This is a genomic window from Kistimonas scapharcae (assembly GCF_039540975.1).
Lineage (GTDB): Bacteria > Pseudomonadota > Gammaproteobacteria > Pseudomonadales > Endozoicomonadaceae > Kistimonas > Kistimonas scapharcae.
Genome location: NZ_BAABFL010000117.1, coordinates 1 through 53,066 on the forward strand (window position 1 = coordinate 1; position 53,066 = coordinate 53,066).

73 protein-coding genes and 1 tRNA gene (1 of these 74 running past the window's edge) are annotated in these 53,066 nt (G+C 55.1%); 28 read left to right on the top strand and 46 right to left on the bottom strand.

Features of this window, described 5'->3' with window-relative positions; translation table 11 throughout:
- Window positions 1-48: 48 nt before the first annotated feature.
- Window positions 49-1,179 (bottom strand): ankyrin repeat domain-containing protein, encoded by a 1,131-nt coding sequence (locus ABD892_RS07030; RefSeq protein WP_345194736.1) that lies wholly within the window; start codon window positions 1,177-1,179, stop codon window positions 49-51.
- A gap of 574 nt (window positions 1,180-1,753) precedes the next feature.
- Here ABD892_RS07030 and hutW point away from each other — a divergent pair.
- The 5 genes from hutW (at window position 1,754) to ABD892_RS07055 (ending at window position 4,905) form a co-directional block, all read left to right on the top strand.
- Complete coding sequence (hutW, locus tag ABD892_RS07035) at window positions 1,754-3,100, top strand: heme anaerobic degradation radical SAM methyltransferase ChuW/HutW (RefSeq protein ID WP_345194737.1); 1,347 nt, start codon at window positions 1,754-1,756, stop codon at window positions 3,098-3,100.
- Entirely contained in the window at window positions 3,097-3,606 is a 510-nt protein-coding gene (hutX, locus tag ABD892_RS07040; protein WP_345194738.1) for a heme utilization cystosolic carrier protein HutX, read from the top strand. The genes hutW and hutX overlap by 4 nt, the downstream gene beginning before the upstream one ends.
- 92 nt (window positions 3,607-3,698) lie before the next feature.
- Window positions 3,699-4,016, top strand: a complete 318-nt coding sequence (locus tag ABD892_RS07045) for a Rieske (2Fe-2S) protein (protein ID WP_345194739.1) — start codon at window positions 3,699-3,701, stop codon at window positions 4,014-4,016.
- A gap of 30 nt (window positions 4,017-4,046) precedes the next feature.
- Window positions 4,047-4,253, top strand: coding sequence for a YqaE/Pmp3 family membrane protein (locus tag ABD892_RS07050; protein ID WP_345194740.1), 207 nt, complete (start codon window positions 4,047-4,049; stop codon window positions 4,251-4,253).
- Window positions 4,246-4,905: a DUF2959 domain-containing protein gene (locus ABD892_RS07055; protein WP_345194741.1), complete on the top strand. Its 660-nt coding sequence runs from the start codon at window positions 4,246-4,248 to the stop codon at window positions 4,903-4,905. The genes ABD892_RS07050 and ABD892_RS07055 overlap by 8 nt, the downstream gene beginning before the upstream one ends.
- 36 nt (window positions 4,906-4,941) lie before the next feature.
- Here ABD892_RS07055 and sfsA read toward each other — a convergent pair whose 3' ends face one another.
- The gene (gene sfsA / locus ABD892_RS07060) at window positions 4,942-5,670 is read right to left on the bottom strand and encodes a DNA/RNA nuclease SfsA (RefSeq protein ID WP_345194742.1); all 729 of its coding nucleotides are present in this window, start codon (window positions 5,668-5,670) and stop codon (window positions 4,942-4,944) included.
- A gap of 412 nt (window positions 5,671-6,082) precedes the next feature.
- Here sfsA and dksA point away from each other — a divergent pair, with 412 nt between their 5' ends.
- From dksA to panD, 14 genes are all read left to right on the top strand, one after another.
- Window positions 6,083-6,526 carry an RNA polymerase-binding protein DksA gene (gene dksA, locus ABD892_RS07065; protein ID WP_345194743.1) on the top strand — a complete coding sequence of 148 codons (444 nt, stop codon included), beginning with the start codon at window positions 6,083-6,085 and terminating at the stop codon, window positions 6,524-6,526.
- Window positions 6,527-6,537: 11 nt separating this feature from the next.
- Complete coding sequence (gene gluQRS, locus ABD892_RS07070) at window positions 6,538-7,440, top strand: tRNA glutamyl-Q(34) synthetase GluQRS (RefSeq protein ID WP_345194744.1); 903 nt, start codon at window positions 6,538-6,540, stop codon at window positions 7,438-7,440.
- Window positions 7,441-7,551: 111 nt separating this feature from the next.
- A complete protein-coding gene (locus ABD892_RS07075; protein WP_345194745.1) occupies window positions 7,552-9,609 on the top strand; it encodes a TonB-dependent receptor plug domain-containing protein in 2,058 nt (685 codons plus the stop codon).
- An 8-nt stretch (window positions 9,610-9,617) separates the two neighbouring features.
- Window positions 9,618-10,172, top strand: coding sequence for a YfiR family protein (locus ABD892_RS07080; protein WP_345194746.1), 555 nt, complete (start codon window positions 9,618-9,620; stop codon window positions 10,170-10,172).
- A 108-nt stretch (window positions 10,173-10,280) separates the two neighbouring features.
- On the top strand, window positions 10,281-10,457 hold the full coding sequence (locus tag ABD892_RS07085) for a hypothetical protein (protein ID WP_345194747.1): 177 nt from the start codon (window positions 10,281-10,283) through the stop codon (window positions 10,455-10,457).
- Window positions 10,447-13,431, top strand: a complete 2,985-nt coding sequence (locus ABD892_RS07090; RefSeq protein WP_345194748.1) for an ATP-binding protein — start codon at window positions 10,447-10,449, stop codon at window positions 13,429-13,431. Before ABD892_RS07085 ends, ABD892_RS07090 begins: the two co-directional genes overlap by 11 nt.
- Before the next feature lie 19 nt (window positions 13,432-13,450).
- Entirely contained in the window at window positions 13,451-14,821 is a 1,371-nt protein-coding gene (locus ABD892_RS07095; protein WP_345194749.1) for a sigma-54-dependent transcriptional regulator, read from the top strand.
- Between the two features lie 204 nt (window positions 14,822-15,025).
- A complete protein-coding gene (locus ABD892_RS07100; protein WP_345194750.1) occupies window positions 15,026-15,793 on the top strand; it encodes a hypothetical protein in 768 nt (255 codons plus the stop codon).
- 136 nt (window positions 15,794-15,929) lie between these two features.
- On the top strand, window positions 15,930-17,327 hold the full coding sequence (pcnB, locus tag ABD892_RS07105) for a polynucleotide adenylyltransferase PcnB (protein WP_345194751.1): 1,398 nt from the start codon (window positions 15,930-15,932) through the stop codon (window positions 17,325-17,327).
- Window positions 17,328-17,396: 69 nt separating this feature from the next.
- Window positions 17,397-17,900 (top strand): 2-amino-4-hydroxy-6-hydroxymethyldihydropteridine diphosphokinase, encoded by a 504-nt coding sequence (gene folK, locus ABD892_RS07110; RefSeq protein WP_345194752.1) that lies wholly within the window; start codon window positions 17,397-17,399, stop codon window positions 17,898-17,900.
- 138 nt (window positions 17,901-18,038) lie between these two features.
- A complete protein-coding gene (locus tag ABD892_RS07115) occupies window positions 18,039-18,740 on the top strand; it encodes a deoxynucleoside kinase (protein WP_345194753.1) in 702 nt (233 codons plus the stop codon).
- A 204-nt stretch (window positions 18,741-18,944) separates the two neighbouring features.
- A complete protein-coding gene (gene panB, locus ABD892_RS07120) occupies window positions 18,945-19,745 on the top strand; it encodes a 3-methyl-2-oxobutanoate hydroxymethyltransferase (protein WP_345194755.1) in 801 nt (266 codons plus the stop codon).
- Complete coding sequence (panC, locus tag ABD892_RS07125) at window positions 19,742-20,590, top strand: pantoate--beta-alanine ligase (RefSeq protein WP_345194756.1); 849 nt, start codon at window positions 19,742-19,744, stop codon at window positions 20,588-20,590. Before panB ends, panC begins: the two co-directional genes overlap by 4 nt.
- 122 nt (window positions 20,591-20,712) lie before the next feature.
- Complete coding sequence (gene panD / locus ABD892_RS07130; protein ID WP_345194757.1) at window positions 20,713-21,093, top strand: aspartate 1-decarboxylase; 381 nt, start codon at window positions 20,713-20,715, stop codon at window positions 21,091-21,093.
- A 49-nt stretch (window positions 21,094-21,142) separates the two neighbouring features.
- Here the strand turns inward: panD and yciH are convergent, their stop codons facing one another.
- From yciH to ABD892_RS07145, 3 genes are all read right to left on the bottom strand, one after another.
- Entirely contained in the window at window positions 21,143-21,466 is a 324-nt protein-coding gene (yciH, locus tag ABD892_RS07135; RefSeq protein WP_345194759.1) for a stress response translation initiation inhibitor YciH, read from the bottom strand.
- A gap of 23 nt (window positions 21,467-21,489) precedes the next feature.
- Complete coding sequence (locus ABD892_RS07140; protein ID WP_345194760.1) at window positions 21,490-22,542, bottom strand: DUF2333 family protein; 1,053 nt, start codon at window positions 22,540-22,542, stop codon at window positions 21,490-21,492.
- 147 nt (window positions 22,543-22,689) lie between these two features.
- Complete coding sequence (locus ABD892_RS07145; protein ID WP_345194761.1) at window positions 22,690-23,322, bottom strand: transglutaminase-like cysteine peptidase; 633 nt, start codon at window positions 23,320-23,322, stop codon at window positions 22,690-22,692.
- Between the two features lie 180 nt (window positions 23,323-23,502).
- On the opposite strand from ABD892_RS07145, the gene ABD892_RS07150 reads away from it, so the two are divergent.
- From ABD892_RS07150 to ABD892_RS07165, 4 genes are all read left to right on the top strand, one after another.
- Window positions 23,503-23,579: transfer RNA gene (locus ABD892_RS07150), tRNA-Ile, on the top strand.
- A 336-nt stretch (window positions 23,580-23,915) separates the two neighbouring features.
- Entirely contained in the window at window positions 23,916-24,047 is a 132-nt protein-coding gene (locus tag ABD892_RS07155; protein WP_345194762.1) for a hypothetical protein, read from the top strand.
- Between the two features lie 155 nt (window positions 24,048-24,202).
- Window positions 24,203-24,430, top strand: a complete 228-nt coding sequence (locus ABD892_RS07160) for a hypothetical protein (RefSeq protein ID WP_345194763.1) — start codon at window positions 24,203-24,205, stop codon at window positions 24,428-24,430.
- 15 nt (window positions 24,431-24,445) lie between these two features.
- Window positions 24,446-24,640, top strand: coding sequence for a hypothetical protein (locus ABD892_RS07165; RefSeq protein ID WP_345194765.1), 195 nt, complete (start codon window positions 24,446-24,448; stop codon window positions 24,638-24,640).
- Between the two features lie 41 nt (window positions 24,641-24,681).
- Here the strand turns inward: ABD892_RS07165 and ABD892_RS07170 are convergent, their stop codons facing one another.
- From ABD892_RS07170 to ABD892_RS07280, 23 genes are all read right to left on the bottom strand, one after another.
- A complete protein-coding gene (locus ABD892_RS07170) occupies window positions 24,682-25,608 on the bottom strand; it encodes a hypothetical protein (RefSeq protein WP_345194766.1) in 927 nt (308 codons plus the stop codon).
- Window positions 25,605-26,348 carry a hypothetical protein gene (locus tag ABD892_RS07175; RefSeq protein WP_345194767.1) on the bottom strand — a complete coding sequence of 248 codons (744 nt, stop codon included), beginning with the start codon at window positions 26,346-26,348 and terminating at the stop codon, window positions 25,605-25,607. The genes ABD892_RS07170 and ABD892_RS07175 overlap by 4 nt, the downstream gene beginning before the upstream one ends.
- A gap of 12 nt (window positions 26,349-26,360) precedes the next feature.
- On the bottom strand, window positions 26,361-26,909 hold the full coding sequence (locus tag ABD892_RS07180) for a baseplate complex protein (RefSeq protein ID WP_345194768.1): 549 nt from the start codon (window positions 26,907-26,909) through the stop codon (window positions 26,361-26,363).
- Window positions 26,906-27,820: a hypothetical protein gene (locus ABD892_RS07185; protein ID WP_345194769.1), complete on the bottom strand. Its 915-nt coding sequence runs from the start codon at window positions 27,818-27,820 to the stop codon at window positions 26,906-26,908. The genes ABD892_RS07180 and ABD892_RS07185 overlap by 4 nt, the downstream gene beginning before the upstream one ends.
- The gene (locus tag ABD892_RS07190) at window positions 27,817-28,413 is read right to left on the bottom strand and encodes a hypothetical protein (RefSeq protein ID WP_345194770.1); all 597 of its coding nucleotides are present in this window, start codon (window positions 28,411-28,413) and stop codon (window positions 27,817-27,819) included. The genes ABD892_RS07185 and ABD892_RS07190 overlap by 4 nt, the downstream gene beginning before the upstream one ends.
- On the bottom strand, window positions 28,410-29,867 hold the full coding sequence (locus ABD892_RS07195; RefSeq protein WP_345194772.1) for a phage tail-collar fiber domain-containing protein: 1,458 nt from the start codon (window positions 29,865-29,867) through the stop codon (window positions 28,410-28,412). The genes ABD892_RS07190 and ABD892_RS07195 overlap by 4 nt, the downstream gene beginning before the upstream one ends.
- A 6-nt stretch (window positions 29,868-29,873) precedes the next feature.
- Window positions 29,874-30,455: a phage tail protein gene (locus ABD892_RS07200; protein ID WP_345194773.1), complete on the bottom strand. Its 582-nt coding sequence runs from the start codon at window positions 30,453-30,455 to the stop codon at window positions 29,874-29,876.
- Complete coding sequence (locus ABD892_RS07205) at window positions 30,452-31,675, bottom strand: baseplate J/gp47 family protein (RefSeq protein WP_345194774.1); 1,224 nt, start codon at window positions 31,673-31,675, stop codon at window positions 30,452-30,454. Before ABD892_RS07205 ends, ABD892_RS07200 begins: the two co-directional genes overlap by 4 nt.
- On the bottom strand, window positions 31,672-32,043 hold the full coding sequence (locus ABD892_RS07210; protein ID WP_345194775.1) for a DUF2590 family protein: 372 nt from the start codon (window positions 32,041-32,043) through the stop codon (window positions 31,672-31,674). The genes ABD892_RS07205 and ABD892_RS07210 overlap by 4 nt, the downstream gene beginning before the upstream one ends.
- Before the next feature lies 1 nt (window position 32,044).
- Window positions 32,045-33,796 carry a phage tail tape measure protein gene (locus ABD892_RS07215; protein WP_345194776.1) on the bottom strand — a complete coding sequence of 584 codons (1,752 nt, stop codon included), beginning with the start codon at window positions 33,794-33,796 and terminating at the stop codon, window positions 32,045-32,047.
- Window positions 33,797-33,979 (bottom strand): DUF6890 family protein, encoded by a 183-nt coding sequence (locus ABD892_RS07220; protein WP_345194777.1) that lies wholly within the window; start codon window positions 33,977-33,979, stop codon window positions 33,797-33,799. It lies immediately after the preceding gene.
- Window positions 33,980-33,984: 5 nt separating this feature from the next.
- Window positions 33,985-34,254, bottom strand: a complete 270-nt coding sequence (locus tag ABD892_RS07225) for a putative phage tail assembly chaperone (RefSeq protein ID WP_345194778.1) — start codon at window positions 34,252-34,254, stop codon at window positions 33,985-33,987.
- A 12-nt stretch (window positions 34,255-34,266) separates the two neighbouring features.
- Window positions 34,267-34,575, bottom strand: coding sequence for a hypothetical protein (locus tag ABD892_RS07230; protein WP_345194779.1), 309 nt, complete (start codon window positions 34,573-34,575; stop codon window positions 34,267-34,269).
- Complete coding sequence (locus tag ABD892_RS07235; protein ID WP_345194780.1) at window positions 34,559-35,089, bottom strand: hypothetical protein; 531 nt, start codon at window positions 35,087-35,089, stop codon at window positions 34,559-34,561. The genes ABD892_RS07230 and ABD892_RS07235 overlap by 17 nt, the downstream gene beginning before the upstream one ends.
- Window positions 35,089-35,595, bottom strand: coding sequence for a hypothetical protein (locus tag ABD892_RS07240; RefSeq protein WP_345194781.1), 507 nt, complete (start codon window positions 35,593-35,595; stop codon window positions 35,089-35,091). The genes ABD892_RS07235 and ABD892_RS07240 overlap by 1 nt, the downstream gene beginning before the upstream one ends.
- Window positions 35,596-35,605: 10 nt before the next feature.
- Complete coding sequence (locus ABD892_RS07245; protein ID WP_345194782.1) at window positions 35,606-36,058, bottom strand: phage protein; 453 nt, start codon at window positions 36,056-36,058, stop codon at window positions 35,606-35,608.
- An 11-nt stretch (window positions 36,059-36,069) separates the two neighbouring features.
- Window positions 36,070-37,203, bottom strand: a complete 1,134-nt coding sequence (locus ABD892_RS07250) for a DUF2586 domain-containing protein (protein ID WP_345194783.1) — start codon at window positions 37,201-37,203, stop codon at window positions 36,070-36,072.
- Between the two features lie 4 nt (window positions 37,204-37,207).
- Window positions 37,208-37,894 (bottom strand): phage virion morphogenesis protein, encoded by a 687-nt coding sequence (locus ABD892_RS07255; RefSeq protein ID WP_345194785.1) that lies wholly within the window; start codon window positions 37,892-37,894, stop codon window positions 37,208-37,210.
- Window positions 37,891-38,376 (bottom strand): phage tail protein, encoded by a 486-nt coding sequence (locus ABD892_RS07260; protein ID WP_345194786.1) that lies wholly within the window; start codon window positions 38,374-38,376, stop codon window positions 37,891-37,893. Before ABD892_RS07260 ends, ABD892_RS07255 begins: the two co-directional genes overlap by 4 nt.
- Window positions 38,373-38,843 (bottom strand): head completion/stabilization protein, encoded by a 471-nt coding sequence (locus ABD892_RS07265; RefSeq protein ID WP_345194787.1) that lies wholly within the window; start codon window positions 38,841-38,843, stop codon window positions 38,373-38,375. The genes ABD892_RS07260 and ABD892_RS07265 overlap by 4 nt, the downstream gene beginning before the upstream one ends.
- 110 nt (window positions 38,844-38,953) lie before the next feature.
- On the bottom strand, window positions 38,954-39,688 hold the full coding sequence (gene gpM / locus ABD892_RS07270) for a phage terminase small subunit (protein ID WP_345194788.1): 735 nt from the start codon (window positions 39,686-39,688) through the stop codon (window positions 38,954-38,956).
- 45 nt (window positions 39,689-39,733) lie between these two features.
- Window positions 39,734-40,753, bottom strand: a complete 1,020-nt coding sequence (locus ABD892_RS07275) for a phage major capsid protein, P2 family (RefSeq protein WP_345194789.1) — start codon at window positions 40,751-40,753, stop codon at window positions 39,734-39,736.
- A gap of 56 nt (window positions 40,754-40,809) precedes the next feature.
- On the bottom strand, window positions 40,810-41,727 hold the full coding sequence (locus ABD892_RS07280; protein WP_345194790.1) for a GPO family capsid scaffolding protein: 918 nt from the start codon (window positions 41,725-41,727) through the stop codon (window positions 40,810-40,812).
- Between the two features lie 177 nt (window positions 41,728-41,904).
- Here ABD892_RS07280 and ABD892_RS07285 point away from each other — a divergent pair, with 177 nt between their 5' ends.
- The 3 genes from ABD892_RS07285 (at window position 41,905) to ABD892_RS07295 (ending at window position 45,056) form a co-directional block, all read left to right on the top strand.
- A complete protein-coding gene (locus tag ABD892_RS07285; protein WP_345194791.1) occupies window positions 41,905-43,692 on the top strand; it encodes a terminase large subunit domain-containing protein in 1,788 nt (595 codons plus the stop codon).
- A 3-nt stretch (window positions 43,693-43,695) separates the two neighbouring features.
- Complete coding sequence (locus ABD892_RS07290) at window positions 43,696-44,724, top strand: phage portal protein (protein ID WP_345194792.1); 1,029 nt, start codon at window positions 43,696-43,698, stop codon at window positions 44,722-44,724.
- An 83-nt stretch (window positions 44,725-44,807) separates the two neighbouring features.
- Window positions 44,808-45,056, top strand: coding sequence for an ogr/Delta-like zinc finger family protein (locus ABD892_RS07295; protein ID WP_345194794.1), 249 nt, complete (start codon window positions 44,808-44,810; stop codon window positions 45,054-45,056).
- On the opposite strand, the gene ABD892_RS07300 is transcribed toward ABD892_RS07295, so the two are convergent.
- Window positions 45,046-45,453 (bottom strand): hypothetical protein, encoded by a 408-nt coding sequence (locus ABD892_RS07300; RefSeq protein ID WP_345194795.1) that lies wholly within the window; start codon window positions 45,451-45,453, stop codon window positions 45,046-45,048. The genes ABD892_RS07295 and ABD892_RS07300 overlap by 11 nt on opposite strands.
- 115 nt (window positions 45,454-45,568) lie before the next feature.
- On the opposite strand from ABD892_RS07300, the gene ABD892_RS07305 reads away from it, so the two are divergent.
- Complete coding sequence (locus ABD892_RS07305) at window positions 45,569-45,784, top strand: Arc family DNA-binding protein (RefSeq protein ID WP_345194797.1); 216 nt, start codon at window positions 45,569-45,571, stop codon at window positions 45,782-45,784.
- Between the two features lie 114 nt (window positions 45,785-45,898).
- On the top strand, window positions 45,899-46,531 hold the full coding sequence (locus ABD892_RS07310; RefSeq protein ID WP_345194798.1) for a hypothetical protein: 633 nt from the start codon (window positions 45,899-45,901) through the stop codon (window positions 46,529-46,531).
- Between the two features lie 64 nt (window positions 46,532-46,595).
- Here the strand turns inward: ABD892_RS07310 and ABD892_RS07315 are convergent, their stop codons facing one another.
- The 17 genes from ABD892_RS07315 to ABD892_RS07395 all read right to left on the bottom strand — a co-directional run.
- Window positions 46,596-46,817, bottom strand: a complete 222-nt coding sequence (locus tag ABD892_RS07315) for a hypothetical protein (RefSeq protein ID WP_345194799.1) — start codon at window positions 46,815-46,817, stop codon at window positions 46,596-46,598.
- Complete coding sequence (locus ABD892_RS07320; RefSeq protein WP_345194800.1) at window positions 46,804-47,103, bottom strand: hypothetical protein; 300 nt, start codon at window positions 47,101-47,103, stop codon at window positions 46,804-46,806. Before ABD892_RS07320 ends, ABD892_RS07315 begins: the two co-directional genes overlap by 14 nt.
- Before the next feature lie 59 nt (window positions 47,104-47,162).
- Window positions 47,163-47,426 (bottom strand): hypothetical protein, encoded by a 264-nt coding sequence (locus ABD892_RS07325; RefSeq protein WP_345194801.1) that lies wholly within the window; start codon window positions 47,424-47,426, stop codon window positions 47,163-47,165.
- A gap of 37 nt (window positions 47,427-47,463) precedes the next feature.
- Window positions 47,464-47,760, bottom strand: coding sequence for a hypothetical protein (locus tag ABD892_RS07330; protein ID WP_345194802.1), 297 nt, complete (start codon window positions 47,758-47,760; stop codon window positions 47,464-47,466).
- Window positions 47,761-47,768: 8 nt separating this feature from the next.
- Entirely contained in the window at window positions 47,769-48,011 is a 243-nt protein-coding gene (locus tag ABD892_RS07335) for a hypothetical protein (RefSeq protein ID WP_345194803.1), read from the bottom strand.
- 62 nt (window positions 48,012-48,073) lie between these two features.
- Complete coding sequence (locus tag ABD892_RS07340; protein WP_345194805.1) at window positions 48,074-48,289, bottom strand: hypothetical protein; 216 nt, start codon at window positions 48,287-48,289, stop codon at window positions 48,074-48,076.
- Window positions 48,290-48,333: 44 nt separating this feature from the next.
- A complete protein-coding gene (locus tag ABD892_RS07345) occupies window positions 48,334-48,582 on the bottom strand; it encodes a hypothetical protein (RefSeq protein WP_345194806.1) in 249 nt (82 codons plus the stop codon).
- A 16-nt stretch (window positions 48,583-48,598) separates the two neighbouring features.
- Window positions 48,599-48,772, bottom strand: a complete 174-nt coding sequence (locus tag ABD892_RS07350) for a hypothetical protein (protein ID WP_345194808.1) — start codon at window positions 48,770-48,772, stop codon at window positions 48,599-48,601.
- A 36-nt stretch (window positions 48,773-48,808) separates the two neighbouring features.
- Complete coding sequence (locus tag ABD892_RS07355) at window positions 48,809-49,030, bottom strand: hypothetical protein (RefSeq protein WP_345194809.1); 222 nt, start codon at window positions 49,028-49,030, stop codon at window positions 48,809-48,811.
- Window positions 49,027-49,908, bottom strand: a complete 882-nt coding sequence (locus tag ABD892_RS07360) for a hypothetical protein (RefSeq protein ID WP_345194810.1) — start codon at window positions 49,906-49,908, stop codon at window positions 49,027-49,029. The genes ABD892_RS07355 and ABD892_RS07360 overlap by 4 nt, the downstream gene beginning before the upstream one ends.
- A complete protein-coding gene (locus ABD892_RS07365; protein WP_345194811.1) occupies window positions 49,905-50,165 on the bottom strand; it encodes a hypothetical protein in 261 nt (86 codons plus the stop codon). The genes ABD892_RS07360 and ABD892_RS07365 overlap by 4 nt, the downstream gene beginning before the upstream one ends.
- 157 nt (window positions 50,166-50,322) lie before the next feature.
- A complete protein-coding gene (locus ABD892_RS07370) occupies window positions 50,323-50,760 on the bottom strand; it encodes a DUF7673 family protein (protein ID WP_345194812.1) in 438 nt (145 codons plus the stop codon).
- A 14-nt stretch (window positions 50,761-50,774) separates the two neighbouring features.
- A complete protein-coding gene (locus ABD892_RS07375) occupies window positions 50,775-50,975 on the bottom strand; it encodes a hypothetical protein (protein ID WP_345194814.1) in 201 nt (66 codons plus the stop codon).
- Window positions 50,972-51,289 (bottom strand): hypothetical protein, encoded by a 318-nt coding sequence (locus ABD892_RS07380; protein ID WP_345194815.1) that lies wholly within the window; start codon window positions 51,287-51,289, stop codon window positions 50,972-50,974. The genes ABD892_RS07375 and ABD892_RS07380 overlap by 4 nt, the downstream gene beginning before the upstream one ends.
- Window positions 51,282-51,611, bottom strand: coding sequence for a hypothetical protein (locus ABD892_RS07385; protein WP_345194817.1), 330 nt, complete (start codon window positions 51,609-51,611; stop codon window positions 51,282-51,284). The genes ABD892_RS07380 and ABD892_RS07385 overlap by 8 nt, the downstream gene beginning before the upstream one ends.
- 13 nt (window positions 51,612-51,624) lie before the next feature.
- Complete coding sequence (locus tag ABD892_RS07390; RefSeq protein WP_345194819.1) at window positions 51,625-52,017, bottom strand: hypothetical protein; 393 nt, start codon at window positions 52,015-52,017, stop codon at window positions 51,625-51,627.
- Window positions 52,014-53,066: the 3' end of a toprim domain-containing protein gene (locus ABD892_RS07395; protein WP_345194820.1), read on the bottom strand. The gene runs 1,635 nt beyond the window's last position; only the last 1,053 of its 2,688 coding nucleotides appear in the window; its start codon lies beyond the right edge, outside the window; the stop codon is at window positions 52,014-52,016. Before ABD892_RS07395 ends, ABD892_RS07390 begins: the two co-directional genes overlap by 4 nt.

The window sequence follows — 53,066 nt, forward strand, 5'->3', positions numbered from 1 at the left end:
GTTTTGTGCAAAAACTGTACTCTGTTGCCAAAAGTACGGCCAGCTTGCTCACATTCCCAAGGTTAAGCGGGATTTAAGGATGTAATAGGCCAATTGGGCATCGTACATGATTTCATCAACAGCTCGTCTATCCACACCCGCCATCAAGAGCTGACTGACCATAACACAGCGCCCATGCTTTACTGCAATTCTGAATAACTCACGATCATTGGCAATGACCATTCCAGTATTCAGTAACATATCCAGTATGCAGGAATTACCTTTTTCAACGGCAATATTTAACGGAAACAGTCTTCCATAAGGCTTATCTAGCATGTGAGCCTGTGACAGATCTACTCCAAAGCTCAGCAACATTTTGACAGCAAGAACATTACCATCTCTAAGCGCCTTAGCAAGCAAATGCTCTAACACCTGATGTTTCTCTGATTTATAGAATGGACATGCCAACACTTTTAGCAGAAGAGCGTTAAATATTGAAAATTCAAAATTTTTAAGCGCGATCTCTATAGGACTAGTGTTGTTTTTACGCGACATTATAGTCTTAGCGTCCACTACAGAAAGAAGCAATTCAACAGCACCAACATTCTTTACCTTTATCGCTTTAACCAACGCCAATGGATAAAAGCAGGATACAACTTTATTTAGCATCTGAAATAGCAAATAAACCAAGGCATCATCTTTTTCATCTATCGCTAACAAAAAACGAAAACCCAGACTCTTTTTAGGGATACCAATATTATGAATACACTCCGTCAGTGTTTTGTAAGCTTTTAGCTCATCTCTTTCTCTTACAACAAGTATTTGTTTCGTTCCTGAAATAAAAAAACAATCAGCACGTGGATCTAGACTCACTACCTCCTCATATTCAGGCGATCCTACACTTTTGATGTAGATTTTTTCAGCATCTGAAAAAACTAACCATCGGTGATCAGGCGACACCATCGTTACACCAGAAAAAGCATTCTTGGATAAATCGGTACCCGACCACATATGCCGAATAACTTTCACCTGTCGTTTGCTAATTTGGAAAGATATGATATCACGCGCTAGCTCAGTGATTGCAGCCGAATGATTCAGACCTAAAGCCATATAATTAGCTAGTCGTTGACGTGCATCAAGCTGGGAGCTTTCTTGTGCTTTTTTTGGCACACAAGCATTCACTAAAGCAATTGGATTCATCTTGCATTCCTTATGACAATTACACTATCAAGACATGAAGATGAAAATAAATCGCTAACAATGTATTCAAGTATGATAACAAAAATTATTTTTTATAAATTATAAATAGTCTCAGCGGACACACATGAGCGTCTCGTAGTGTACTGATAAGGAGTTTTAACAGACCAGATACTCGTTTCTGAATAGCCATGGTTAACGAGAAAATGTTTTAAGCCTCAGGCATCTTCTGAAATCTTATTGGCCGTTCGCACGCAATAGGGTCCCGGGGAGTGGACTGCATAATCTCGCAGTTGACACCAAAACATTCCTCCCTGCCGTTAGGGAAACTGCGAATAAGTCTCTTTTCCCAATAGCAGTGTCAGTAATGCCAAGGGTTACCGAAGGTGAAGGTGGACTTATTCGCACCTTCCTTAGTTAGTGGAAGTAACATCAGTAAACACATACTACCTATTCATCTCAGCGCCTCGTCGGTCATAAGAATACTGACCAGAATTGATACGGATCAAAATAAAATTAATGCCAATCATTATCATTTGCATAATCATCCATCCACCTGTCCTTTTCGATTATGCCCATGAATACCCCACTGTCACCCGAGATGACAGGTTACTCAACCCCTGATCCGCTGCGACTAGCGTTCAGTGGGAAAACCTCGGCTCATGTTAACAACCGTCCTAAGCCACTGACACCGGAGCAACAGGTCACAACCTGGCAACGACTCATAGCGGAACCTGGCGAAACCGGCAAACGTCTGGCCTATTTCCATATCCCGTTCTGCCGTACACATTGCTCTTATTGCGGCTTTTTCCAGAACGCCAGCAAGCCGGGGCTGATCGAGCAATATGTCGATGCACTGATCCGTGAAATCGAGATTACCGCCACCAGCCCCCGCATTCAGGCCAGCCCCATCCACGCGGTGTATTTTGGCGGCGGTACGCCTACCGACCTGACACCGGAACAAATCACACGACTGGGAGACGCTATTCGCCAGCATCTGCCCTTATCCAATGATTGCGAGATGACCTTTGAGTCCCGCTTCAGCGGACTCACCGATGAAAAAACAACCGCCTGTATGGAAGCCGGGTTTAACCGGTTTTCTCTCGGTGCCCAGACGTTTAATACCCAGATTCGTCGCAAGATGAGCCGGATTGATCCTCGAGAGGTGTTGCTGGAGCGGCTTGATCATCTGGTCAGCCTGGATCAGGCCTCTGTGGTCATAGACCTCCTGTTCGGCCTGCCCTATCAGACGCTGGATACCTGGGCGGAAGACCTGTACACGCTGATCAACAGCGGCGTACATGGTGCGGACCTCTACCAGCTGGTACTTCACGGCAGCAGCCGCATGGCCAAGTCCATCGAAAAAGGCTCCATGCCGGAACCGGCGGGCAACGCCATGAAAGCCGATATGTTCCTGACCGGCCTAGATATTCTGGGCAGGCATCACTTCAATCGGGTTAGCGTCAGCCACTGGGCTCGGGATACCCGGGAACGCAATATCTACAACCACTGTGTGAAAGCAGGTGCCGAGATCGTCCCCTTCGGCTCCGGTGCCGGAGGCAATATTGGCGGGCACGGCATCATGATGCACCGCAGCCTTGAACCTTATTTCGGCATGATCGCCGCCGGTCGAAAACCGATCATGGCCATGAACGCACCGAAGCCCATGCGACAACTGCACAATGTAATCGGTGGTGGTTTTGATCTCGGCTGGCTGGATCTGAACCACATACAGCGCACCACGGGTTATGACGTGGCGACCCATTGTGCGCCCCTGTTTGATGCCTGGGTCAACAATGGTCTGGCCGAGTATAAGGGCGACTTCCTGGAACTGACCCTGGCAGGCCAGTTCTGGAACATCAATATGAATCAGGGCCTGATCCACTACCTGGAATCCAGCCCGCTTGAGGAACTTGCTGCATGAGCATCCGCGACAACATACATCGTCTGATATCTGAAAATCCTGAACGACTGCCTGCAGATATCGCTGCAGAGCTCGCTGTTGATGAAATCGAGGTGATCCGTCATCTGCCTGAAGACATGGTCACGCTGCTGGATGGCACCTTGTTCGAAACCGTTGTGAAAGACATCAAGGACTGGGGCGACATCCTTACCGTGATTGATGTTGATGGCTCTATTTTTGAACTGAAGGGGCCATTCCCCAAAGGGGGCATGAAGTACGGTTATTACAATCTGAGTGACCGTCGTACGCCGCTGAAAGGCCACTTGAGACCAGATGCGATCAGCCTCATCGCCCTGGTCAGCAAACCGTTCCATGGCGTTGATACCCGTTCTGTCCAGTTCTTCAGCCACAGCGGCCGCTGCGTGTTCAAGGTATACCTGAGCCGTAATGATCAGAAGCAGATTCTTCCGGAACAACAGGAACGTTTCGAGGCTTTGGCTCAACTCGCCGCCCAGCAGGCCGCCTGATCTTTTCTCTACGGCTGTACCGGATAACGGTGCAGCCCGTTCTCCTCTTGCGCTAGAATGGCAGACCACCGTTTTTCCACAGCGCGATCAAAATGATAAAACTCTGTCGTCTGGATGCGATTCCCGAAAATGGCAGTAAAGGCTTTACTACGGACAAAGGCGATTTTTTTGCCGTAAAGAAAGCCGGTAAAATCTACCTTTACGAAAACAGCTGTCCACACATGAGTATCAACCTGGAGTGGCAACCGGATCAGTTTCTGGATAATGAGAAACGGCTGATCCAGTGCGCTACCCACGGTGCCCAGTTCCTGATGGAAACCGGTGAATGTGTTGTCGGTCCCTGCGAAGGCGACCATCTGACCAAAGTTTCCTATATCATCCGGGACGATACCCTGTACCTGCCAGACTGACCGGATCGAACAACCTGAGAGCACATTATCATGCGTTACCTGTTGGCTATTTTGCTTCCTCCCATTGCCGTACTGCTGTGTGGCAAACCCTTTCAGGCAATACTGAACCTGATCCTGACCCTGTGTTTCTGGATACCGGGTGCTGCACATGCGCTGTTTGTCGTTCACAGCCACCTGGCGGACAAGCGCACGGAAAAAGTCATCGATGCGATCGAACGGGGAAACAATAATGATTAAAACATCCGCACTACGACAGCTGTCGTTCCTGTTGCTGGCAGGCATCATGTTGTCTGGCTGCCAGAGTACCTATTACAAGGCCATGGAGCAGGTTGGCTTCCATAAACGGGATATCATGGTTGACAGGATTGAGGACACCCAAAAATCCCAGCAGGAGGCTCAGGAGCAGTTTCAGTCGGCACTGGATCAGTTCCGCAGCGTCGTCGCCTTTGATGGCGGAGATCTGGAATCTGTCTACAACCGTTTGAACGACGAGTACGAAAGCAGTTATTCAGCCGCTGAGAAAGTACGCGAACGCATCAACAGCGTACGTGACGTCTCCGACGCCCTGTTCGATGAATGGGAAGATGAGCTCAGCCTGTATTCCAGCGCAAGCCTGCGTGCCGAAAGCAGCCGGAAACTGAAGGACACTCGTCGTCGTTATGACCAGATGATGGCCAGCATGGTGAAAGCCGAAAAACGGATGCAACCGGTACTGGATGCCCTGCATGATCAGGTGCTTTACCTGAAACACAACCTCAACGCGCGAGCCATTGCAGCGCTGAAAGGCGAATTCAGTAGTATCAAGTCTGATATCGACAAACTGCTGCAAGAAATGCAGACGTCTATCAGAGAATCTCAGGCGTTTATCAATACGCTGAAGAAACAGTAAAAACCTTCTGTGCCGGGTACGTGCCCGGCACCTGCATCACACACGCACGTCCAGACAATGATCAAGTGCAATCTTTTCAGCTGAAAGGGTTCCACCACAGGCGACAACTTCAACACCGGCGTCAATCGCCTCCCGCAATACCTGACCGTATAACGGATCAATATCATCGGCCGGCGCAACAATCTGAATGCCTGAATGCTGTACGCAAAAAACCAGCATGGCTCTTGCACCGGATTCCACCACGCGCATGAGTTCCCTGAGGTGCTTTGTTCCGCGTGAGGTCACGGCATCAGGAAAAAGTCCGAGACCGTCGCCCATAGCGAGCGTCACATTCTTTACTTCAACATAACAGTCAGGTTGACCTTCCCCGGATAGCAGTAGATCAATACGGCTGTTCTCATCACCGTATTTCACTTCCTGACGGATACTGCCATAACCGTTCAATGAGGGAATGACACCCTGTTCAATCGCCTCACGCACCAGCGCATTGGCACGTCCCGTGTTAATACCAGCAACCGCATACCCGGTTTCACCCTTCTGGGTAAAGGGTACTTCCACCAGCTCCCAGGTGCAGGGGTATTTCCGTTTGGGATTGCCGGAATCCGAATACCAGACCCGGGCGCCTTCAGGCTGGCAATGTTTCATTGACCCCGTATTCGGGCAATGCAGGGTTATCTCTGAGCCATCGGGCAGAACAACATCAGCCATAAAGCGCTTGTAACGACGGATCAGTCTGGCTTCTGACAACGGCGGATCAAACTGCACGGAACCCCTCTCTGATGGCAACAAAATAGGTTTCAGGCGATAGAACGAACTGACAGTTTATAGCGAAATCCATGACACCTCTATTCCATAAAAACAGCCCGAATTGACAGAATTGGAATTAATCAGCCATAAATTGCTATGATGTCAAAAGACTTATAAGTAATTAAAAATATTTTATTTATTAAAAATTACTTTGTTCTATCTATTGGTACGCATTTCCATCTGGCTAAAGTCTAATTAGAATGGAAAAGTTTTACGTGACCTGAAACATTTTCTTGTAGCATCCTTAGAAATGTTCTGGTAGCTTTCCGCTCCTTGAGAAGCTGCCAACAGGTATTTACCACAGAGCGGCCTACTCGGGGGGCTTTGCCTCCTTCAGGATGATGACTTGGAGAGAAACGGGGCTGAAACCATGTCAGCACAGAACAAGCCAGAGACAGGCAACCTGCTGAAAAACTTCTCGCCTTACCAGGAGAAGAAGGGTGAAGAGTACATGTGCGATGCACAGCTCGAGCACTTCACCAAAATCCTCCAGCAATGGAAGCAGGAGCTAATGGAAGAGGTTGACCGGACGGTCACCCACATGAAAGACGAAGCCGCCAACTTCCCGGATCCTGCGGATCGCGCAAGCCAGGAAGAAGAGTTTAGTCTGGAACTACGCACACGTGATCGTGAGCGGAAACTGATCAAGAAGATTGATCAAACACTTCAGCTTATCGAAGACGGCGACTATGGCTTCTGCGATTCCTGCGGTGTCGAAATCGGCATCCGTCGTTTGGAAGCGCGGCCAACTGCCACCCTGTGTATTGACTGCAAAACCCTTGCAGAAATCAAAGAGCGCCAGCTGGGATCCTGATATCCCACTGTATGGCAGCTCCTCTCTACCGGGGGCGTTTCGCCCCCTCGCCTACCGGCCCTCTACACTTCGGGTCCCTTGTCGCAGCACTTGCCAGCTATCTGGACGCCAAAGCCCATGCGGGTGAATGGTATGTTCGTATTGAAGATATTGACCCTCCCAGGGAAGTCCCCGGTTCCAGTGCCGCGATATTAAAAGCGCTGGAAGTGTATGGTTTGACCTGGGACGGTAAATTGGTCTGGCAGCATGACCGTTATGACACTTATCGTGAAGCAATCAACCAGCTACGCCAACAGGGCGTTGCCTACCCCTGCACCTGTTCCAGAAAAGAACTGGCCGAATACCACAACATTTACCCGGGCACTTGTCGCAAACGTACAGATGATCCGGACACGCCCTTTGCTATTCGCCTGAATTGTCGCGATGACATCATAACCTTCAACGATGAGATACAAGGCGAACAGCGATTTGATATGACTGCGCTGGGTGACTTCATCATTTTCCGGAAAGACCAACTGTTTGCCTACCAGCTGGCAGTGACTGTCGATGATGCGTGCCAGGGCATCACGCATATTGTGCGTGGATCTGACTTACTCGACTCAACACCACGACAGATTTGCCTGCAACGTCACCTGAATGTGCCCACACCGGTTTACGCGCATATTCCTGTCATCATCAATCCTGACGGCAGCAAACTCAGTAAACAGAACCTGGCGCCAGCCTTGCCTTTGGACAATCCGGTTCCCATGCTGCTGAAGGCACTGCACGTACTTCACATTCCTGTTGATGATGCCATGTTGCAGTCAGATCCTGAAACCATTCTGACACATGCTATATGTCATTGGTCGTCTACAAAGCTGCCACAAATCCTGTCCATTCTGGAACTCAGCCTACCCAGTGTTCCCCAGCATTAACGTGCAACGTTTCCTGCACTACGTTTCATAAAACTGTCTTATTGCGTTTCACGAACGTTGTACTAAGTTTTATTATGAATCGAAATAAACTTGCCAAGGACTAGGCAGCCAATGACAGTACGATCGCTGTGGATCATCCTTTTTCTATTCATGATCAGTTTCACGGGGATTACCCGTGGAAACGACACTGATCAACTACTGGATATGAATCTGGAACAGCTGGTTGCTTCAGAAGTCACGTCAGTTTCAAGAAAATCACAATCCATTCTTGCCGCGCCCGCCGCCGTTTACTCCATCACCCAGGAAGATATCCGCCGGAGTGGCGCACGTTCCATACCCGATATCCTTCGCATGGCGCCCGGGCTTCAGGTTTACAAACTCAACAATCATACCTGGTCTGTCAGTGCCCGAGGAAACAGTAGCATTTTCTCCAACAAGATCCTGATATTGATTGATGGCCGCTCCATTTACAGCCCGTTCATTGGCGGTGTTCACTGGGAAAACCAGGACATGCTGCTAGCGGATATCGAACGCATTGAAGTGATTCGTGGACCTGGCGCCGCTTTATGGGGGGCAAATTCTGTTAACGGCGTCATTAATATTATTACCCGCAGCGCGCGGGTCACTCAGGGAACGTACGCAGAACTGGGTGCCGGTGACCTTGAAAAAGGATTCGGTGCTATTCGCCATGGCGGCCAAATTGGCGATGACATCTCTTATCGTGCTTATGTTAAACAGTTTGAGCAAGGTGCACAGGATGACTTAGGGAGCACCCTGGCCGCCCGTGAGCAGTATCTGAATGCCAGTGCAGAAGACAATCGTCGAATGAAGCAGGCGGGCTTTCGGGTTGATTGGGATAAGGGCGCCCTGGACACCTTTATGTTTAAAGGCGATATCTACCGGGGCGAAACCTATGTGCCTGCTACAGCCTTCGACAGTGGCATCGTAAATAGTTTCATTACCCTGCCGGTATTTCATCCCTTTGATACCCGACAGTTTGGCGGAAACACGCACTGGCGCTGGACGCGCACCCTCGAAGGTAACTCCGAAGCGGTGCTGCAGTTCTGGTATGACCGGTACGAAGCCGACAGTTATGTCCTGGATGAGGATCGTAATAGCTGGGACGTCGATTTCCAGTACAGCTTTGATCTGTCCAGCGCCACCAGCATCATCTGGGGGTTGGGCTATCGCTATGTGGATGATGATTTCCAAAGCCATTACATCAGTGAATACGACAGCATGGTGGTCACGCCCAATCACTGGAACACTGAGCTGTACAGTGCCTACATACAGGGCGAGTTCACCCTGGTTCCAGCGAAATGGCACCTGACGCTCAGCGGACGAATTGAGCATAACGACATCACAGGCTATGAACTACAACCCAACGCACGCCTGCTTTATACGCCCGATGCGTTTCAGTCCTTCTGGGCAGCCCTGTCCAAAGCTGTAAGAACTCCCACCATGGCGGAGACCGGTATTGATATCATCAACCCTGGCCGCCAATACAACCGCAATCAATCACTGGACTCTGAAAGACTCATCGCCCTGGAAGTGGGGTATAAGCGACAATTTAATGAGACGCTGTCGATAGACAGCACGCTCTTTTTAAACCGTTTTGACGGTCTCAGCGGCCAAGTCGATATGGGCGCCTGTACAGACTTCCTCACGGCCAGCCAACCGGCTGTTGCCTTACCGACCTGTGAACGAACAACGCTGGAGAACCTGCTGGATGGCTATGCCTATGGCCTGGAGCTCAGCATGGACTGGAAAGTCCGGCAGAACTGGCTGTTAAAAGTCGCCTATAGCCATCTGCAACAGGACATGCAGGCCAACCGCTCGGATGCCATCGCCAAAAACAGTGAGAAAACCCAGGAGGAAACCAGTGCCCAGAATAGCCTCAGCCTGATGAGCCGACACAACCTGCCACATGGCGTTGAACTGGATATCTGGGTGCGTTACAGCGACAGTCTGTCTGCGCCTGACATCAGCCTGCCATCGCTGACAACAATGGACGTGCGTATTGCAAAACGCTTTGGCAACATGGAACTCTCAATCACTGGCCAGAATCTGTTGGATAGCAGCCAACCTGAATTCGTGGATGTACTCTCAGGCCAGATAACAACGGAAGTTCCCAGAAGTATCTATGGCAAAATCAGTTGGGATTTCTGAGGGTAACTATGATGATCAATCCTCGGAACAACCCAAAACCTTTTACACGGATGATGGCTCTGACCACCTTGCTATCAGCCTGCCTGTTCAGCCACGTTGCTAGCGCAGAAACTAACGACAGTAGTCAATTGAAAGCCGTCATACTTCTGAAAGCACTCAAGTATGTCCAGTGGCCAGCACAAACCCTCACCAATAACACGCTAAGAGTCTGCATGGTTGGAAAGGGGCCGATCAACCGTGAGCTAAAAGCGCTCAGCGGCAAGAAACTCTCAGGCAAGCAAGTACACGTCATCTACTACGAAGCATTAAATAAAACCGATTTATGTCATCTGGCGTTTATTAATAACTCAGCGGCTCACCAGTTTCATGAGCTTATCCGACTACTGTCCACACAGCCAGTTCTGACCGTCAGCGACATTCCCGCATTTGCATCAAACGGCGGCATGTTCGAACTGAATGAAAGCAAGGAAAGAATCAGGCTGGTTGTCAATCTCAAGGCAACCCGCGCCAGTGGTTTTCTCATTGGTTCACAGTTATTAAGAATGTCCCGGGTCATACGCTAACACTGTCCGCTGCAAAATCTTCGATAGCCTCTAGTTGCGCCTTTCCCTTTGCGGTTCACCCGTTTACCATGAGCTTTCATTACAGGCAGTCAGGTCTCATGGCAGGTTATGTATCTCCACCGGCTGGTACTCTTACTCGTAATTGGCATTTATCTCTTTTCACCCGCCATCATGCAGTGGTGGATTGAGTCTGCTGAGGGCTGGTACCGTCCCTGGATACTCTGGCTCATTCTCATCGTTGCGGGCTTCCTGCTGCAGACCAGAAGGGGGCAGGATGAGTTTTGACCTGAGCCAGCTGACGGGCATCAGTATCGCCTATCTGCTATTCCTGTTTGGCTGTGCCTGGGTAACCGAAAAAGGCTGGATTCCCGAGCGATTCATTGCCCACCCGTTGACGTATGTGTTGTCACTGGGGGTATACGCCGGTGCCTGGGCATTCTTTGGCACAATCGGACTGGCACATCAATTCGGCTTTGTTTTCCTCGCTTACTACCTCGGCATATGCGGCGCTTATCTGCTGGCTCCTGTTTTGCTGTCACCGATTCTGCGCATTACCCGAACCTATCAGCTGGGCTCACTGGCCGATATTTTTGCCTTCCGCTTTCGCAGCACCTGGGCAGGTACACTGACCACCATTTTCATGTTACTGGCAGCACTGCCTTTGCTCGCACTGCAGATCCAGGCGGTCGCCGACACTATCCATATCATGACCATGGAGTCCTCCCAGGATCGCCTGGCCTTCGGTTTTTGCCTGATCATCATGTTATTTGCCATGGCATTCGGCACCCGACATATTGCCACCCGGGAAAAACACCACGGTCTGGTCTTCGCAATAGCCATGGAATCCGTTATCAAGCTCGTGGCCATGCTGATAATAGGCGGGGTCATATTATTTGAGGTGTTTGATGGTCCCCAGGGGCTGCAACAATGGCTGGATATCAATGCCGAAGTACTGACGTCTTTACACGCGCCCCTGCAGGATGGCCCCTGGCGTACCCTGCTGCTGATGTTCTTTGCCTCTGCCATCGTCATGCCCCACATGTTTCATATGGCATTCAATGAGAACCTTAATCCCCGTCACTTGAATGCGGCCAGCTGGGGCTTACCACTGTTTCTTCTGGTTATGAGTATTTCTGCTCCACTGATTCTCTGGGGAGGCCTACGACTGGAGACGTCAGCAGTCCCAGAATATTTCATTCTGGGAATTGGGCTTGCCATGGAGTCGCCTGCGCTTAGCATTATTGCTTACGTCGGCGGCATGTCTGCAGCGAGTGGATTGACGATTGTCACAACACTGGCGCTATCCGCCATGATCATGAACCATCTGGTACTGCCGGTTTATCAGCCCCCCACCAGCATCAACATTTATCGCTGGCTTAAGTGGACCAAGCGCCTGCTGATTGCCGCCATCATTCTCACCAGTTATGGTTTCTACCGATTACTGAAAGCACAGCAAGATCTGACGAATCTGGCGATTGTCGCCTTTGTCGCAACCCTGCAGTTCCTACCTGGTGTACTGGCAACGCTGTACTGGCCACAGGCAAACCGGAAAGGTTTTATCTGTGGTTTGGTGACAGGCATGACCGTGTGGTTTGTCACGATGCTGATCCCATTGACAGGTAACCTGGATGCCATTGACCTCTACTGGATTCAGATTTCGCTTACTAGCAACACATGGCATTGGGCGACACTGACATCTCTGGCGGCCAATATCCTTGTGTTTATTCTGGTATCAATGAGTTCCCCTATTTCACGGGAAGAAGAGAATGCGGCCGAAGCCTGTTCCGTACAAATCCTCGACAGACCCAGTCGCAGAACAGTCTCCGCCACATCGCCTAAAGAATTTCAGGAAAGATTGTCACAGCCACTTGGTACGTATACGGCTCAACGTGAAGTTGCCCAGGCGTTAAATGACCTGAAAATGTCCATCAATGAACGTCGCCCGTATGCACTTCGTCGTTTGCGAGACCGTCTTGAAGCTAATTTGTCCGGGCTAATGGGTCCCAGTGTGGCACAGGAAATCCTCAATCGCTGGTTACCCTACGAAGAACAGGCAGACGCCTATATCACAGAAGATATCAATTTCATTGAAAACCGCCTTGAAGACTACCACTACCGTTTAACCGGCTTGGCAGCAGAGCTGGATAGCCTGCGTCGTTATCACCGCAGGACATTACAAAACCTGCCCATGGCTGTCTGTTCCCTCGGTCGTGATGGTGAAATCCTGATGTGGAACCGTGCCATGGAACATACGACAGGCATATCCGGCAACAACACAGTTGGCTCCCGACTCGATAGCATTGATGAACCCTGGCGTTCCCTGCTGAGCACATTTGTTGACGACAGCTCGCGCCACCAGCACAAACAAAAGCTGACCATTTCGGGACACCCCCACTGGTTCAATCTCCACAAGGCAACCATCAGTGAATCCAAAGCCGAAACCGACCAGGGTCTGGTGATTCTGCTGGAAGACCTGACGGATACCCAGATGCTGGAAGCTAAACTGATTCACAGTGAACGGCTGGCGTCTATAGGCAGACTGGCTGCCGGTGTTGCCCATGAGATCGGCAATCCTTTAACCGGTGTCGACTGTCTCGCCCAGGAACTGAGGACACTATCCGATGATCAGGATACCCGCGAAGTCGCTGAACAGATACTTGACCAGACCAAGCGTATCAGCCGGATTCTGCATTCCCTGATTAACTTTGCACACAGCGGTCAAACCTCGGAAAGCCTGACGATCGAACCGGTCAGCCTGTACCAATGCAGTAATGAAGCGACCTCGCTATTGTCACTGCGCAAGGACAATCGGGGGATACGCTTTGTGAACAACTGCAACCCTGACCTGCTCGTCACCGGCGACCCTCAGAAGCTTACCCAGGTAATCATCAACCTTCTGAGCAATGCCCGTGATGCGTCACCGGAAAATGCCATTGTCACCATCAATACGATCGCCTGGGAACATTCCATCACCCTGGAGATCACTGACAATGGATCAGGTATTCCGGAACACATTCGCGACCGTCTGTTCGAACCCTTCTTTACCACCAAGGAAGCCGGAAAAGGCACAGGGTTAGGACTCGCGCTTGTCTACAGCATTATTGAAGAACATTTTGGTACAATCACCATCCAGTCACCGGTCGATGAACAAACCCATCGAGGCACCCGGTTCAGTATCAGCCTGCCACGGCATATGGCGGATTTGAATCAAACGACACTGAAGCCTGCATCGGCTCACCGGGATATGGAAGCAGTCTAATAACAGTCGAGGTCGGAGAATGCATCAGGATCACATACTGGTTGTCGAAGACGAGGCCGTCATACGTTCCTCTCTGCGTCGTCTGTTAACCCGCAACGGCTATACAGTGACTGAAGCAGAATCCGTGTCTGATGCCCGTCAGCACGACCTCAACAGCTTTGCGCTGATCATTTCCGATCTGCGCTTGCCGGGAGAACCGGGAACAGAAATGATTCGCCTGGCCAGCAAAACCCCGGTGCTCATCATGACCAGCTATGCGAGTCTGCGTTCTGCGGTAGACTCGATGAAGATGGGTGCTGTCGACTATATTGCCAAGCCCTTTGATCATGACGAGATGGTGCAGTCGGTCACTACGATTATTAGCCGGTCGCGCGAGAAGACCGAAGATACCGCCAGCCAACCTGCCCCCACCACGACTACCGGAAATATTGATACCGGGATTATTGGTGAGTCTGAGGCGATGCAGGATCTTTTCCGTCGCATCAGTAAAGTATCACCAACGAATGCAACCGTTTTAATCCAGGGCGAATCGGGTACCGGAAAGGAGCTGGTTGCACGCGCTCTCCACGAGAACAGCCAGCGCCGGGATGCACCGATGATTTCCGTCAACTGCGCCGCCATTCCGGAAACCCTGATCGAGTCCGAACTGTTCGGCCATGAAAAAGGCGCCTTCACTGGCGCGACAGCCGCCAGAAATGGTCTGGTAGAAGCTGCCGATAGAGGCACGCTGTTTCTGGATGAAATCGGTGAGCTGCCACTGGAGGCACAAGCCCGCCTGCTGCGTGTGTTGCAAGAAGGCGAGATTCGTCGTGTAGGATCCGTGCAATCGCAAAAAGTCGATGTTCGACTGATTGCTGCCACTCACCGCAACCTCAAGCAACTGTCTCGCGAGGGATTATTCCGGGAAGACCTTTATTATCGGCTCAATGTCGTCGAGCTTCACCTCCCGCCGCTACGCGATCGGGGTCAGGATGTCATCCTGATCGCAGAAGCCCTGCTGACTCGCACCTGCGAACGTATGGGGATTGAGAAAAAACTGTTCACACCAGAAAACTTGGCCACGATCAGCAGTTATCCATGGCCCGGCAATGTCCGTGAACTCGAAAATGCCATGGAACGCGCGGTTATCCTATGTGACGATGAGATGATTACGCCTGATCTTCTCGGTATCGATACCAACACTCGACTACCGTCGAATCGACCTGCCGGCGACAGCGATGACGATAATCCTGATGAACTCTCCCTTGAAGACTATTTCCAGCGTTTTGTCCTGGAACATCAGGAGCAAATGACTGAAACCGAACTGGCCCAGAAACTAGGCATCAGTCGTAAATGTCTCTGGGAACGGCGGCAACGCCTGGGCATTCCTCGAAAAAAATCAGCCGGTTAAATGTGCTTAGAGGAGCGGATAGTGAACAACGTTGGCAGGCATAAGTTTGTTATTAATATCTGCCTGTTTGCTATCCCGCTCGGCAAAATCCATCGTTGCTATAATTGCACGCAACATGGCGCTATTATAAGCAGATAAACAACAATTCTATCGAGTAGCACACTTCCCCACGGAGTCAGGTGGAAGTATCAGGCAGGGACGAGCATGACTATTCAACAATCTGTCTCAAGCAACGCGTTTACCTTATTTTCATTTGTGGCACTCTTGCTGTTACCGGATACTTCGCTGACAGCAAATCCATACCAACTCGCCATGCAACCGGCAACCGCGCCTGCTTACAATGACTCTCAGAGTTACTGTGAACGCCGTCGCTTGGAGCGGCAGCGCGATATCAACAACAATCCGAACATAGACCTTCGCATTCCCCTTCGCCAAACCGGCGATGCCAACTGCTTCACACCGGCTGAAAACCTCTACTTTGTGAGTCTGGTCACCGCGCAGGATGAGCTGGGCAAGAATGCCCCCTGGTATGACAACATGAGTGTCAAGACCCGTAAGAAAGCCGAGCTGGCCTGTCAGGTCATGGGGTATGGCGAAGGACCGCTCAGTATGTCATATGAAGACTGCATTGATGAACGTTTCCTGGAACTCATGGAACCTTATAATGATGAATACCGGGAAGAAAGCTCCATCTATATCAACAAACGCAACCGGCGCAGTGAGGACATTGTCAAACAGTGCGTGACGGCATTCCACCAGAATCTGCCCCAGCTTCCCCGGCAAATCCAGTTCCCCTTGGCCTACTATGACAAGAAACTTCACTCCTACCCGGCCTGGTATTTTGAAGGCCGGCTGGATGATGAGGCGTGGATCGAAAGCATGCAGGAAACCCGTGCCAGTGATGTAGTTATAGATGCCCTGGGGGAACAATGCCCCGGCGATATGGTTTTCTGGCTCTATCTTTCCGGCTAGTTCTGCCCGGACTCTATGGTTACCCGCCATAACGATAGAGACTGTCTATGCTTGCGGGTGAATGATAAAATGCCGCTTTCGATTTCACGATGAATATTAGTCACCCCATGGCAGTACACAGGAATACCCAGAAATCATGACAGGCAAGCGATCCGGATTCATCCATCGCTTGTTCAGCTACGTCACCGGCAAACAAAGCGATACCCAACCTCAGGCGCCGGTACCGACACTCAGCATCCTGCCCCGGGATCAGCATACGATCTCCCGCAGACATATCAGCGATAACGCCCTCAAGGTACTGCACCGACTGAACAGCCATGGCTATCAGGCCTATCTGGTGGGTGGCTGTATCCGAGATCTGATGCTGGACCTGCATCCCAAGGATTTCGATATCGCGACCAGCGCAACGCCAGAGGAAGTCAGGGGACTATTCCGGAATTCCCGTATCATTGGGCGCCGGTTCAAATTGATCCATGTTGTCTTTGGCCGTGAGGTCATTGAGGTGGCCACGTTCCGGGCAAGTCACCGTGCGGAAGATGATGAACACGACAGTTCCATCTCCCACCATTCCCAGAAAGGCAGGATTCTGCGGGATAACGTCTACGGCACCATTGAGGATGACGCCATCCGCCGTGACTTCACCATGAATTCGCTTTATTACACAACCACCGACTTCAGCATTCATGACTACTGTGGTGGTGTGCAGGATATTCACAACAGGGTCATCCGGCTGATTGGTGATCCGGAAACCCGTTACCGTGAAGATCCGGTTCGCATGCTGCGTGCGATCCGTTTTGCCGCCAAGCTGGATTTCCATATCGCCGACAACACGACCGCCCCCATTGCAACGCTGGCTCATCTGCTGAAAGACATTCCCGCTGCCAGGCTGTTTGATGAAGTGTTGAAGTTGTTTTTGTCAGGCCATGCAGAAAGCACCTATTACCTGCTGCAGGATTACCACCTGTTTGAGTCATTGTTCCCGGCCACGCAAGCCAGCCTGAAGGAAGCACCGGAATCGGAGCAAATCATCATCAATGCTTTGCACAACACCGATCTCCGCATCCAGGAAGACAAACCGGTCACCCCTGCATTTTTCTTCGCAGCGATGCTATGGCCGGCATTGATCCGCCTGCGTGATCGCTATCAGAACGAAGGCATGCCTCCGGTACCGGCCCTGCAACAGGCCGCCACTCAGGTCATTTCCCAACAATGCCGACGCACGGCTATTCCCAAGCGTTTCACCATTCCCATGCGGGAAATCTGGGAAATGCAGTCCCGGCTTGAACGCCGACAGCCCCGCCGGGTTGATGAACTGGCCACGCATCCACGTTTCCGTGCCGCCTATGATTTCCTGTTGCTGCGCGAACAGTCAGGCGAAACCATTGGTGATGCTGGACAGTGGTGGACAGACTATCAGGCCTCGTCACAGGACGATGACCGCCAAGCACTTCTGAAACAGCTACACTCAGTGCCTGGCAACAAGCGCAAACGTCGCCGGCGACGTCCCCGCAAGCGTCCGGGCAACACGGCGTAATCTCCCACATCGAACTCTTATTCCTGCCGGCACCCTCTGCTGGCAGGAATGTGTTACAGGTATCACACGATGTCCGTCACAGCCTATATCGCTCTTGGCAGCAACCTTGATGAGCCGGAGCAGCAACTTCACAGCGCTGTCGCCGCCCTGGAACAGTTACCGAAATCTAAGCTGCTGGCCGTCTCCCCGTATTATCAAACCAAACCCGTTGGCCCTGCCGGACAACCAGACTACATCAATGCCACCGCAGCCATTGAAACGACATTAACCCCCATTGAGTTACTCGATGCCCTGCAGGCCATTGAAAACAGTCATGGGCGGGTACGCACCATCCGGTGGGGAGCAAGAGTACTGGACCTGGATATTCTGCTTTATGGCGATGAAACCATAGAGTCTGAACGTCTTACTGTTCCGCATCGTGAGATGTCGTGGCGCAACTTTGTACTGATTCCCCTGGCCGATATTGCACCGGATATCACATTCCCGACTGGACAAAGCATTAAAAAGCTTTTACAAAACATTGATAGGAAAGGAATCGAACGACTCAGTGACAGCCTGGTAACGGAAGCATAAATCAGCTGCGCCATCGTTCATGACACTGGATTACGAAAACTGTTTGCATTGAACCCAACAGTTTTAGGCACGCGCAGTAATGTACGACACAGGATACTTAGTGGAAAGTGTGCATTGTTGTGAATGAAAGGAGCTGTCATGGAAGCCGCCACATTACCGTATACTGCAGACGCATCACCAACACCTGAAAAGGAAGACTTCCCGCGCTTCATTGCCGTTGAAGGTCCTATTGGTGTTGGAAAAACGACGCTGGCAAGGCGTCTGGCGGCAACCTTTAATTACGATATACTGCTGGAAGAAAGCCCACAGGATAATCCTTTCCTCAGCCGCTTCTATCGCCATCCACGACAGATGGCGTTGGCAACCCAGCTTCACTTCCTGTTTCACCGGGCCAGCCAGTTACAGTCAATCCGCCAGAATGATCTGTTCCGTTCTGTGCGGGTGTCCGACTTCTGTATGGAGAAAGATCTCCTGTTTGCCGAAATGTACCTTTCTGCAGATGAACTGGAACTGTACAACCGTGCCTATGAAATGCAGACAAAAGACCTGCCGACTCCCGATCTTGTTATTTACCTGCAGGCACCGGTTGACATCCTGAAAGAGCGCATCCGCGAACAGGGCGAGGAAGCAGAAAAACTGATTGGCCACGGTTACCTGAAACGCTTGAACGAAGCCTATGCAGAGTTGTTTCACTACTATGACCAATCCCCTCTGTTGATTGTGAATGCGTCAGAAATCGACCTTGTTCACAACGAGCAGGATTATCGTCAACTGGTTGAAGAAATCATGTCATGCCGAAAAGGCCGACATTATTTCAACCCCAAGCCTTCTGAACTTTAACCCGACTATATCCATAGATATTTCCTGACTGACCGATGTCATCGGTCAGTCAGGTACTGCCGTAAAGGCATAACAAGGTGAATCCCCACTGGAAATACGCGCAGCTTTCCACCAATATAGCCCCACTATTACCGTTTCCCGTCATATAAAAGGTTTTTAACGGCCTGCCTGACATTCGCTCAGGCGACCAAGGCAACATTACCAATGACTCAAATAACACTGCATACTCTCGCTGCCCTGAAGCAGTCCGGCGAAAAATTCACCTGTCTCACCGCTTATGATGCGACGCAGGCCAACCTGGTAAGCAGTAACGGCACAGAAGTGATCCTTATCGGTGATTCCCTTGGCATGGTCTGCCAGGGGCACTCCAGCACTGTGCCCGTCACTATTGATGATATGGTCTACCACACCCGCTGTGTCAGTCGTGGTAACCAGGGCGCCCTACTGATGGCGGATATGCCGTTTATGGCGTCTGCGATGGAAGAGCAGTCGATAATGAACTGTGCCGCACTCATGCAGGCAGGTGCCGATATCATCAAACTGGAAGGGGGACGCTGGCTGTGCCCGACCGTCAAGAAGCTTTCTGAGCGTGGCATTCCCACCTGCCTCCACCTTGGCTTGACTCCACAAACTGTGAGTATGCTGGGGGGCTACAAGGTTCAAGGGAAAGACACTGGCAGTGCCAATCGCATGATAGAAGACGCTTGCCTTTTAGAACAGGCGGGCGCCAACCTCCTGTTGCTTGAATGCGTTCCCACCCAGCTGGCTCGTGAAATCACCATGGCCGTCAATATTCCCGTGATCGGCATTGGTGCGGGTCCCGACACCGACGGTCAGGTACTGGTTATTTATGACATGCTGGGTATGACGGCCGGCCGTCGTCCACGATTTGTCAAAAACTTCATGACAGACAGCGGATCCCCACAAGCCGCCGTCGCCGCGTTTGTCAGCGATGTCAAAGAAAACCGCTTCCCCGGACCGGAACACGGATTTTATTCAGAATGAAAACTGTCTACAGCATAAACGACACTAGGGACTATATCCGCAGAGCCAGAGCACAGGGGCGCAGCATCGCCTTTGTTCCTACCATGGGGAACCTGCACGACGGACACCTGTCGCTGGTCAAAAAAGCGAAAGAACTGGCAGATGAAGTCGTTGTCAGTATCTATGTGAACCAGCTGCAATTTGGTCCCAATGAGGATTACGACAGCTATCCACGTACCTTTGAGGAAGATCAGGCATTACTGGAAGCCCTCGATGTACAGCTGGTCTTTGCGCCCTCTTCCCATGAGATTTATCCGGAAGGTGCAGAACATCACACTGTCGTTCGTGTCGATGCCCTGGATGGCATGCATTGCGGCAAAAGCCGCCCCGGGTTCTTTACCGGTATTGCGACCGTGGTCACCAAGCTGTTCAATATCGTACAACCTGACTACGCCGTGTTTGGTGAGAAAGATTTCCAGCAGCTCTGCATCATCAGGAAGATGGTCAATGACCTGATGCTGCCCGTGGAAATCATCGGCGCCCCCATTGCCCGTGCTGAGAATGGACTAGCATTGAGTTCCCGTAATGGCTATCTGTCTGCGGAAGAGAAACAGACAGCGTCAACCCTGTACCAGACACTGAGCGCAGCCCGTGAGTCAATCATTGCCGGCGACCGCAACTACGATGCCCTGCACCGTGATGCGTTCGTCAAACTGGCCCGCGCCGGTTTCAAGCCGGATTACTTCAACATCGTCAGCCGCCATACGTTGCAACCGGCAACACTGGCGGATAAAGAGCTGGTCATCCTGGCCGCTGCCGCCCTTGGTCGTGCCCGCCTGATCGACAATATCCAGATTGATCTCTAGGGAATCCTACGGACGAGCTGCCGTTAGAACCCTGCTTGCCGAACGGGCGGGCAGGGTTTAATCTTCGACCTCCGCCGGGGGGCTATCCCCGATCCGACGAGTGTTCCATACGAGGGGATTGAATGCACAACATTATGCTCAAGGCCAAATTCCATATGGCCTCTGTGACCCATGCCGTTTTGAATTACGAGGGTTCCTGCGCCATCGACGGTGAGTGGCTGGATATGGCGGGGCTACGTGAATACGAGCAGATCCAGATTTATAATAAAGACAATGGTGAGCGTTTCACCACCTATATTATCCGTGGCGAAGACGGTTCACGGATGATTTCCATGAATGGTGCTGCGGCCCGTAAGGTTTCAGTTGGGGATCGGGTGATTATCTGTGCTTATGCCAGTTATTCTGAGGAAGAACTGGAGAACCACAAGCCTGCTCTGATCTATCTGAACAAAGACAACACCATCGACCATACTGCAAACGCCATTCCGGTACAGCTCGGTTGAACGGCCTGCCCCTGTTTGCAAGACAGGGGCATAGTATAACCGGCCTGATTTACCCACCTGATCGTTTGACCTGATAACCCAGCTTCGTCAGTTCCGCAACCATGACTTCAACATGGTCTCCCTGCAACTCGACATTACCATCTTTAACGGCACCACCACCGCCACAGCGTTTTTTAAGTTGTTTCGCTAACGCTTTCAGGTCATTACCCGTCATGGGCAAGCCGGTAATCACCGTAACCGTCTTACCACCCCGACCTTTCTTTTCCGGTCTTACACGGACAATGCCGTCTGTTTCGGGAAGGACTTCCTCAGGCTTTTCCTCGCGAATCCGTCCCTGATCCGTGGAATACACCAGCCTGCTGCTCTTACTCATACCATGACATCCTCAAGGCAGGGTTACCCCTGCTCAAGCAATCTACGTAAATCAATGATCGCTGCATTGGCGCGGGAAATATAGTTCGCCATCACCAGCGAGTGGTTGGCAAGAATACCAAAACCATCACCATTCAAAATGATGGGGCTACCCAGCGGCTCCTGAGTTTCACGTAGTTCGCGGATAATCTGTCGCAGGCTGACCCGGGCGTTTTTCTTTTCCAGCACATCAGCGAAATCCACTTCCACGGCGCTTAACAGTGCAATTAACGCCCATGAGGTACCGCGTGCTTCATAGAAAATATCATCAATCTTGTACCAGGGCGTTTTGACAACAACCTCTGACTCACTGGGCGTCGACTGTACAGCCTCCGCATCGCCGGCCAGATCAGTATTCAGACGAGCCTTGCCAACACTGGCGCTAAGACGCTGGGACAGGGATCCAAGACGCGTTTCCACATCTTTCAACCAATCGGTCAGGTTATCCGCTCGTGAATAGAACTGTGCCGGATCGTTAGGATCAGACAGTCGGCCCAGGTAGCTGTCGAGACGCTTAATGCCGCGACGGTACTCGCCTTCACTGGATGGCAATGCCCAACTATTGGAATCAAAGTTGAATTGCGGTTCGGCAATGGCCAGATCCGGATCCTCTCTCGACTGGGATTGTGAACGGCTGAATTCTTTACGCAATGCGCGGGTAAAGTCCCGAAGCTGAATTAATGCACCCAGCTCCCAGTTAGGCATGTTATCCAGCAGTACACTGGGAGGCATGATGTCATTGCGCAGATAGCCACCCGGCTTGTCCAGCAGGGTTTCACCTATCCGAATCGCGGTTGTCGTGGAGGTAAAGCCCGGCACAACCTCACGGCTCAGCTGTTGTGCTTTCTGTGCCGCTTCCTGTCTGACATTAAGCAGATCCGGCTCACGGCTCCAGTAAATACCCAGAACCACATTCACCAGGATGAAAAGGGTGACAAGGGTAATGATCAGTACATTAACCGCTTTATGGCCGGCAAACGGATTGCGCAGATAACTGGCAGCTCCCGCAAACCGCTCCTTGAATCTGTCCAGCGACATGATTTCTCCTTTATTCTGACAGGCCTTCCCCGAGTGTCGGTATTATGGGCAAACTCGGGGAGAACCACTAGCGTTTGAGGAGAAATGTTAGGGATTCGTCAGGCAGTTAACGCAAGACATACTAACGGATAAGATGTGTCCTATCCGTCATTCAGAAAACAGGTCACCTTCCCGTGCACGAAATGCACGCCATGCCCCAAGCCTTGAGGCTGCAGCGACCCATCGTTCACCAAAATTACGATCCAGTAGCCAGAGATCCTCGGAATTAAAGGCATAGACCGGCATTAAATCGTCGCGATCCGATACTGGCAGAATATCGGTTACCAGATTATCCAGTACCAGGGCCGTACCCCCATGCTCAGGAATAACCAGCAGTACCATATGGGCCTGATTTAACGTGAGTGATCGCACATAAGCCAGGCGCAGACGGCTTTCATCAATACCTGCCTGTTTCAGGCTGAAGAACTTTGCAATGGCGTAATCTTCACAATCACCAGCTCCCACAGACAACATCTCTTTGGGTGAGGCCCAGTAGTCTTCCCTTTGCCAGAGTTTGTCATCGTTCACAAAGGTCAGCTTATTAAAGAAACGGTTGGTCTGTTCCAGGCGCTCAAGATCACTCAGCGAGCGCAGATGTTCAACCAACTGCTGCCATTCGACAATTTTTTGACGAGCCTGCGGGGAGTTGTCAGTTTGATGAGCTGAATCTGATACATCACTGGCAATCGCACTAACAGCCAGCCCTAACACCCCATACAGGACTAATGCGAGACTTCTCAAAGGATACACACTCCGTGTGACAGCTATCCCTTAGAAAACTATAGTCCAGCTTTTTGCCCGGATTCGGCGTTGCTCAGCACAAGCAATTATTGGTAATCTGAGTGGAGCATAATTTGTCGATGCTTAACCCTGTCGGGGGTATGGCATCACAGTGTCACTATGCGTATAATCTCGCCGCGCGGGCCCATAGCTCAGTTGGTTAGAGCATCCGACTCATAATCGGCAGGTCGAAGGTTCAAGTCCTTCTGGGCCCACCACACAACCCCCACGAATCCAGTGTTTTAGCGCCTTCCGGCTGGATTCGACCAAAGTGTCACAAGGGTGTCACAGCCCTGAAAATAGCCTAAAGTGTCACATTCGTGTCACGTCCGTGCATCCCAGTCTTGATACCGTCACCCCTGAATAGAACTGGCGTCCTTCCATTTCGATAGATTGATCATTTTCACCACATAACACTTTCCTGCACTCTGTGCACTGCCGTAAATACGCCATAACCCAGCCTGATCACTGCTTTCAGCCTTCCCTGCTGCACACGCAATAACTGCACAAAAAACCAGTGCACGAAGCGCGCAGGCGGGAGGAGGAGTGGTTTTTTGGGGTGGGTTTGGATTGGCGCGGCCGTGCTGGGTTCGCAGGGGATTGTGGTGGCGGATCTGTCGCAGGATCGGGCGGGGGATTGCTTGTGGGTGGTGTGTGCTGCCGTAACTGGTGACGATAGTCAGTAATTAATAATTGCTTTCTGGTTTCGGGTGGTGCTGGTTCAGGTTGGCGGGGTTATGTGTGACAAGTGTCATCTATTATAAGGGTCTGACCGGTTCGGCGGACTTCGGGTGGTTGTGGCCGGTGCCGATGAATCGTTATATTCCCGGATGATTCTTCCATGACAACGCGATCGCCTGGTGTGTGCGTTGTCCTCTCCAGTCAAGGTAAGGCGGGGTTCATTATGTTGGGTAAAACTTTAATTCTGATGGGCGTGATCGGTGCTATCGCCTCAGTTATCGAAATAGCCAAACCCGGTACGGTGAAACAGATAAAGACAGAAAATGTAAAAGGGTTTCTTATTATGTCGATAGTGGTGGCACTGCTAGGCGGTTACCTGGTCATGTAAATCAAACGGGGAGATGTGCGAATGGATGATGAATACGACAACGAACAGGACGCATACAGTCAGGGCTATCATGCGGGTCGTACTGGTGTCGCTGACCCTGAATACTGGGCAGAAATAAGTGATGACGATGTAGAGTGGAAACGCGGGTACGATGATGCTCTGGAAGACATGAGAGAACGAAGAAAGGCCAACGAATCCCGCACACAATAATCCTGTGAACCGGCAACCAGTCACTGCTGCCGGTCTTCCTATCACTTCGTCATCGGGTCCAGCTTGGCGGTCTTGCTGGTCTGGATCTCGGTGGCCTTCTGTTCCACTGATGCTTTCACCGTTGGCAGGCCGTCCGATCCGTGGGTGTGTCCGGCTAGTTCGGTCAGGGCGTTGGCGGTCACGGTCATGAATTCCCCCAGGATGGCCAGCACGTTGTTGGCGCTGTCGCCCAGCCAGACTTTCTTCCCTTCCAGGTGGTGCGAGCCCGTGGCCACGCTGCGGCAGTTGCGGCCGGTGGTCAAGTTGATGTCGGCGCCGGCGGTCAGGTTGACGTTGTCCGCTGCGCCCAGGTTGGCGTGACCGGCTGACAGCAGCTTCAGCGCGCCGGCCTCTATGCGCTTGATCCCTTCCACGTCCTCCGTGGAATGCTCCGCCACCGTCTTCAGTTCGTTGACCAGTTCCAGCAGCCGTTCCTGGGTCTTCAATACACTGGTGCGACAGTCGTCGTTGATCTCGCCGTCGGTGTGGCGCTTCCAGTTGCCGGCGTCATCCACCTGCTGGAAACAGCCGTGGCGCTGTTGCCAGGTCTGCCAGTCGGCGTCACATTCCGGCATGCTCTGACGGTCGGGCAGCACGCCCCGGACATAGGGCTTGTGGGGTCGGCCGTAGGCCCAGGCGATTTCCACTAGCGCGCCCGGTTGCGGCAATCCCAGCAGGCCACGTTCCTGGGCGGCGGCGGTCATGACCACCGGCAGCCCTTCCAGCAGGGGAACGGCGGTGTCGATGGCGCCATCCTCTGTCAGTAGTCGTACATTCACCGCGTAACGGCTGCGGAACGGATCAGACAATCCCCCCCTGGCCGGTGCGTCGGTGATGCTCTCCACCACGGCGAACGCCGGCAGGTGATAGCCGGCGCGGATCTCGGGTAACAGCCGGTTCACGATCCGGCGGACGGTTTCGGTCATCATGCCGCTGCGGTCCTCTTTAGTCGCAAGTCCCAGGGGTTGGCGCTCCAGGCCAGCCGCATGCCGGCACCCTGCTGTTCCACCCGGGTGATGATCACCGGGTCACTGTCGCCAATCTGGATACGGATGCCGGGATGGAATCGCGGCAATGTGGGCACGCTGGCGCTGTTTCCGGCGGTGTAGGCGGTCAGCTGGCGCACGGGCACCGGCACCACGGCGCCGGTGTCGGGCAGGCCAGACCAGGACCCCACGTACACCCGCCCGTCGCTTTGCAGCTGCCAGACATAGTTCGGGATACGGAAGGCGGCGCCGATGCTGTCCATGGCCAGGTAGCCGCCGCCGGTATGGAAGAAAAACGGCGCACGGCGGTCCCGCCATTCGCCCTTGCCCAGGGTGAACTGCAGGCCGGTGTCGGCGGCAATGGCGGCCAGCACATCGCTGACACTGCAGTGGCGCAGGGCCATGGGCATGCGCCGGTTCAGGGTGGCGGGCAGTTCGCGCACCAGCAGACGACGCTGGCGGTTGTCCATGGGGATCACCTGCTCGATGTAGCCCAGGAACCAGATCCGGACGCTGTCACGGCGCCAGCCCAGTGAATACTGCACCAGGTTCCCTTCGGCCAGCGGCTTGTCGGACTCCACCACAAGCACCGCGACACCCGGCGTCTGCAGTTCGCGCACCAGGTTGTCGTTGACCAGTTTCACATCGTTACCGTTGATTACTACGCGCTTGATCAGTTGCATGGCGGCCGTCCGTCAGGTTGTTTCAGTGTCCACCGTGCCCCCTAGCGCCTGGTCGATCTTGGCCAGGAAGGATTCGAACCCGGTCAGCTCCCGGGCATTGACCGGGGTTTCCTCCGGTGTCGCCGCCACAGTGTCGCCGGTGGCGGGTGTCTCCTGCGGGGTCGGCTTCTCCTGCCGTTGTTCTTTTTTCTCCGGAACGGACAGGTGTTCCCGCAGGCTGAAACGGACAGACCAGGCCTGCAGGTTATCCTGTTCATCCACCCGGAAGTCACCCGTAAATTCCACCTGCCGGATGTCCATGGCCTCGGCCAGGTCGTCACTGATCACGTACACCATGGGCTTGCCGGCGGTGTCCAGCGCCTGGGCTTTCGCTGCCAGGCGGCGCAGGTCGCCGGGTTGCTTGTGGGGAACGGTCAGGGCGATGGCCAGCGTCTTGGCCTTGTTGCCGGTGCTGACGGTGTCGGTGCTGGATGTCTGGCCGCTGATATCCTTGCGGGCCAGTGGCAGCACCAGGCTGACCTTCAGGTTTTTGCCGGGGATCTTGTAGTTGTCCAGCATCATAGTCCGAACACCTCCCGGAAATAATCCAGTGAACCGGCGGGACCGGCCAGTGCCACCAGTGCCGTCAGGGTGCAGCTGGCGGACGGCGGGGTGATCCCGTCCAGGGAACGGGCCATCTGTTCCGGATCGCCCTGCAGTGACACCACCCAGCCGGTACCACCGGCCAGCGCGGTGCGGAAATCCGCCCATGCCTGGCGCCGTTCTGCCAGACGTGCGGATCGCTTGGCCAGCAGTGCCTGCAGTTCGGTGACCGGGTCGCCGTCGGCGGCGTACTGTTCCACGGTGGCCACCAGTGTTCCCAGGTTGTCACGGATACCGGCGGCGGTGTCATCCTGCCGGTGTCGTCTGCTTTGCCAGCGCGGGTTCGCAGGGGCGACAGCGCGCTGCCACTTGTCCCGCTCCCAGCTGGCCAGCTGACGGGCTCGGCGTTCGGCGAACGGCAGGCCGGCCAGTGGCAGTACGGTGTTCAGTTGCGCCAGGGTATCGGCAAACGACTGATAACCGCCGGCACAGACCAGCACCGCCAGGCATTCCCGGACATTGTCCTTTCGGGGTTCCATGGGGTCGCGCAGTTTGGCGGCCAGTGCGGCGCTGGCACCGTCCGGACTCAGCCAGCCCCGGTTCGGGGTGTCCACCCCGCCGGGTTCTGCCACGGCCATGGTCCACGGGTGGACGGTCAGCGCCATGGCGCCGCCTTCCAGCAGGCTGGCCAGCTGTTGCCGTGCGTCGCGAATCCCACCGGCCTGACCGGCCAGTGGTGACGGGGAAAAGGCTGCGCGCCCGCTGATGCCGGACAAACGACTGCCGGCGCTTGTCAGTTCGCCGGGCACCTGGTCCAGCACCGGATCGGCGGTGGCCGATACGCCTGACGGGGTGGCCGGTTCCGTGACCGTCACGGGCGCCCAGGTCATAGGGTCACCACGGAAAAGGCCGCGCGGGCGTCGATGGCGTTGATGGCTTCGCGTTTCTGGTCGTCGGTCAGGGTGTCATCCGCCAGGATGGATTCGATCTGTTTTTCAAGGGTCTGGCGGATGCCGGTGACCTGTCCGGATTGTGAAAACGTGTCAGCCTTGTAGATGATTCGCCGGATCAGTTCCGGTTTATCCACGTCTTTTCGGGTCAGTAGGATATTGTCGATGTAACTGGTGGGCGGTTCCGGTTCGGTTTGGTCACCGTCCTGCCATTCCTGCCAGCGCCGCGCCTCGATCTCCTGCTTGTCCCAGCTGATAATCTCGATATTGGGATAGGTGCTGGTGATGGGTTGCAGCATGGCGTCTGCCATGTTGTTGATGGTTTTTAATTTGAAAATTGCCAACTCATAAACCGATATCTGCAAATCAATCAAAACAGGTAATCCGTCTGGCCCTGTGTCTACTTCCTTTCCTTCGGGAATTTCTTTCAGTGACATGAACCAATGATCAATAGGAATTTCGACTGCGTCCTCAGGAATAGGAGTCAGACCATCGTCTGGATAAGCAATATTACTCAACCAGTAATAATTCATTTCCAACGCCCCTTTGCGATAAAGTTTACCGTTGTGCTACCCGGAACCCAGAACCACGTTGTGGCATAGAAACCTGATACTGTTGCCGGACCAACGTTAACTAGGTTCGTACCTTGTGTTGGTGTTCTGTTTTCATGATCTCCAACCACCGTGTAGCTTGTATCAATAAAGGCAATAGGAAAGGCAATTGTTGTCGTTTTGCCGTTGCCGCTTGGAATGCTCTTTTTTCCGTATTGAATAAGCATTCCGTCGTTGCGTTTTTCCCATGAGCCATTTGGCGTTCTACCTGAAGCGATAACAATGGCGCCTCCGGTTCCTGATTCTGGGTCACCTAGAAGTGCTACGTCTCCGCTTTCTTTCCCTGCATTTTTTGTTGCAGCACTTCCCAGTCCATCCACTTCAGAATGATCGGGCCAGCGGGTTGCCGTTGCCGGTTTGTTCTTGATGTTGTCCCAGACCCTGACCTGATCCCACCACGCTTTCAGTTTTGCCGGTGACACAAATATTTTCGACAGCGTCCCGGCGACAACTTCCGCCAGCGTCGCTTCCCGTGCTGTACCTGCGGTGGTTTCATCCGCCGGCCCTGCCTTCTGCAGAAACAGATCCGCCAGGGTTTCCCCGTCGGCCACGGTTACGCTGGTGCGCTGGTCAGTCACCACGCCGGCGCCATTGATTGCTGCGATCTTTTCCAGGTAATGCACCCGGCCAGCGCTGTCGGTGTAATCGGTCAGTGTCGTATTACTGAACTTGGGTGTGACCGTCGCCACCACGCCGGTGATATCCCCTTCCAGCGCTACGTCCAGCCAGACATCCTTCGGCAGTGCGCCGGGATCACCCAGGTCAGCGTCCGCCGCCTGGTTGATGCGGACGCCGGCCACATAACCCCAGCCGGCCTTCAGGGTGTAGCCGCCGTTGCGTTCCACCTTGAATCCGTCGTTTATAAACGTCTGGCGGCCATAGATGTCCTGGTTCGCGTTCCGCTCCCTGTCGTCGATACCGTCCAGCCGGGCGGTCCAGTCGATCATCCAGGTGTCCGCGCTGATGGTGACGCCACTGGTGTCCTGGGCATCCCGGTATTGCAGCGCGAAATTCTTGGTCAGGTTGTTGCCGATGTCGTCGCCGGTGGTCGCCGTCTTGTCCTGCTCCGGGACATAGTTGGCCGCCACCAGGGTGTCACCACTGGCCAGCCCCAGCCAGTTGAACGACCAGGTGCCGATGTTGGAACCCAGGACACTGGAGTACACGACCAGATCCGGATTCACGTAACCGGCCTGTGTGGGTGCGGCGTCGTTCTTGATCTGCCCGGCGGACGGCATGGGTTCGTCCGGGTTGACCGGCTGGGTGTGATCCAGCCCGGGAATGTGCGCCCAGATAAACCGGTCAATGACCACCGGTTGCCCGGCGGCCTGCTTCTGTGCGATCAGGGCTTTCCCCTGGTTGGTGATCCTCGCCATGGTCGGTCAGTCCTCGATGCTTGCCACCATGCACTGCTGGGCGTCATGAAACGCAATACAGCGCATGGTCAGGGTCAGCGGTGCAATGGTTGTCCATTCGTAACGGCGGCAAGTGCGGCCGTACATGCGGATGATGATGTCCAGCAGTTCCGGGCGTTCGGCGATCAGTGTCTCGGTAATGTTCAGCCGGATGATGTCCCAGTCCTGCCCGGGGATGCGTTCGTCCAGTTCGATGTACCCCAGTTCCATGCGTTCCCAGATCCGCTTGAAACCGATCACTGAACCGGCGTCCTCGGCGTTGGCCTTGGCGTGCTTGACCCGGCGGCGGTAAAGCCATTCCGGCTCCCCCGGGTAGCGGTCGATATCCCGCTGCCAGGCGATCATGTCCACGATCACCAGCGGGGCGTTGTCCACATCGAACCCGGTCAGGGGCCAGTACAGCCACGCCTGCACCTGGTTCCACCATTTGTCCATGACCCGGGCGAACTTCACCAGCTCGCCTTCGGGGGCGTCGATGGCCGGTTCCGGCTGGCCTTCCTGCCAGACCGGCAGCTGGATGTCGGGGCGCTTGGGCTGCTCCGGTGTCATTGCAGCGCCTCCAGTGACCAGGTCAGGGTCAGGCTGCTGATGCGGGGCACGTCCAGGTCGCTGACAATGTCATCCTGCCCCCACTTGATGCTGCGCAGGTCCGGGAACAGCTGGTGCAGTTCCTTGTCCAGCTGGGAAAAGGAAAAACGGCTGAACGGCCAGGTCTGGGTCACGGTGTAATCGGTGTTTTCCCGAAAGGCGCAGCGGATGCACTGTTCCACGGCGGTTTTCAGGGCGGCCTGCTGTTCGCTGTCCAGGTTGGGGTTGATCCAGAACGTACCGCTGATGGCGTGCTGGGTTTCCGGCAATGCCTGGGTCAGTAGGTCGTCGCCATGGCCGTGGTGGCCCTGGTTGCGGATGTGGTCATTGACCTGGTCCAGGTAACCCTGGGACGGAACACCGGCATCGAACAGGACAAAGGCGTCTGCCGATCCGGGACCGCGCGGTGCGTTGTGGCGGAAATAGATGCGGTCGGGACGGAATCCGATATTCTCCGCGATCATGGCGCGATAGACGGCATCAACATGGTAATCACCCAGCGCCGTGAACAGGTTGCGCAGCCGCAGCCGCAGACTGTTGTCGTCTTCTTCATCCGCGCCGGGAATGGTGATCCAGTCGTTGGCGTTGGTGACCTCGGTCACGCCGGTGACGGGTTCTTCCAGGATGGTGAAATAACCGGCTGCCAGGTTGTAGGCGGTGCCGGTTTTCTCCGCTTCCACGGGAACCCGGGCGGACGGGGCGTTGACCGGAAAGTCGGTGTCTGTCGTTACCTTCACCCGGTACACCGTGCCATTGATGGGCAGGGTCTTGATCCAGGTGCTGGCGTTGATGGTCAGGGCAGTGCCGATGCTGTCCCGGTGGAAGGTGATTTCCCCCTTCAGGGCGGTGGCGGGTTTGCGTTCGGTGTCGTAAGCCCAGGCGAACCAGTCCAGGAACGAATCGGTGGCCAACTTGGCGAACGACTGCGGCAGCACAAACCGGATAATGAAAGCGATCAGCCACAGCACCGGGGTGATGGCCACGCTGGTGATCAGGCGCCAGAACGGGGAAAAGGCGCTGTTATTGGAAAACTTCAGCCCCTCGTCGTCCGCCAGTTTCTGGAACTCGGCTTTCAGCCCGTCGGCGGTGGTGGGTATGCCGGACTGTTCCATGGCGTCACGGAACGCCTGTTCCTCGGGGGTCAGGTTGTCCAGGTTCAGCGTGGTGTCGTTATTGCTCATTGTTGCCCCGCGATTGCGTTCAGGTTGTATTCCACCGGCCCGAATTCATAGGTATCCGCTGACAGCAGCCATTCCCCCCGGTTGCCGGGGAACCCCGGGGTCAGCAGGGCCAGTTCCACGGTGCCGGGCACGATGCGGGTGTCGTCTTCCACCAGGATGCGGATCTTCTGCAGTTGCAGGCGGCGCACCTCCCGGTCCCGCTCGCCGATCATGGCCACCAGGTGGCCGGACTCCCGGATCGCGTGCTGCAGGTCCTGCCCGATGCTGTCCCGGTCCCAGCAGTAGACGGGCACGCCGGCGGCATCCAGCAGGATGTCGTCGTCTTTAATGGTCAGGTCGATGTATTTCGCGTTGTCAGTCGCCTGCATATCAGCCTCCCTGCACCGCCAGCCATTCATCCAGCTGGGCGGGGCCCATGCTTTCCTGGCTGTTGATGTGAATATCGCCGTACTGGCTGCCGGCCTTGTTGCCGCCCACGGCGGTGGCCAGCTGCTGGGTGACGCCGCCGGCCGGTACGTCGGCGGACTGGGTGGTGCCGGTGACGGTGGTGTCCGCCCCGCCGATCTCGACGCCGGGGATAAGGTTGATCTTTTCGATCACCCAGTCAAAGATTTTTCCCAGCCCCCGGAACAGGTTGATGATGTTGCCGATCACGCCCATGATCGCCTGGCCCCAGGTGCTGTCCAGGAACGCCTGTTTCAGGTCATCCCACCAGTAAACCAGCGCCCCGACGGCGGCGATCAGCGCGATGATGCCGACGATCACCCAGGTGATGGGGTTGGCCAGCAGTGCGGCGTTGACCAGCCAGATCGCACCGTTCCACAGCAGGGTGACCAGCTGCAGCGCCTTCATTGCACCGGTCATGATCATGAAAACTGCGTTCATTCCTCCGATAGCCAGCTTGGTGATTCCTGTCGCAATGGTCATGGCAGCAAATGCCGCCGACAGGGTAAGCACCCCCACAACGACATAACCGATCCAGCGGGTGATGTTGGGGAACATCTGCATCCACTCCGCCAGCTGCGCACCACCTGCGGCCAGATCCTGCATGACCGGATTGATCACCGGCAGCAGGGCCTGACCGAACACGACGCGGACCGCGTCCACGGAACTGGCGAACTGTTCCCACGGATCAACCATGGCGCCGGCCATCTGCGCGGCCTTGTCCATGCCGGTGACCTTGCCCAGCTGGTCGATGTTGGCGGCCAGCCCGGCGGTGTCGGCCATCAGCAGCTTGATCATGGATACCGCTTCCTCGGACCCGAACGCCTTTTTCAGGGCGTCGGACTCGGCCACGTCCAGGGTGTCCCCGAACTTGCCCTGCAGTTGTTCCATGATCTGGAGCATGGGCAGCATCCTGCCCTCGGAATCGGTAAAGGACAGCCCCAGCGCGGTCTGGGCATTGCCCACCCCGGCCAGGAACGATTTGTATTTTGTGCCGGCCTCGCTGCCGGACATGGTCGCCTGGAGTTTGCCCAGCACGGCCATCTGTTCGGTCAGGCTGATGCCTGCGGACTGGGCGTTCGCCCCCAGGCTGGTGAACGCGCTGCTCATCTCGGCGCCGGTGGTCTTGAACATCTGCACGGCGGTGGCCGTCTGGCCGGTCAGCATCTGCACCCATTCCGCCTTGCCCATGGCTTCGGCTTCACTCTGGAAGATGCCGTACATGGTGCCCATGTAACTGGTGACGGTGGCGGCGTCGGCCTTGGTGGCGGCGGCCAGCAGGTTGGACGCCTCGGTGAACTTCGCCAGCTCGCCGTTGTTCAGCCCGGCGATGGCGCTCTGGATGTCGTAACTGGAGCGGACAAAGTCGCTGGCGCTTTTGCCGTACTGGATACTGAAATCCAGCGCGGTGGCGGTCAGGGTTTTCAGTTCCTTGTCCGCCACGCCCAGGGAACGGACTTCCCCGAGGGCGCGGTCCATCTCGATGGCAGGCCCCAGTATGCCCTGCAGGGCTAAACCGGACGCCACCAGGCCGACGGCACCCTGCTGGATGGCGCTGAACCCTTCGGTGGCATTCTTTTTCATGCCGCCGATGGCCTTGTCCACCGCTGCGATGGGTTTGCTGACCTGGTCCACCATGGCCACGGTGAACATCAGCTTTTCCAGTGCTGCCGACATTTATCTGCCCTTGAACGCGGAACAAACCGCCTCGGTTACCAAATTTTTCAGGTTGCTGGACCGGTGTTTCTCCAGCCAGATCGCTTCCCCGATGGCGTCTTCGTCGATGTGTCGCCCGGGGAACCAGGCATGGGCCAGCGCAATGCCCTGACCCAGCGTGTCGTCCTGCAGCCGTGTGACCACGGCGTTTATTTTTTTACCGACAGTTCCAGCGCGGGGCGGAACTCACCGGCCACCATGGCGGCCAGATCCAGCGCATAGCCTTCACTGATCAGTTGTTCCATGACCGCCTGGTCATCCGCTTCAACGGTGCGCGCCAGGAAGTTCTTGCTGGGCGTCACCTTGTTGTCCATGGACATTTCGTTCTGGTAGCGGTGGAAGTCGTCCAGCGTGACGCTGAAGTGCAGGATCTGTTCGCCTGCGGTAATGATCACGCGCTTGCCGGTCTTGTCTGCCATAGTCCCTCCGGGTTATTTCTCTTTACGGGCGTATTGTTCGTTACGGACCTTGTGTATTTCGTCGAACAGCTTGTCGAACCGGGCCATGATCTGTTTCATGGCGTCCTCGACATAGACGCGGGTGGCGTAGTGCTTGGCCACCTCCAGCTTGTGTTCGCTCAGTTCGTGCTGGATGGCTTCGGATGCCTTATCCAGATCCACCAGGTGGTTCAGGATCAGCTTGAAGATCCAGACCAGAATCCCGATCAGCATGATCAGCACGGCGCCGATGATGGCCGCGCCGGTTTCGGTGATGGTGAAGATGTCAGCCGCCTGGTTCATTCACTTCATCCTTGCTGCTGGCGCCGAAAAAGAACTGGATCAGCGTGGTGCGTTCATCCAGTAATCCTTTCAGCACCAGGGTCAGGGCACTGCTGGCCAGAACCGCCGGATCACGTTCCGGCACGTAAATAAAAATCAGGACATACCCGGAAACCAGCAGCGCGATCAGCGGCAGGTTCCATTTCATGATCCTGTCCGCCACCTTGTCCGCCGTGGCGTTTTTCTTTTCATATAAAGCCCGGGCGTTCTGCCGGTCTTCGTTGGCCAGCCGGATCAGGGTTTCCCGGTGTTCGATCAGCCGTTCCCGCAATGCCCGGGCCTTGGCCTTGTCTGCATTCAGGACGGCGATGGCCTCGTCCATGCTGGACGCGCCGGTCAGCACCTGCGCCTGGTTGATCACTTCCCGGGCGACGGTTTCGCCCTTGTCGCCGCCCAGTAGCTTGCCGATCCATTCGCCCACGCCGGTGATGTCAGCGATCAGGGATGCGGCCTTGATGATCGTCAGCGGTTCCATCAGGCCACCATCTCCCTGTAGTCACGAATGAATTTTTCCGCCGTGCCCTTGCCGCCGGCGGTGTTGTAGTGCTGCTTCCAGTAGCGGGCCAGCCCGGGAATGTTGTGTGCGGCCGGCAGGGGCTCGGGCACCATCCACAGGCGGACACGGGCCACCGCGCAGCTGAAGCGCAGATCCGTGACCAGCTTTTCGGTGATGCGGTCCAGGGAAATGTCGCCCCAGTCCAGATCCCGGTCATCCAGCAGCCGGAAGGCATCCTGGAAGCGGTCGTCCAGGTCTTCCCGTTCGTCCAGGTAGCGCAGGATCACGTCGGCGGCGGTGGCGGGCTCCACCTGGAACACCCCGACGGCGGGACCGTCGTTGTGCTGCTTCAGGAACTCGCCCAGGTGGGATTCCGTGGCGGCGATCCCCATCATCAGGTTTTCCGCCGCCTCGGACCACATGCCCATTTCCTGCAGGGTCGGGCGGACAACGTACTGGCGGAAGTGTCTGGCGTTAATTCCCATGCCGTCCGCCTCAGATCAGGCTGTCAACTTCGTCCGGCGCCAGGTAGGGCACGCCGTCGATCCGGACAAAATCCGGGCTGGTGATCATGTAGGGGATCTTGAACAGGGATTTATCCGCACTGTTCGGGTCCACATCCAGCAGGCTGGAAAGGGTCAGCTTGGCGCCGAACGCCTCCACCCGCAGTTCATCGTCGCCGGCCTGTGCGAAGGCGTTGATGTCGAACGGCTCCAGCCCCCGGAAGCTGCCCTTTTTCTTGGCGGCTTCAATGATCAGGCGGAAATTGGTGCGATCCACCTCGATTTCGCCGGCGCCTTCCACGTCGCCGTCGGTGAAACCGTCCGGCACGCCCTTGGTCTTGGCCGTGGCGGTGTTGTCGGTGATGTCCAGGGTGAACTTGTTCACATGGATGGACAGCCCGGACAGGTCAAAATCAAACGATTTTCCGTTAATGCGTTTTTTCATGGTTCACCCCTTCAGGCGGCAGATTCCAGACCCCGGGCCAGATCCAGCATCAGGAAGACGCCGATCTTTTTCGGGCATTGATAGGGCGCGGCCTGGATGTAGATTTCCACCTCTGTGAGGGAAATCCAGGTGATCACGATGTCGCCGTCTTCAGGCGGCTGGATCATGGCCGGGAACGGCTGGCCGCCGATCTCCGTGGACCGGCTGGACTCGCGCAGCGGCCGCATGAAATAGGTGGTGTTGAAGGCGATGGACTTCGGCGTGCTGTTCAGGCTGCGGTCGGCGATCTTGCCGATGGCCAGCACACGGACACGGCGCGCCAGGTAGTCCAGCACCCGGATGTTTTCATATACCTGGAAGTCGCCGCCGGGGTTGTCCAGCATCATGTGGTCCGCCCAGTACATGCCGTTATAACCGGCATACCACTGGGGAACACTGAAACGCTCCTTGGACAGTTCGGTGATGATGCCCATGGTCAGGGGGGTGCCGGCACTGTCCTTCGGATCATCGCCCAGTCCCACCAGGGGGCCGGTGTTCACCCGCATGGGGGTGTCGGCAATGCTGACCGCCCGGTTGCACAGGCGGCCGGTGACCACGCCCAGGTTGTTGCCATGCAGCTGCGGCACCAGGCTGACCCGGTTGGCGGCGACGCCGTTGTTCAGCGCCTTGATTTTCGCCAGATAGGCGGTCCAGTCCTCATCGGCGGCGATGCCGGGCACCGCCATGTGGCAGGTCATGAACCGGGCAAACCGGGAGCGGATGTCTTCCATCTTGGCATAGGCCGATTCCACCGCCGCCTTGTCAGCCGGGAAAGTGCAGACCGCCACCGCTTCCACGTCCAGGTCGTGGGGTTTTTCCATGACGCTGTCCAGCGCGGCTTCCCAGTCACCGTCCTGGACGATAGGGATCACGTACGCCTGCCAGTTCTGCCCGGCGTTCTGGCGCGCGGCAATCAGCTGGGTTTTCAGGTCGCTGGCATCATTGCCCAGCAGGGCGTCAAGGTCACTGTCGCCTGACAGGGGCAGCAGCTTGTCGTTGTTGGCGGCGTTGCCACCCACACCGATATACAGGAACTGACGTTCGATGTCGGGGAACGATCCCTGGTTCCTGTTGATGTTGTTTACGTTTACCTGTCCGGTTGCCATGTCGTCAGCCTCGTTTTCCTGATTGGGTTGCGGCTTCAGTGGTTAGCCTGGTTAATATCTCGCGGCCCACCCCGGCCCGTTCCGTGTCGGACAGGCCCAGGAAACTGCGTTCCGGCAGCGGGATGTCCCACTGGGTCTTGACCTGTTCTTCCCGCATCAGGCGCAGCACCAGTCCGGCCTGCGCCTTGCTCATGTTCTCTTTGATCCACTTTTGTGATGTGCGCCGGGTTTTGGTCTTGCCGCTCTTGTACTTGCCGGCGTACACCTTGAACCCTTCCGCTTTCAGCGCCTTGGCCTGTGCGGCGGTGGCTTCCTCGCCGGGGCGGTTCTCGCCGTGGATCTTCGCCATGCGCCGGGCGGTCATCGGTTCGGCGATGCCATCCTGCTGGCGGCGGGCGATCTGCCCCATCAGCCGGTTGGGCCAGGTGACGGTCACCTTGTCCTTGCCGGCGTAGACCTTCACGTTCCTGCCGCGCATGATCTTGGTCAGCATGCGTTTTCTGCCGTTCTTGCGGGCTGCCCAGGGCTGGCCGTTCAGGTCGCGCTGGCCCTTGATCCGGCCACGACTGGCCTTGATCACCTCGCGCCCCATCAGCTGGTGATACCGGCGTTGCTTGGCCGGGGTCAGGCGCAGGGCCTGCAGCTGCTGGCGCAGGGTGAAGTCGCCGTCCAGCGTCACCTTCAGGGTCATGGCGCCGGCTCCTGCAGGTCAGCGTTGTGGCCTACCACGGCGGCTTCGGCGATCCACAGGTCATAGGTTCCGAACGTCCATTTCCTGCCGTCCCAATCAATCAGGCCGTTGTCGTCTTCCACCACATACACCGGGTCGATGAATTCCACGGTGATTTCCACGTCCGCCAGCTTGTGCTTGTCGTCCATGTCGATCTGCCCTTCCGGGGAAGGCAGCGGCCTGTTCTCCCGATCCGGGTCGTTGTCATCCAGCCATGCCTGCACGAAAGCCAGCAGCAGGCCGGCATGACGGGCGGGGATACGCTCGAAGCACAGGACCGCTCGGTATTTCCAGTCCAGCAGGTGCACGCCCTGTTCGGTTTCCTGACGGCCACCGGGTTCCAGGGTGCCGTCCTCCTGCCAGCTCTCGAACTGCTCTTTCTTGATATTCAGCAGTGGCAGGCGTTGTTCCAGGTCGGCAGTGATCTGCTGTAGCTTGCTCATACCGTATGGACCCCGATGCGGCGCAGGCTGCACATCTGCCGGATCGCGTGGTTGGCGAATGTCCGGTACTTGTCCTCGGTTTCCTCGCCGGTCTTGGCCAGGTTCTCGGCCACCGGCTTGCGCTCGGCGGTTTCGAATTCCTTCAGGATCTCCGCCTTGCACTCGCAGAACACCGCCCGGCGGTACTGCTGCACCTTGGCGGATTCGCCGTTGATCTGTTGCGCCGGCACGTCGCCCAGCGTTGGATAACCCGATTCGACCTGGTCGATCTGCCAGAACGCCAGGCTGTCGTTCACCCGGGTGATGGCCAGCGCCAGCTGGTGTTCGATCAGGTCCGGGCCGTACTCCGCCGGAATGCGGTAAAGCGTCTGGAACGTGGCCATGTCGATGTCCGGATAGAACGGATCATTGACCAGTTTCAGTTCAGCCACATCCGGCGCCGGTGATCCGGCAAAACTCAGGCTCATGTCGTCCCGGGCTCCTGTCGTGAATTAGGGCAGGCGGGCCTGGCCTTGTGATCAGCGTTTCGGATACCGTCGCTGATCGCCGGCCAGGTGCCTGCTGCGGGGAGGGTCGGTTAAGGCGCAGTCTGTCCCCGGTCAGGACTGGCCTTTGTCTCTGTCTGCTGCAGGTGCTTCTGCAGCTCCTTGATGACCGTTTTCACCTGGGACCGTTTCGGGTCCAGCTGCTGGGCCATCAGAAAATATTCCAGCGCCTGTTCGTGCTCGCCCTTGTCCCGGGTCAGGTTGCCCGCCAGCTTGTGAAACCGCATGCGGGTCACATCCGGTACGGGCCATTGCTCATCAGTCAGGCGCTGGAAAACCTCGGAAAAATACGGTTCCACGGGGTTGCCACGGGCGGCTTCGCCGTCGGCCCACTCGAACACGGTGTCCGCCACGAAGGTGGGCAGGTTGCGCTTGTACCACTCCGGCATGGGTTGTTTCTGTTCCACCGCGACACCGGCAATGGCCAGGGCCTCGGTGACCCGGCCACAATCGAACAACCAGATCATGACCATGACCAGCACAGGGTTGGTGTAGAGCTCGCCCTGGTCGATGTATTCCTGAACCACCGGCAGGTAGACCGGCAGCAGTTCATCGTTTTTTACCGTGTTGCGGGGCGTACCGGACGGGAAAGACGACAGCCGTTTCATGTCTTTCTCCAGGCTGGCCTGCAGGCGCTGGAAGGCGGAATAGTCACTGGCGGCCACCTCGATGGCGGTTTCCTCCAGTGCGGCCACCCGTTGGCGCTGCTGTTCTGCCTGTTTCTGTTCCAGCATGCGCTGGCGGAAAGCCATGGCCGGTGTCGTCATTGCGTCTCTCCCTCTCCCGTGTTGCCTGTGGTCAGCCTGTCAGCCTTACGCCGTTTCCTTGAACTCGACGTTTGCCGCCTCGATGGCCGCGATCCCGTCCAGGTTCTCGATCATGTAGGCGTCGTTACTGCTGATGTAGTCTTCCACCTGGTTGCGCTTGCTGTTGTCCATCTGCTGGCGGCGGGACTTGCCTTCCTGGTAGTAGAGCGCCAGGTTCTCGGTGTCGGTGACCATGACGCCGGATTCCTGGAAACCGGGCACCACGATGGTGGGCAGGCCGCCGTAGGATTTGTCCAGGACAAGGATCTGGCCCTTTTCCGTTGGCTGCTGCGCATGGCTGGCCAATGCCTTGCCCATGTCGTTGGCTACCAACTGGCGGCCGACGATGGCCACTTCCGCGCCAGTGCGCTGGGCGTCCGGGATCATGCTGTAAACGTCGTAGGTCAGCTGGTCCAGGTTCTTGTAATCACCGGCGGCGCCGATGGTGATCTTGCCGCTGCTGGCCGTTGACTCGGTCAGGTAGTGTTCCGGCTTGTGCGTCTTCAACAGGTGCAGCCAACCAATGTTCACGTCTTCCAGGTTGGTATTGGTGCCAGGGTCAGTCTCAGCCGCAGCGGATGTGCCGTGCCAGCCCACCAGGATGCGGTCCAGCGCAATGCGGCGGTATACCTGCGCCATGTACAGGGCCATGAAATTGTCGAACCGTGCCCAGGCGTCCAGCAGGTCATAAGAGAACGCCACATCGAATTCGGTCAGTTTGCAGATATATTCCAGCCCTTCGGGGGAACCCATCTGGGTGGGCGAACGGTCCTTGTTAGTGGTGTTGGTGCGTTTCGCCAGCGGCTTGCGGACGCCGATGGTCACCGCCTGCCCCTTGCGATCTGTCACCGGCAGCATGGTGATCCGCTGCAGAAATTCGCTGGAATCCTGGATGGCGGTGTTCAGGCGGGTTTCCATGGGTTCGGAAACTGCGAAACACTCTTTCACATCCTGTTCCGTTACCCCGTATGACTCGGCCATGGCCGCGCGCAGGGCGTTAAACTGTTCGCGTGTTCTTGGTTTCATTGCTTAATCCTTGATCTGTCCGGAATTCGTTTCTGCCCTCGCCCTGCTGCGCCGTGTCAGACGAACGATGCTTTCGTGCCGCCGCCGGTTCCTTCGGGAACCTCAGTGCCGGGCTTTTCCTGCTTGAATGTCGCCAGCTCGGCCTGCAGCGCTGTGACAGTGCCGGTCAGGGTCTGGATCTCGGTCTTCAGGGTGGTGAACTGGTCGTTGCCGGTGTCACCGTCTTCGCCCTGTTTTTCGTTACTGCCTTCTGCGCCGTCGTCGTTGCCGGGCTTCATGGCGCTGATCAGCTGGTCGATCCGGGCGCTGTAGGCCGCGTTCTGGTCGGTAAACAGCTGTTTCAGCTCGGTGAACTGTTCCGGTTTCATGGTGTCGTCGTCCTCTTGGTCGGTGTCACTACCGGAAGGGGCCTCCGGCTCGTTGCGTAACAGGGAAATGAATTTCTGCAGCAGGTTCCGGGTGTCATCGGGTTCAGCGGGGGAAGTGCCGTCCGTGGCTTGCGCTGCGTTGCTCTGCTCTGGGGTAAAGGTGATATGTTCGGCGGCCGGTTCGGCCATGTAGATGTTTCGTTCCTGCATCTGAGCACTGAACTTGATCATGGATGTGCCCAGGCTGGCCGGTTCGTCCGTCATCGCCAGACCCACCAGGTAGGTTTTGCCGGTGTTGGCGAAATTCTTCTGCAGTTCCATGGACGGAAACAGCCGCTGGCCGTTGCGGTTCATCTCCACCAGTCGGACATTGGGCGACAGCTGACCCTGCAGGCAGGTGGCGCCATCTTTTGCCGTACCCAGGCGCACCTGCTGGACCGTGCCGAAATTACCGTACCAGCTCAGCATGTGGTCGGAATTGATCACCGCCGTGTAGGTTTCCTGGTCGTAGGATTCGGCGGCGTCTTTCAAATCCTGCTCGGTGATTTCGCGGCCGTCTTTTGTCGGCCCGGCTTTTCCGAGGGTGACCCATGGCGTTAAAAGCATTTTATTGTCCGGCCTGTTGATTCAACAAAACAAAAATAAATGTGTTAAATCGAACATAAGCCGACAAATGGCGCGATTCAATGAATCGTATTTGTGGTTTCTTGTTAATTAACAAACCACACATTACCAATAATCAAACTTCGTTTTTTCCTGTCGTTTGAATAATAAACTGACAGCATGGCTTATGCAGACGAAACAATAGACCTTTGCAGAAAATTATATTTGCGCCGTTACCGGGTGCCGGAAATCGTAAAACAGACCGGCGTACCCCGGCGGACAGTCTATTGCTGGATAAACCGCTATTCCTGGGATGATCTGCTACAGACGGAAACACCGCTGGAAGAAGCCTCCCGACGGCTGGCGGTGTTGTTCGGCATGGAATCAAAAACCGATGCCCATTTTAAGGAAATCGAAAACCTTATTACCTCCATTGACCGGTTGAATGCGATTTACACCCGCACCAAACAAACCGTAAAAAAACAGTCCATGGAACCGGCGAATGATTCCGATGTTAATAACGATCAGGAAAGCCGTCCGGCAAGACGACGCAAGGCAAGGGAAAAGAAAAAACAAAATGATTTCTCCGGCATTGATGCGGACGTTATCAAGAAAAAGTTTTTTGATGGGTTGTTTCGTTATCAAACGGAATTATGGGATGCCCGTGTTCACCGGATCAGGAACCTGCTGAAATCCCGCCAGATCGGTGCGACGTATTATTTCGCCAGGGAAGCTTTCGCCGACGCATTGCTGGAAGGCCGAAACAAAATATTCCTGTCCGCCTCCCGGGCGCAGGCAGATACTTTCCGCGATTACATCCAGGGCTTTAGCCAGGAATGGTTCGACTGTGAACTGAAAGGCCGGGACAAGATCAAGATCCATTCCGATGCGGGTGTCTCCACGCTTTATTTCCTGTCCACCAATAGCGCCACCGCCCAGTCGTACCATGGCGACACCTATATGGACGAATATTTCTGGATACCGCACTTCACCCGGCTGAACACCGTGGCCAGCGCCATGGCCACCCAGAAGCAATACCGGAAAACCTATTTCAGTACGCCGTCCGCGATGTCCCACACGGCGTATCCGTTCTGGAGCATGGACCAGTTCAATGAACGCAAGCGGCGCCTGAACCAGCCGCTGGAATCCATGCCGGGGTTCAAGGAACTGCAGTCCGGCATCCTGTGCCCGGATGGCCAGTACCGGAAAATTATTACCATCCATGACGCCGAGGCCGGCGGCTGTGACCTGTTCGACATCGAACAGCTGCAGCTGGAATATGGCCCCGACGAATTCGCCCAGCTGTTTGAATGCCAGTTCATCGACGACAGCGCCAGCGAATTCACCCTGGCAATGCTGGAACCCTGCGCCGTGGACCGGGCGGAATGGCGGGACTTCAAGCCGGACATGGAACGCCCCTTCGGGAACCGGCCGGTGTGGATCGGTTACGACCCCAGCCGGACACGGGATGGCGCCACCATTACCGTGGTCGCCCCGCCGCTGGAGAATGGCGGCCGTTTCCGGGTGCTGGAAAAGATCACCCTGCAGAATGCCGCGTGGGCCTACCAGGCGGCGTCCATCCATGACCTGACCAAAAAATACAATGTCCAGTACATCGGCATTGACGTGACCGGCCCCGGCACAGGGGTGTTCGAACTGGTCAAGAACTTCTACCCGGCGGCGACACCCATCGTCTATTCCGTGGAAACCAAAACCCGGCTGGTGCTGAAGGCAAAGGACGTGATCAGCAACGGCCGCCTGCAGTACGACGCCAGCTGGTCCGACATTCCGGCGGGCTTTATGTCCATCCGCCGCACAACCACCGGCAGCGGCCAGCTGACCTACGTGGCGGATCGTTCCGAACGCACCGGCCACGCGGACGCCGCCTGGTCGCTGATGCACGCGCTGATGAATGAACGGCTGGACTTCCAGAACCGCCGCCAATCCCGTTACCTGATACCGGAATAAACCATGACCGACAACGCACTGATGAAACTGCCCGAAAAACGCACCGGAAAAATGGTGGTGGAATCCTTCAAGTTCGGCGAACCGGAACCGGTGCTGGGTGGCCGTATCCTGGATTACCTGGGCACCTTCACGGATATCGGCGGACGCTACTATGAACCGCCGGTGAACATGGCCGGGCTGTCGCGGATGCGCTTTGCCAATGCCCACCACGGCAGCTGTCTGTTCTTCAAACGCAACATCCTGTCCCGGTATTTCCAGCCCTCGACCGCCATCAGCCTGCGGGATTTCCGTGCGGCGGCGCTGGACTACGGGGTGTTCGGGAATGCGTATTTCAAGATGATCCAGACCTATGGCGGCATGGTTTCCCGGCTGGTGCACCTGCCGGCGCTGAACATGCGACGGATGAAGAAAAAGAACCGGTACGCCATGCTGAAGCCGGGGCTGTCCCATGACCTGGTGGAATTTGATGAAGGGGAAGTCCTGCATGTGGCGGAATACGACACCACCCAGCAGATCTACGGCATCCCGGAATGGCTGTGCGCCATGCAGGCCATCCTGTTGAATGAAGACGCCACCCTGTTCCGCCGCCGGTATTTCCAGAACGGCAGCCACCTGGGTTATATCCTTTACACCAGTGACGAACAGATCGACCCGGAAACGGAAAAGGCGCTGACCGAACAGATCGCCAACGGCAAGGGCGCGGGGAATTTCCGCTCGATGTACATCAACATTCCCGGCGGCAAGGAAAAGGCGGTGCAATTGATCCCGGTCGGCGACATCAGCCAGAAAGATGAATTCGAGCGGATCAAGAACATTTCCGCCGACGATGTGGTGGTGGCGCACCGTGTTCCCCCGGCACTGGCCGGGATCAAACCGGACAATAATGGCGGGTTCGGTGACATTGAAAAGATCAAGGGCGTCTACGTGGAAACGGAAGTGATGCCCATGGCCCAGCCATTCGAAGACCTGAACAGCCAGCTGCCTGCCCGGGCGCAGTTCACGTTCAATTTTCCGGCGATGGATGCGGCGTGAACAAACGGTTTAAACCTGCATATAATTAGCTTATAGGGTTAGAATACCCATTCATGCTATTTATATGCAGGGATGACAAGGAAATGCGCGTTTATTGCCCCCATTGCCGTGCCAAGGCGCTGGTCCGCAGCAGCCAGTTCCAGTCTGATACCGTCCGCGAACTCTATTGTGACTGCACGAACAGCAAATGCCTGTCCCGGTTCGTGATGTCCCTGTCCCACAAGCACGATGTCCAGCCGCCACTGGAAAAGATGAACGGCATGCTGGAAGAAATGCTACGCGCCCTACCCCACGATCAGCGCCAGGCGTTGATCAGCAATTTTAACCGGTGATCACTTCCGCCTTGCTTTCATCCCCGTAGCGTTCCACCTGTATTTCCGTGGTATCCATCTGCAGCAGGTTGTGGATCAGATCCAGCAGGTAGATCATCCCCTTGTTGGCCTGCTCCGTCACTTTCCCCGGCGGGATCTCCTCTTTGATCAGTCGCAACAACTCCACCAGAATGCTGGCGGTTTCCATCCGGCTGTCCACCGGTTCGTGATCAATGATCGGGTTGTTGGTGACCAGCTTGATCACCCGCAGGCGGTTGTTGATGACATCTATGGTCATGGCCGTGCCCGGGTCCATCAGCGGGCCGTCGATCAGGGCGCGCAGGGCTTTCAGGGTTTTGTCTTCTGTCATGGGATTGTCTTCCGGGTGTCCGTTCGGTGATCCAACAAGATAGACCATGGTGTTATGCCTGTGATGGTTAAACGACGTTGCCGTGATAGCACCGTGATATTAACGACAAAGGATAGCTTAGGTTTACGCTGGCACTATCACGGTGATAGCAAAGGGGTGTGGCATGAGTCGGGATCTGCCCATCTTCAGCCTGCGGGTGCCGGAGAAGATCCGCCAGCAGGTGGCGCGTGAAGCGCGCAAGAACCACCGGTCGATCAACGCAGAAGTGCTGACACGGCTGGAAGCCAGTTTCCAGAAAGACGACGTGTTTCATCTGTTGCTGGAAGAAATACGGCAGTTAAGGCAGGATTTGGCGGCTGTGGTTAAGCGGAAGGGTTAACCAGAAACTATAACGGTAGGAAAAACGATATTTCTCGTTTTAGTTAATAATGCCGGAGTGCTTGATATTCCGGCATTTGAGTTATATTACGGTGTTAGGTTTTCGGAATACATAATGACCTTTTATAAGATATTAATTGGCGCTGGTGTACTAGCAATGCTGGCGTTAATAGCTTTTCCATTCCTAGATTTCCCTGCGCTGTCTACCAGCACAGAATTTCTAGCGTCTTATGGCGCCTATTTATCTGGGACACTTGGGCCATTGATTTCAGCTTTAGCGTTTGCTGCGTTATTGAAAACTTTGCATGTTCAACAAGAGCAGCTAAAACACAGCGAGCTGGAATCACAGAAAAACTCACTACAAGTTGTTTTGAGCAAGTCTGAAGAAAATCTCGAAAAAGATCTAATGAGGCACAATCTTACTGTCAAATTTAAAGACAGAAATTATGAGCACCGGGATTTGCTGTTACTTGATTTTTTTAATTTTACTTATAAAGATCATCTGCTTAAAAAAAGTGATCCGTGCAAAGGTAACGATGAATGGGTTGCTATTATGGGGCAGGAGATCATGATGAAAGCGGATATTAACTTATTGCTATTGGCGGCAATAGTACAACGATACGATAAACTATGTTCTGAAGATACAATGTATCAATATTATTCGACAAAATATTTTGTTCTTATTAAAAGGCTAGACTCATTAGAATACCTCTCCGAGGATAACCAAAAATTTTGGAAAAATCCCTAACAATCGCAAGCACACAGACCTCCCTGACGGGCGGCCTGTATTGCTGGCGTTATGCGCTTTTGGCTTATTCTGAATAAACAAGCTTTCCGTAACATTTATCACCAGTATCCAAAAGCATGCAGTGATGCCCCCACAACTGTAATAAATCACGCTCATAAAGATGAATATTCACTTTGAATTCCTCGGGCGTAATTCCTTTTTTCTCACAATAGTGATTAAAACACGCAAAAAACTGGTCTTTAATTTCGTCCGACAATTCGACAAAAACACTATCAATTTTGTTCATGATCTTTCACCTGTTTCAGTTCTTTAATCTGAAAGGGTAGATACGTTTTCGACTCGCATCCCTTTATATACCATGGAGCATTAGTTATCTGCCATGGGAAATAATCTTCTTTCCCTCTTACCAGACTTTTAACTTTCTTGTGAGAAATGAACTGCAGATCAATACCCATTTGCTTTAAATGATTGACGATAGGCTTTTTGTAACTTGTTGGTTTGCCTGCCAGCAGGTTGTCAGCAAATTCTTTTAGGAACTCTGCGGCTTCTCTTTCTTTACCGTTTAGTTTCATTGTTGTCTCCAACACACTTAAACCAGACCGCAGCAACTGGCGGTCTGGTTAGCTATGGGTTATGCAGCTTCTTCCAATAAAAACGTCTTCAGTTTTTCAATGTGTTCTTTTATTTCTTCTTGCGCTGCAAAAACGGCTCTGTCTTTTGTTTCGTAGTAACGAAGCGACACCCATTCTCCGTCTGGACGCTCAAACCCTGTGATCAACATGCACAGGCTTTCCATTCCCGGAAACTCATCATCAGTTACCCAGGCAGCATCTTCATATTTCAGCGTGTCGAAATCCGCAGTTTGCGGTATAAACTTATAAAATACATCTGACATTTTTTTTGCTCCTATTAATCGAGACGGCGCATATCAATTAGGCGGACACACGACGCTGCACCGCCGCAGTCATGTGGGCCTGACCGTTTCTTATTTCGACTTTACCCAGGCAGTGCGCCAGTTCTCCGGTAATGGCAGAACCCAGTGGGGATGTCAGCAGTACCACACGCCCCAGCAATTCACACACGTTATCCAGGTCACCGAATTGTTCTTCGGCAAACTCCATTACCTCATCCCAGATACAGTTTTCCGAATTCTCATCAAACCGATCCGGATAGGCCGCGACAATCAACTCGTACAGTTCAAGATCATCAATCGGTTTTACGTTTTTCATGTTCATTATTAAATCTCCACTTCAAACCATTCAGGCTTCGGGAACCGATCAGTAAAACGGTATTCGGTGACAACTTCCGCCTGGATGTCTTCCGCTTCCGGCCAGTTCTTCAGGATCTCGGCTTCATTGTCCGCATAAGCGACAATAATCGAATAATCCTCAGTGTATCCGCTGCACCAATAGGGATGTTTTACCGGCCAATTCACTGGGCGATAGTCGTCTGCATTGGCTTTGAATCGTGCTCTTATCATCTTTAACCCTTTTCCCGCTTCTATTGATTGATGACACCGGGCTGGCCGGTGCCATCTTTCATTCACATCCAAATTTCGAATTTGTTTTTCAGTAGATGATTAACCACCTTCAATTCTTTTTCATGAGTTTCTCTAAACGAATCAAGTCCAATCTCTTTGCATCTTTTCACACTATCCTCTAAATAATTTTTCAGAATGAATAATCCTTTTTCTACCATCATTAATTGATCTATGGTCAATGCACTTTTGTATGTATTTTCTTTCTTTTCTGCATTCATTTTTTAACCCTCAATGCACCGGGCTGGCCGGTGCCCTTCCTTTATTACGGCAAGTTCTGCCACTTGCCCCCGCTGTGCATAATTTCCCGGATACAGTGTTCCTGGTCGCTCCAGTCAAACCGCCCCCAGTAACGTTTCGTCATCCGGTAGTCACCGGCCTGATACCGCTCCAGCGATGCGTCGATGCACTGGATAAAGGCGAACAGCTGCCCCTGGCTTTGCGCGATATGCAGCTCGCAGTCGTTGCTGTTCTCATCAAACACCAGGTTGTTACCATCATTTACGACGATCATTTCTTGTTCCTCTCCCTCAATGCACCAGGCTGACGCCATGGGTGTGGACGGTTTCCAGCAATTCGATCAGCGCACCGGTCTGGATGATCTGTTTCACCTGTTCCCGGTGCTGCGCCGGGTTGTTCGGGCGGACCATCCGCAGGGCGTCCAGTTTCAGTTTCAGCGCCAGCAGGTCGTTGTCGTTTTTCATGCGTTTATTACGGGCGGCCAGGCCGCCCGCCTCCTGTCAGTGGCTGGCGATCCGCAAGGTCACATCGGATTCCGTCCGGTTGACCTCAACTACCAGGCGTCCGGTTTCGCTGATCAGTTCCAGCCGCGCCGCATGGACGGCGTCGGTCAGGTCGATGATCCGGCGGCCCAGCATGGCGATCTGGTCGTCAACGCCCTTGTTGGCTAAGTGCAGTTGCAGAACGTGTTGCAGCATGCGTTCCTCCTGTTCTTCGGTCATGGTTCCACCAGTTCGAATCGTTGCGATGTCTTCACCAGCCGGCCTTTCTCCGCCAGCCGTTCAAACGCCTGTTGTATTTCCGATTCCGCCATGCGCTTGCTGGGCGGGTTGCCGAAATCGCCGGCCAGTATCCGCGCCTCGATCTGCTCGATCGGGCAGCGGTCATCCTCCTGCTGCAGCAGTCGGGTGTCGTCTGCTTCAGTGCTGCGGCAGTGTTCACCGGCCACGGTTTCCGGCACCGGTCGCACCCGGTTCAGCGCCGCCAGGGCGCACAGGTCAACCAGCACCGCCAGCAGGCTGAACACCGCCAGCCGTACCGGCCGTGGCGCGCCATCCAGCAATGCCTGCAGGCTGCCGTCGGCGGCGGTGTCTCCGGCCTGTTGCCGTGACTGCCTCAGCTGCTGCAGCAGTGCGCCGCGTTGCTGTTCCAGTTCCCGGACAGTGTCCAGCTGATCCAGCCCCCGGGTGGTGTAACGTCCGCCGGTGTCACGCTCCGCCGTAGCCAGTCGCACGGTGATGGCCTGTTGCAGGCTGTCCAGCTGTTGCTTCAGCTGGCGCACCAGGAAGTCATCGTCACCGGCCTGCACCTGCTGGCGACGGGCCTGTTCCCCGTACAGCCGCCACGCCTGTTCCATGAACGCCACCGACGCCGCCACGGATACCGCCAGCAGCACCACGGACAATGTCCGGCAGGTGATCCCACGGCCACGGGCGAACAAATACAGGCAGCCCTGCAGCGCCACCCCGGCAGCCCCTGCCATCAGGGTTTCGATCCGCCCCATAGGAAGGCTGGCCAGCAACAGCACCAGCGCACCGGTGGACACCAGCGCCAGTACGGCGCCGGTGATCCCGTGGGCGAATCGTTCCGCCCGGCTCATGCGTGGCCCCAGGCGGGAACCAGCCGTCCCAGCAGACGCTGGAGCGGTGCCCGCTGTCTGGTACAATGGATCAGGTACTCGCGCCGCCATTTGCGAATGCGCTGTTCTGATCTCAGGTAGCGTTGTTCCTGGAAATGGTTCATGGTCTTGACTCCATATTGTGTGTGGGTACTCCAGCGCCTCGGGGTGGCCGCCCCGGGGCGTTGTCCTTTCCGGCTTACGGTGATTTCGTCAGCCAATGCTTGAAGGTCACGCATTCCGCTTTGCATTCCTTTCTCAGATGACACGATTCGCATGGACAGTGCCTGGTGGTGTTGATGCCCGGGATCTGCTCCGTCACGCCCCGGCGGTTGTTGTATCCTGGTTCCGTGTGAAGGGTGTCGCCGTCCATGGTCGGAACCCTGACCGTCACCATCAAAACTCCCTGACCTCGGCGATCACGCCTTTGCCGTGGCAGCTCATACAGGTGATTTCGATTTCCCCTTCGTCGTCCTCGTAATCCACGCCGCTGCCGTCGCAGTTGAAACAGGTGGTCTTCCAGCGGTTGTGGATGTGGAACCGTTTCCAGTCCTGCACCAGTGCCTGGAAGTGGTTGTCCCCATCGACCACCAGTTCCTGCGGTTCCCGGCGATAGATGGCGCGGCCGGTCATGACCTTCAGCGCGTGGGTCAGGTTGTCCATGTCCAGCACGCACAGGTCGGCCACGTTCAGCTGCCATTCCTCGCCGTTGTAGGCACTCAGCAGCACCTGGGCCGCCACACGGCTGCCGCCGCAGTGCTGTTTCGCCAGTGACAGCAGTTCAGCGACAGATTGCGCGTACTCCTGCACGGTGGGGGTCTGTTTGAAAACCATGGTTATTGCTCCTTTTATAAGCCGGCGGTTTCACGGTGACGCCGGTACACCTTTTTCCAGTCAGCAATCAGCGCGCGGACAGACTCCAGCGGCTGGCCCTGCTGAACGGATTCGTCGTAAAGCTCCTGGAGTTCCTGCGCCATGGTCATGGCCAGACCTCCGATATCCATCAGCGCCATCTGCTGGCGGTGCTGGGTGTGTTCGTTACTGCTCATCGTTTCGATCCTGTCAGTGGTTTCAGGTGACGCATCAGCCGCTGGCCCTGTTCGGTCAGCTGCAGGTTCACGCGACGCTTGTCGAACATATCCCGGGTCGAATAGACCAGACCCATGCCGTGTTTCTCCCGGCCCCGCTTGCCCACGGCCAGCATCGCCACATGGAACTGGATGTGGTGGGACGGTTCCCCCAGTTCCTGGGCGATGTCGCAGACGGACAGGCCGGGGCTATCCGCGATCACCATCAGGATCTGCACCTTGGCCATGTCCAGCGACGGATAACGACGGGCCAGGAATGCCACGGAATCAGCCATGGGTGCCTTCCCCCCGGTCGATGTGGTCACTGAACCGGGTCAGGATGTCCTGGTAAAACGCCAGGTCGTTCCGGGAACCGCGCAGGGAATCGCGCAGTCTTGCCAGTCGCAGCCGGCGGACGTTGGGTTCCATGCGGGCGATCTGCAGGGACAGTTCCCGGCGCATGCGATCGCATATGTCATTCCGTAATGCCTCGCTTTTCATGGCCTTCAGGAACGTGGCCTGGCGTTGGCGTGGCTGGTTCACCAGGTAACGGGCCAGACTGTCCCGGCGGTCAGTCTCCAGCTGTTCGTGCTGATCTCTGCTGATGTTGTATTGCATGTCCTTTTCCCCCTCAGACAGCCATTTTTTGTGGGTGTATGTCGGAAAGACCGCACCAACTGAACCAGTAGTGAAAATTCCGCTGCAGCCCGCGTCCTGTCTGGGTTTTCGTGGTGCGGTCAAAAACCGCACCAGACTGAACCAAAAACTGCACCACGTTGATTTTTAAAGAGTTTTTATTTCTTACTGGTTCACTTTTTGGTTCAGTCTGGTACCTGAACCGGTTCACTTCTGGTTCACAAATGGTGCGGTTTTTGAAATCGCCTGAAACCCGCGTCATTACTGGGCTAAGGCCGGTTTTACCTGTAGTGGTGCGGTTGGTGCGGTCTTTCCGACATACCCCCAAGAATTGGGAGGCATGTTCGGCAGGGCCGCAGGAACACCCGCTGGCAGTGCTTCGGCTCATTTGTTCGGCTCCCGCTGGAACACCCAGCAATACTTTGTTTTTCTATCCCCGAGGATCTGGCTTTTCACGTTCCTGCAGCCCAGGAACGGGTGGGAAATACAGCTGGGCAGCTGCTTTTTCAGTTCCCGGTATGGCAGGCGCTCCAGCTTGTAAGCGGACACGGCCGCTTCAAATTCCTGCAGGTGAATGGCGATCAGGTCATGGCTCCCTGAATGGTTCAGGGTTTCGGACATAACCTTTGATCCGTCGAAATCTTCCGTTTCCCGGTAATTAAGGAATTCGAAGTACTCCCAGAACTGTTCCACCAGAACGGTGTCGGATTTGATCCTTCTTTCCCGTGTGCCGGCCATGTCCCACAAAACACGCTCGACATGCTGACATTTGTCATCAGTCATATAACGGGGAAACAGCTTCTGCAGGCACCAGACCCCGGCGGCGATCTTGGCGTGGTTCTCCACGATCCGGTCGCGCACCGTGTGGTCACGGTTGTGCCAGGAATCAGCCACGGTCTGCGCCTTTTGGGCGAACACTTCCAGAATGGCTTTCTCCTGGGTCAGCGCCTTGTGCAGCCATCCGCCCAGCTCGTCGCCTTTCATGCGCGCCAGCCGGGTGGCGATGCTTTTTGTCCCTGCCTTGTGGTGCGCCTTGGTGGAATGGCAGTGGACGATCCGTTCCATGACCGCGTCATCATCGGATTCAATACTGGCGTTCTGGGCAATCAGCACCCCGCCCTTGAAGTGCGGTTCCACCGTTTCGTTGCCGCCGTTCTTCACGCCGGTGGTACGGATGATCCCGCCGTTGTAGAAGTCCTTGAACTCGTTAAAGTCGAACGACTTTTTCCGGATGCTGTCCTTGTCTGCCCGGTCGGCCTCAATGACCACCGCCGGCAGGTTGCTGTAACGCTCCAGACTTCTGGAACGGCCAGCCATGGACGACTTGTTAGGGTCAAACCCTTCGTAGTCATCCATACGGCCACAGCATTTCCACAGGAATTTGATCAGCGTCGTCTTGCCGGTGCCGGGGTCGCCGGTCAGCTCCATGAACGGCCA

Excerpts from the sequence above, each read along its gene's own strand:
- ABD892_RS07340 (WP_345194805.1), bottom strand. The coding sequence starts at position 48,289 with ATGAATGCAGAAAAGAAAGAAAATACATACAAAAGTGCATTGACCATA.
- ABD892_RS07190 (WP_345194770.1), bottom strand. The coding sequence starts at position 28,413 with ATGAATTATTACTGGTTGAGTAATATTGCTTATCCAGACGATGGTCTG.
- ABD892_RS07240 (WP_345194781.1), bottom strand. The coding sequence starts at position 35,595 with ATGGGAATTAACGCCAGACACTTCCGCCAGTACGTTGTCCGCCCGACC.
- yciH (WP_345194759.1), bottom strand. The coding sequence starts at position 21,466 with ATGAGTAAGAGCAGCAGGCTGGTGTATTCCACGGATCAGGGACGGATT.
- gluQRS (WP_345194744.1), top strand. The coding sequence starts at position 6,538 with ATGGCAGCTCCTCTCTACCGGGGGCGTTTCGCCCCCTCGCCTACCGGC.
- ABD892_RS07095 (WP_345194749.1), top strand. The coding sequence starts at position 13,451 with ATGCATCAGGATCACATACTGGTTGTCGAAGACGAGGCCGTCATACGT.
- ABD892_RS07320 (WP_345194800.1), bottom strand. The coding sequence starts at position 47,103 with ATGAAACTAAACGGTAAAGAAAGAGAAGCCGCAGAGTTCCTAAAAGAA.
- ABD892_RS07260 (WP_345194786.1), bottom strand. The coding sequence starts at position 38,376 with ATGAGCAAGCTACAGCAGATCACTGCCGACCTGGAACAACGCCTGCCA.
- ABD892_RS07100 (WP_345194750.1), top strand. The coding sequence starts at position 15,026 with ATGACTATTCAACAATCTGTCTCAAGCAACGCGTTTACCTTATTTTCA.
- ABD892_RS07085 (WP_345194747.1), top strand. The coding sequence starts at position 10,281 with ATGTATCTCCACCGGCTGGTACTCTTACTCGTAATTGGCATTTATCTC.
- ABD892_RS07350 (WP_345194808.1), bottom strand. The coding sequence starts at position 48,772 with ATGAAAAACGACAACGACCTGCTGGCGCTGAAACTGAAACTGGACGCC.
- ABD892_RS07185 (WP_345194769.1), bottom strand. The coding sequence starts at position 27,820 with ATGACCTGGGCGCCCGTGACGGTCACGGAACCGGCCACCCCGTCAGGC.
- ABD892_RS07345 (WP_345194806.1), bottom strand. The coding sequence starts at position 48,582 with ATGATCGTCGTAAATGATGGTAACAACCTGGTGTTTGATGAGAACAGC.
- ABD892_RS07285 (WP_345194791.1), top strand. The coding sequence starts at position 41,905 with ATGGCTTATGCAGACGAAACAATAGACCTTTGCAGAAAATTATATTTG.
- ABD892_RS07380 (WP_345194815.1), bottom strand. The coding sequence starts at position 51,289 with ATGGCTGATTCCGTGGCATTCCTGGCCCGTCGTTATCCGTCGCTGGAC.
- ABD892_RS07325 (WP_345194801.1), bottom strand. The coding sequence starts at position 47,426 with ATGTCAGATGTATTTTATAAGTTTATACCGCAAACTGCGGATTTCGAC.
- ABD892_RS07250 (WP_345194783.1), bottom strand. The coding sequence starts at position 37,203 with ATGGCAACCGGACAGGTAAACGTAAACAACATCAACAGGAACCAGGGA.
- ABD892_RS07305 (WP_345194797.1), top strand. The coding sequence starts at position 45,569 with ATGAGTCGGGATCTGCCCATCTTCAGCCTGCGGGTGCCGGAGAAGATC.
- dksA (WP_345194743.1), top strand. The coding sequence starts at position 6,083 with ATGTCAGCACAGAACAAGCCAGAGACAGGCAACCTGCTGAAAAACTTC.
- ABD892_RS07280 (WP_345194790.1), bottom strand. The coding sequence starts at position 41,727 with ATGCTTTTAACGCCATGGGTCACCCTCGGAAAAGCCGGGCCGACAAAA.
- ABD892_RS07335 (WP_345194803.1), bottom strand. The coding sequence starts at position 48,011 with ATGATAAGAGCACGATTCAAAGCCAATGCAGACGACTATCGCCCAGTG.
- panB (WP_345194755.1), top strand. The coding sequence starts at position 18,945 with ATGACTCAAATAACACTGCATACTCTCGCTGCCCTGAAGCAGTCCGGC.
- hutX (WP_345194738.1), top strand. The coding sequence starts at position 3,097 with ATGAGCATCCGCGACAACATACATCGTCTGATATCTGAAAATCCTGAA.
- ABD892_RS07210 (WP_345194775.1), bottom strand. The coding sequence starts at position 32,043 with ATGCAGGCGACTGACAACGCGAAATACATCGACCTGACCATTAAAGAC.
- ABD892_RS07235 (WP_345194780.1), bottom strand. The coding sequence starts at position 35,089 with ATGGAACCGCTGACGATCATCAAGGCCGCATCCCTGATCGCTGACATC.
- ABD892_RS07375 (WP_345194814.1), bottom strand. The coding sequence starts at position 50,975 with ATGAGCAGTAACGAACACACCCAGCACCGCCAGCAGATGGCGCTGATG.
- ABD892_RS07390 (WP_345194819.1), bottom strand. The coding sequence starts at position 52,017 with ATGAGCCGAAGCACTGCCAGCGGGTGTTCCTGCGGCCCTGCCGAACAT.
- folK (WP_345194752.1), top strand. The coding sequence starts at position 17,397 with ATGTCCGTCACAGCCTATATCGCTCTTGGCAGCAACCTTGATGAGCCG.
- ABD892_RS07225 (WP_345194778.1), bottom strand. The coding sequence starts at position 34,254 with ATGGCAGACAAGACCGGCAAGCGCGTGATCATTACCGCAGGCGAACAG.
- pcnB (WP_345194751.1), top strand. The coding sequence starts at position 15,930 with ATGACAGGCAAGCGATCCGGATTCATCCATCGCTTGTTCAGCTACGTC.
- ABD892_RS07200 (WP_345194773.1), bottom strand. The coding sequence starts at position 30,455 with ATGACACCGGAGCAGCCCAAGCGCCCCGACATCCAGCTGCCGGTCTGG.
- ABD892_RS07315 (WP_345194799.1), bottom strand. The coding sequence starts at position 46,817 with ATGAACAAAATTGATAGTGTTTTTGTCGAATTGTCGGACGAAATTAAA.
- ABD892_RS07205 (WP_345194774.1), bottom strand. The coding sequence starts at position 31,675 with ATGAGCAATAACGACACCACGCTGAACCTGGACAACCTGACCCCCGAG.
- panD (WP_345194757.1), top strand. The coding sequence starts at position 20,713 with ATGCACAACATTATGCTCAAGGCCAAATTCCATATGGCCTCTGTGACC.
- ABD892_RS07055 (WP_345194741.1), top strand. The coding sequence starts at position 4,246 with ATGATTAAAACATCCGCACTACGACAGCTGTCGTTCCTGTTGCTGGCA.
- ABD892_RS07050 (WP_345194740.1), top strand. The coding sequence starts at position 4,047 with ATGCGTTACCTGTTGGCTATTTTGCTTCCTCCCATTGCCGTACTGCTG.
- ABD892_RS07170 (WP_345194766.1), bottom strand. The coding sequence starts at position 25,608 with ATGATGACCGAAACCGTCCGCCGGATCGTGAACCGGCTGTTACCCGAG.
- ABD892_RS07180 (WP_345194768.1), bottom strand. The coding sequence starts at position 26,909 with ATGATGCTGGACAACTACAAGATCCCCGGCAAAAACCTGAAGGTCAGC.
- ABD892_RS07310 (WP_345194798.1), top strand. The coding sequence starts at position 45,899 with ATGACCTTTTATAAGATATTAATTGGCGCTGGTGTACTAGCAATGCTG.
- gpM (WP_345194788.1), bottom strand. The coding sequence starts at position 39,688 with ATGACGACACCGGCCATGGCTTTCCGCCAGCGCATGCTGGAACAGAAA.
- ABD892_RS07365 (WP_345194811.1), bottom strand. The coding sequence starts at position 50,165 with ATGCGTGACCTTCAAGCATTGGCTGACGAAATCACCGTAAGCCGGAAA.
- ABD892_RS07160 (WP_345194763.1), top strand. The coding sequence starts at position 24,203 with ATGACAACGCGATCGCCTGGTGTGTGCGTTGTCCTCTCCAGTCAAGGT.
- ABD892_RS07080 (WP_345194746.1), top strand. The coding sequence starts at position 9,618 with ATGATGATCAATCCTCGGAACAACCCAAAACCTTTTACACGGATGATG.
- ABD892_RS07245 (WP_345194782.1), bottom strand. The coding sequence starts at position 36,058 with ATGAAAAAACGCATTAACGGAAAATCGTTTGATTTTGACCTGTCCGGG.
- ABD892_RS07355 (WP_345194809.1), bottom strand. The coding sequence starts at position 49,030 with ATGACCGAAGAACAGGAGGAACGCATGCTGCAACACGTTCTGCAACTG.
- ABD892_RS07265 (WP_345194787.1), bottom strand. The coding sequence starts at position 38,843 with ATGAGCCTGAGTTTTGCCGGATCACCGGCGCCGGATGTGGCTGAACTG.
- ABD892_RS07230 (WP_345194779.1), bottom strand. The coding sequence starts at position 34,575 with ATGAACCAGGCGGCTGACATCTTCACCATCACCGAAACCGGCGCGGCC.
- ABD892_RS07030 (WP_345194736.1), bottom strand. The coding sequence starts at position 1,179 with ATGAATCCAATTGCTTTAGTGAATGCTTGTGTGCCAAAAAAAGCACAA.
- ABD892_RS07045 (WP_345194739.1), top strand. The coding sequence starts at position 3,699 with ATGATAAAACTCTGTCGTCTGGATGCGATTCCCGAAAATGGCAGTAAA.
- ABD892_RS07090 (WP_345194748.1), top strand. The coding sequence starts at position 10,447 with ATGAGTTTTGACCTGAGCCAGCTGACGGGCATCAGTATCGCCTATCTG.
- hutW (WP_345194737.1), top strand. The coding sequence starts at position 1,754 with ATGAATACCCCACTGTCACCCGAGATGACAGGTTACTCAACCCCTGAT.
- ABD892_RS07115 (WP_345194753.1), top strand. The coding sequence starts at position 18,039 with ATGGAAGCCGCCACATTACCGTATACTGCAGACGCATCACCAACACCT.
- ABD892_RS07175 (WP_345194767.1), bottom strand. The coding sequence starts at position 26,348 with ATGCAACTGATCAAGCGCGTAGTAATCAACGGTAACGATGTGAAACTG.
- ABD892_RS07215 (WP_345194776.1), bottom strand. The coding sequence starts at position 33,796 with ATGTCGGCAGCACTGGAAAAGCTGATGTTCACCGTGGCCATGGTGGAC.
- ABD892_RS07360 (WP_345194810.1), bottom strand. The coding sequence starts at position 49,908 with ATGAGCCGGGCGGAACGATTCGCCCACGGGATCACCGGCGCCGTACTG.
- panC (WP_345194756.1), top strand. The coding sequence starts at position 19,742 with ATGAAAACTGTCTACAGCATAAACGACACTAGGGACTATATCCGCAGA.
- ABD892_RS07300 (WP_345194795.1), bottom strand. The coding sequence starts at position 45,453 with ATGGTCTATCTTGTTGGATCACCGAACGGACACCCGGAAGACAATCCC.
- ABD892_RS07295 (WP_345194794.1), top strand. The coding sequence starts at position 44,808 with ATGCGCGTTTATTGCCCCCATTGCCGTGCCAAGGCGCTGGTCCGCAGC.
- ABD892_RS07195 (WP_345194772.1), bottom strand. The coding sequence starts at position 29,867 with ATGGCGAGGATCACCAACCAGGGGAAAGCCCTGATCGCACAGAAGCAG.
- ABD892_RS07290 (WP_345194792.1), top strand. The coding sequence starts at position 43,696 with ATGACCGACAACGCACTGATGAAACTGCCCGAAAAACGCACCGGAAAA.
- ABD892_RS07370 (WP_345194812.1), bottom strand. The coding sequence starts at position 50,760 with ATGGTTTTCAAACAGACCCCCACCGTGCAGGAGTACGCGCAATCTGTC.
- ABD892_RS07255 (WP_345194785.1), bottom strand. The coding sequence starts at position 37,894 with ATGACCCTGAAGGTGACGCTGGACGGCGACTTCACCCTGCGCCAGCAG.
- ABD892_RS07275 (WP_345194789.1), bottom strand. The coding sequence starts at position 40,753 with ATGAAACCAAGAACACGCGAACAGTTTAACGCCCTGCGCGCGGCCATG.
- ABD892_RS07330 (WP_345194802.1), bottom strand. The coding sequence starts at position 47,760 with ATGAAAAACGTAAAACCGATTGATGATCTTGAACTGTACGAGTTGATT.
- ABD892_RS07140 (WP_345194760.1), bottom strand. The coding sequence starts at position 22,542 with ATGTCGCTGGACAGATTCAAGGAGCGGTTTGCGGGAGCTGCCAGTTAT.
- ABD892_RS07075 (WP_345194745.1), top strand. The coding sequence starts at position 7,552 with ATGACAGTACGATCGCTGTGGATCATCCTTTTTCTATTCATGATCAGT.
- ABD892_RS07385 (WP_345194817.1), bottom strand. The coding sequence starts at position 51,611 with ATGCAATACAACATCAGCAGAGATCAGCACGAACAGCTGGAGACTGAC.